Origin of the sequence: Halopelagius fulvigenes (assembly GCF_042662625.1) — an archaeon.
Classification (GTDB): domain Archaea; phylum Halobacteriota; class Halobacteria; order Halobacteriales; family Haloferacaceae; genus Halopelagius; species Halopelagius fulvigenes.
Map to the genome: position 1 here is coordinate 1 of NZ_JBHSXH010000014.1, position 56859 is coordinate 56859.

Here is a 56859-nt window from a genome sequence, read left to right on the forward strand (position 1 = left end):
TAACGTGGAGTCGTGTAGACCGCGAGTCGTGGACGTTCCGAGTCTGGGGGAAATCGCAGTCGTGGGAGGACGTCTCGGTGCTGGAGCAAGCACGGGACGCTATCGAACGGTGGTACCGGGTGCAAGATCCGCCGACGGACGGATGGCCGGTGTTCCCGACCGCTCACGCCCCCTCGAAGTACACCGCTGTCCGGGAAGCACGAGAGGATGCAGAGGAGTTGCTCGCGGACGCTGACGTGGATGCGGTCCTTCGGGAGTACGAGATTGCGCCACCGGCGATTACGACCCACGGTACTCGGAAGGTACTGGCGCGAATCGCCGAGAACGCCGGTGTTGAGGTAGACGGCGAGGCACCGAGGCTACACGGTGCTCGTCGCGGACTCGGTGATACGCTGTTCCGGAAGGACCGGGGACTCGCGTCGGACATCCTACGGCACAGTAGCCTCTCGGTCACGAAACAGGCGTACTCACATATCGACGCTTCTGAGCGGGGGGACGCGGCGAGCGAGCTGCTTGATGAGTAATCCCGGAAGAGGCTATGGGTGGCTCTGATGAAACCCTCAACGGCTGACAGTAGTAGTGTGCCGATACAGAGGGTGTATCCATCATGGAGACCTCGTTTGTTTCGTCATCTCGACGCTGAACTCACCGCGAAGTAGCGCGTGCGAACTTATCGGAGTTCACCGACCGCAAACGCTATACGGTATAGATGTTACTATTCTAATATGTATGGGATGGTTGGGGATTTGCTTGAAGATTGGTATAATCCGAGTATTCAGTCTGCGGTTATTCTATTGATGGGTTCGAGTTTTAGCCTCTTTCTGTTCCTCAATAGTCCCGATTTTACGAACCCGTACTACGTTTTCGGAGTCGGAGTAATGGGCTTCACAATTACAAGGGTTAGTTAGTAAATACATCAGTATATTCACCAACAATCCCTTACAATTTAAAACTACAGACCAGAAAATAGCCTCATGAGTGATTGCTCAAACCGAGCACCGGATTCAGCCGATGCGTGAACATGCTGTTATTCTCCCTGGCCAACCTATAATCGAACGAATTATGGACGTACCTTGATATGGTAAGCCATGGTCGTACAAACTGGTCTCGATAGTGACGTATCTCTCGCAGCCAACCCCTTCCCGAAGATCGCCGAAATCGCGTCCCAAGAGGGGTCGATCGTTGTCATCCCCGTTGGGAGCGTTGAGCAACATGGAAATCACCTCCCTGTAGCCACCGACTCCATCCTCGCGTCCGCCGTCGCCACGGCCAGTGCGGAGGACGTTGCCGACGAGATTCCATTACTTGTCGCACCTCCTGTCTGGACGGGCTACTCCCCGCATCACCTCCCCTTCGGTGGGACGATGACGGGCGAGTTCAACACACTCACCGATCTTCTAGAGCAGATATCCGACGCGGTACTAGAGAACGGCTTCGACGCGTTGCTGTTCGTCAACGGTCACGGCGGTAACACGGCGCTCATCGACGCTGCGGTCTCAACTATCGGCCACGCCCACCCCAACGCGGAGATACTCGGTATCACGTATTTCGACCTCGCTCGTTCGTTCATCGACGACATCCGTGAGAGCAAGACGGGCGGGATGGCCCATGGCGGCGAATTCGAGACGTCGCTCATGCTCCACCTCCGCCCGGGACTCGTCGGGGACGACAGATCCGCCGAGTACTGGGACGAACAATACGATCTCGGTGGACAGGACCTCCTGGAGGGCGGACCGCTCTCGGTATATCGGTCGTTCAACGAATACTCCGAGAGCGGCGCAATCGGAGATCCTAGCCTCGCAAGCGCAGAGAAGGGGAAGGCCATCTTCGACGGAGTGCGAAGTGAATTAACGACACTATTCTCCGATATCCATCGGGCTAACTCCGCCGATTAAAACGTGAATGGAATGGGTTATTGGACTGATTAGGACTGCGGTACACTGGCAATAACTTCGATTTCGACACCAATAGGGACGGGGAGATCACGCACTTCGACGGCGCTTCGAGCGGGATAGGGGTCGCTCATGTACTTCCTGTAGACATCGTTCACGGCGTCGTAATTGGCCATGTCGGTGACGAACACTGTGGACTTAACGACATCACCCAGCGAGGCACCACCCGCTCGAAGTACCGCATCGCAGCAAGAACTGGCCTTTGAGATTCAGATCAATCATCCGTTCGAATGTCTCCTCAGTACACCGATGGAGGAGGTTAGCCGATTCGTCCGACGCGCCAGCGTTGTTCACCAGCACTCGAACGGCCCCAAACTCGTCGACGGCCGTATCGACCAGACCGCGTACGGCGTCGCGGTCGGTCACGTCACACTCAACGGGGACGACCCGACCGTCGTGGGCGTTGGTGAGCTCTCTCGCAACCGATTCAACACCCTCATACGAGGGCGAACAGATGACGGCATCGCCGCCGGCTTCGGCGAACTGTGCGGCAACGGCGCGGCCGATACCGCGTGAACCACCCGTGACGATGGCTGGACGATCGCGTACTGATAGTTCGACCCTGGCAGATTGACCGTTGAACACCTCCTGCTTGAAGCTTCCTCTCCCATCACCGAATCCGATAGTGGTCGACCAGTTCCGAGTCCACTGAAACGCCGAGTCCGGGAGCGCTCGGAGTCGAGAGACGCCCGTCTTCGAGTTCGAAGGGAGTTTCCAGAATATCGGACTCCCATCCGTAGTAGGTGGAGTCCGGCGGTAGCGAGAATCCCGGAATCCCGCTCCAGCGTGAAGGATCGCGGCCGTCCTGATCCCGAGATCAAACGCACAGTGGTGCGTGAAGGGGATGCCTGCGTCTTCGAGTACCGTCGCCTGCTGGCGAAGTCCGCTGATACCGCCGGCCGGAGTTAAATCGAGGACGGCAGCGTCCATCGCACCGGCCTCCAAGAGCCGTTGGAGGTTGTGTGGACGGTAGGTGTCCTCATTAGGTGCGATGGGCTGTCGCAATCGTTGGCGGAGGCGCGCTAGCGTCCGATGGGAATCGACTCGAATGGGCTGTTCCATGTACTGGAGGTGGATCCCTGCCTGCTCCAACATCGACCCGACACGAACGGCCCGATCCGGCGTCCATCCTTGGTTCGGGTCGAGCCTGAACTCCAGTTGTCCGTTGGTCTCCTCGTGCATAGCCTTGATTCGTTCCACGTCTTGTCTCCAGTCTCGACCAGCTTTCGTCTTCAGGACGGAGAAACCAGCGTCAAGGGACTCCTGGGCTTTGATTCGAGACTCCTCCGGAGAGAGGATACCCAAACAGAACGCGACGGGAACCTCCATCGCGGATGCGTCATCCTCGTTGAGGGCTTGCCGATGGCGTTGAGACGACTGCGATGGTGCCGTCCAACCGCCGAGTAACTCGTATACCGGCCGGTCGAGCGTTTGTCCGACGATGTCCCAGCAGGCGGTTTCGACCGCTGCGAAGAACAGGTCGACGTTCGTGTACTCGACGAACACCTGTCGACGGAGACGCTCGATCTCGAACGGAGACTGCCCGGTGACGAGCGGACCAACGCCGTCTTCGATAACTGCCTCGGTCGCGGCCGGTGAGAGGAAGACGCGCATCTCTCCCCATCCGGTTAGCCCTTCATCAGTGTCCACCCGGACGAGGACTCGTTCCATCGTCTCGACTCGTCCGTGGTTAGTGACGTATGGACCGATGCCAAGATGTTCTTCAAGCGGAACAAGGGGTACTTCGACAGTAACTGCAGTCACATCGCTGATTTCCATGCGTTTCGGTTGGCGGGAATAGAGGTAAATAATCACCGCCTAGGAACTTTCGAAGCGTGGAGGGGAGATGAACTGACCGTCAAGCGGAGTTTCCCGATCCGTTATTCCTCCGTTATCTGTATTTCGAGTTCCTGGTTCTCCCCTTTGAAGTAGAGGTGGTGGTGTTCCGATGCAACAACCTCACCGTCGACGGAGATCTTGATCCGATACTCCAAGAGATTAGTCTTGTCTACGAACTCGAACCGACCCTCGGCGTCCGTCTTGGTCGTTGAGGACTTTACGACTCCTTCGAGTGGAATTTCTCGGAGCGTGACGGTCGCGTTTTGTACTGGGTTGCCATTCGAATCTACGACGCGCCCTTGGACGTGACCATCGTCGTTGGTATCCACGTATGCGACAGCCCCTATCGAGGCAATCACGATGACTGCTGCGAGTATCGTGAATCTATTGAATAGCAGTCGCCGCCATGTGATCATCTCGGTTATGAGTTTAAGTAACGGCGGTTGTTTCATGATTTCATACTCCCGAGCACCGCGCTCTTAATGAACTGCCGTTGCAGCAACAGGAACACGATCAGTAACGGGATGAACACCATGATCGCGAACGCGTACTGAAGTGCCACGTCGCCCGACATCTGACTCTGGAACTCGGCGAGACCGAGGGGGAGTGGTGTATGCTGTGTGTCCCTGACTACGACGAGTGGCCAGAGGAACGAGTTCCATGAGAAGATGAACGCGAAGATGGTGGTCGTTGCTAATGCTGGCTTCGAGAGGGGCCAATAGACACCGAATAGAATGTACAGCTCCGAGGCTCCATCGAGTCTTGCCGCTTCGGCAAGCGAATCCGGTATTGACGAGAACGAGTCGTGCAATACCAGTATATTGACTATGCTCACGGAGACAACTATTGCAATACCGATGTAGGTGTTAACTAGACCCAATTTTTGCGTGACCAAGTAGTCAGGTAGGAATATAGTCTGGAACGGTATCATCATCGCGGATAGAATGTACGCCCACACGTACTTTTTCCCGTAGAAGTCCTTTGTCAGGCCGAACGCGGCCAGCGAACAGAACAGCAACTGGCTAGCGATGGCTATCGCCGTCACGATGAGACTGGTGATAAGGTAGGTGACGAACGGAATCGCATACCAGACGCGGACGAAGTTGTATAGGCTAGGATTCTCGATGAGAAGCGACGGTTGCCCCCCGTACAGTGACCCAGAGGGCCAAGTCAGAGCGACCTTTAACAACCAGTAGAACGGGAAGGTGAAGGCAATGCCGAGTACGAGTGCGAGGAGGAAGAAACCGATGCGGCGATAGAACTCCATTGGACTCTCCCTGAACTGCTCGATTCCACTCCGGACGTTGAGATCCGCTTTCGTGAGGTGATTGTTTATCTTCATCAGTACTCAGTCCCCTGAAGATGTTGCCCAATGAGAGCAATTCCGATCGCGAGCGCGATCATGATGATGCTCAGGACGGCAGCGTATCCGAACTCTCCGTAGAGGAACGCCTGCTTATAGATCCACGTCAAGAGTATCTCTGTCCCATGTCCTGGTCCCCCGCCGGTAAGCACCGTTATCAGGTCGAACAACCGGAACGAGATCACCATGCCAACCAAGAGACAGACACCAATAGTCGATTTCAAGAGCGGGAGCGTCAGGTAGAGGAACTGCTGAACCCGACTGGCACCGTCTATCTTCGCCGCCTGATAGAGCTGGGTCGGGATATTCTGTAATCCAGCGAGGAGAATGACGATATAGAACCCGACAGTCTTCCAAATCTGGATCACGAAGACGGCGACGAGTGCCCAGACTGAATCGCCGAACCACGAGATGTTCTGTTCTATGATCCCTGTCTGGAGGAGGAAGTAGTTGATAACCCCGTTCTCCGTTTTGAACATATACTGCCAGATGACGGCGATGGCGACCATCATCGTGATGTAGGGGAGGAAGAACAGGGACCGAAATGCGTTTCGGCCCGGGAAATTCTGGTCTAACAGGAGCGCGATACCGAGTGCGATGGCGATCGATACCGGGATTGTCCCGAACAACACGATCGTGTTCAGCAGGCTCCTCCCGAAGACAGGATCCGTCAGGAGCGTCCCCCAGTTTGCGAGTCCAACGAACGACATATCGCCTGTGTACGTCATCTCACTGAATGAGAGAACGAAGTTGTATATCAGCGCAATGTACTTGTAGAGGAACAACCAGACAAGGACCGGTGAAAGAAACACCGCCACGAGGATCGTCCTCTGAGCCTTTTTTGAGAGGTCTAGGGACTCAATGAGCCGCGTTGGAATCCTCGAAATCGTACCTGTGATTGACGTATTACTCATCTTCACACCTTCTCTCATATACTACCATAACCGATATTGAATTTTGTCGTTTATTGATCCGCCGTCGTCTCGAAAGCAGACAGACTCACTATCTCTGTCTTGTTTTGTACTGATCGATTCGAAGTGACTGAACATCCTTACAGAGAACTGTTCACCTGCCTTTCGGCGGATTGAATTGCTTCTTCGACCGATTTCTCGCCGAGTGCGGCAGCAGAGAACTCGTTATCGAGAGTCTGCGCGATCTGGCTCGAGGCCTCAACGAGCGGCGGCACCCACACCTCGGAGCTGACGTTATCCCACAGCTTGTACAATTGGACGAGTAGAGGGTTTTCGGAGATGAACTTCTCGTCGTTTCGAAGCTCTTTGAGCGCCTGCTTGTGTGGGACAAGCACCGTCGTGTTACGCAGGAAGTCCTTCTGTCCCTTCTTGTTGAGGATCGTTGAGATGAGGTCGAACGATGCCTCTTGGGCGGCCTTCGAGTTGTTCGGCTTGACTACTCCAAGGCCATGCATCGTCAGGAAGCCGCCGAACCGTTCGTTCGACGGTGATCCGGCGACGCCCATCGTGTCCTCCGATACCCAGTCGCTACCGGAGTTCTGAATGAGGCGAAGCGCCGAGGAGGAGCCGAAGTACATCCCCGTGTTCCCCGCGCCGAACTGCTCGGCGGCAGGTTTCCAGTCGCCGGTCCACGATACTTCGGGAATAACGCCACTCTCAGTGAGTTCACGGAACCGACTCAGGATCTCGTGTGTCTTCTCGACGTTGAATGCGGCTTTCGTCTGATCCTCGTTCAGTACGTCGATGCCTTCGCTCCAGAACCACGGCCAGATCTGCCAGTCATACCGAATGAACGTGAGTCCGAACTCAGCTTCCGACTTCTCGACGAGTTGTTCCGCGATGTCTAGGTACTCCATCGTCGAGTAGAACTCCTTGACCGTGGGCGGTTCGATTCCCGCCTCGTCGAACCACTTCGTCCGGGAATAGGTCGCGTTGGTACTCATGTAGAAGGGCATCTGCAGCAGTGACCCTTCATATGTCATGACCTCGATGAGCTTATCGTAGTACTTATTCAGGAACTCCTCGTCGGTGAATTGATCTAGCGCCACCCACACGTCGTCCTGCGCGTACCGCGTATACGTCGCCATCTGGGTGTCGAAGATGTTCACCGGATCGCCGCTTTGCAGTCGGGACTGGAAGTACGAGAGGATATCTTCGGTCGCGGGACCCCGGTCCGTCCACTTCGTGGCCGGGTCTGCGAATTCGTATTTGTTGTCGTATTCGCTCACGAAATCACTGCGCCACTCCTTGATGTAGTCCTCGAGGAACGGGAGGTTCCAAGTGAACAGTTCGACTGGGCCTTCAAGCGCCATATTGCTGTTACCGTTGCCTGCGTTTCCGCTGTTCTGGTTGTCACTGCCCTCAAGACACCCGGCTAATCCGGCGGTCAGACCGCCACCTAACGTAGTCAGACAGGTCCGGCGACTAAGCTGAGCACTACTCCGTAGGCTTTCCTGTGACATCGTTAGGGTATGTGACACACACCCATTTATAATTAATCATTGACACCAGGGATTTATACCTGGAATTAACTCAGGCCGGGAGATTCACACGTCCACGGGTTAACGTGGCAATTAGAGTTCGGCCGGACGATATCTTCGAGCCGTTGGAGCCGGCTGGATTCTCGACTGTAGGTCTCGATCGAAGTGGCTAATGAACCAATGTCTATGCTTTAGCATACAAGCTCGACGATCAGCACGGTCCAAGCACTGTGAGAGATATGATTCTGTGCTGTTCCGTGCATTCAGATCCGTTTTTGAACAAGGGTTTCATCACCCTCCGCCGGCGGCGATTGATTCACCAGTGCCTCTGTCGTACCAGCGTCAAATACGTGTATCCGATCTTCGGGAAACAGTATGGAGAGCTGCTGTCCCTCCGAGACGGATTGTCTCGCTTCGATGCTCGCGATGTGTGTCTCACCGCTGAGCGAAAAGTAGAGCAGCTGCTCCTTGCCGAGCGGTTCGACCACGTCGACGGTCACCTCAATCGCGTTTTCGACATCCTGCTCAACGAGACGAACGTCTTCTGGTCGGATCCCCAGGATTGCCTCCTCGCGGCTGTCAGCCCATCCCATATCCAACTCGCTAGACGGCCTGAACGTGAACTCGGGATGTTCAAGCGTTAGATCGTCGGTCTCCGTGACGGTGATCTCGATGAAATTCATTGATGGCGAGCCAATGAATCCCGCGACGAAGGCGTTCGACGGGGCATAGTAGGCTTCTAACGGCGTCGCGATCTGTTGGAGCTCCCCCTCGTTCATGATCGCGATACGGTCGCCCATCGTCATCGCCTCCGTCTGATCGTGGGTGACGTAAATCGTCGTTACGTCAAGCTCTGATTGGAGCTGTTGAATCTCCGTCCGCATCGTCGTCCGGAGTTTCGCGTCCAAGTTTGAGAGCGGCTCGTCCATCAGGAAGGCTTTTGGGTTCCGGACGATCGCGCGACCGAGAGCCACTCGCTGTTGTTGTCCTCCTGAGAGGTCACCGGGCATCTTCTCTAAGAGATGTCCGATCTCCATGATCTCCGCCGTTTGTTCAACCCGCTCGTCGATCTCTTCGTCCGAGAGTTCCCCCTGCATACGGAGGCCGAACGAGATGTTCTTTCTGGAGGACAAATGAGGGTAGAGTGCGTAATTCTGAAACACCATCGCGATATCCCGATTCTTCGGTTTGACGTCAGTGATGTCAGTATCCCCAATAGAAAGCGTTCCCGCCGACAGCTCCTCTAATCCCGAGACGAGCCGAAGCAAGGTCGATTTCCCGCTTCCGGAGGGCCCAACGAGAACGAGGAACTCGCCGTCTTCAACTTCAATCGATACGTCATCGACTGCGATGATCGTGTTTTCGTCTCCGGCAAACTCTTTCCGGACAGACTCGAGGCTTACTGTCGCCATACGACGAAGAACATAGCTCTCACTGTTATTCTTTTCGGTCGATTCACCTGTGGTTCGGGTGTTGAGCGTCTCACGAAAGGAACTTCCAACTAGTACTGTCGCCCGCGACGTGACTCCGTGACGCTGATACTGCGTGATCGAACTCAGAATTCAAGAGACCAAGCGAACGGTCGAGACGGTGTTTCTTCGGTTCGACATTAATACAGCGTATAGCTCTCGTACTGACCGCGGTAGTCGGTAAGGTCTACACTCCAGGAGTCGATGAGTCCGTTAGCCACGTCGATAGGGGCGACGGAGGGGTCGACGTCTTCGACGGTCTTACGCACGTACGCACCGCCTGCGAGTTGATCGATGAAGTACCCGCCGTTAAATTCGAGCCACGACGTATCCGGGTACGTCTGAAACGCAGAGACGAGCATCGTCAGACCGACCCGGACTGGGGAGATTTCGTCTCTATTGAGGACGTGAATCTGAACGCCTTCGATATCTTGACGCTCATGCTTCGAGAACGTCGGCGTGAAGTAAGCGGGACGGAAGCCGACACCGTCGAGTCCTTGTGCGTTGAGAGTGTCTGCCCAGTCGTCGGCGTCGATCCACGGAGCTCCGATCAGCTCAAAGGGCTTTGTCGTCCCCCGACCTTCTGAAATCGAGGTCCCCTCGAAGAGACACGTCCCCGGATAGAGCGTCGCTGTCGTGATCGTCGGCATGTTCGGCGAGGGTTGCACCCACGGGAGCGACGTCTCGTCGTACCACGTCGAATGGTCCCAGCCGTCCATTTCGATGATGTCGAGGTCTGCGCCGATGTCGAACCTCTTGTTGAGGTAGCGGGCGAGTTCGCCCGCCGTGAGTCCATACACGATAGGGAAGCCGTACCCGCCGAGATCAACGTGACCGTATGAGTCAGCGATGTTGCCGACCGGTTCGACCGGCGCGATAGGGTTCGGACGATCGAGCACGACAAGCCGTTTGTCCGCGTGAGCGACTCCTTCGAGCGCGTAAGCCAAGGTATACACGAGCGTATAGAATCTGCAGCCGACATCCTGTATATCGTAGACTAGCACGTCAACGTTCGAGAGGTTTTCGTCGATGCGCGCTTTCCGCTCGCCGTACAGGCTCTTCACGGGAAGACCAGTCCGCTCGTCGATGTTTTCTTCGACGGTGACGTCGGCCTGGATGTTACCGCGAATGCCGTGTTCCGGCGCGAAGAGCACCGTCAAATCGAGGCAATCCATCCCATTGAGGACATCAATGGTCGGTGTGAGGTCGCTCGTTACCCCAGACGGGTTGGTAATCAGTCCAAGACGCTCGTCGGCGAGGAGATCGGCCTTTCCCTCGGTGAGCGTCTCTATTCCGAGGCGTACCATGACAAGCGGTTCAGTGGAGCCGCTAATAAATGTATGCATCACTCCACCGAAGAGGCCGCTCTGATGACCGAAACAGACACCGCCGGCGTCCCGTTTTAGACTCCGGCGAGCCAAGAGAGGTGCGCTTCGGTCATGAGCGCGTGATTGTAGACAAAGAGGCTTCCCGGAGTAACTTCTTGAACGGCCGCGACCGTTCTCTCGAACTGTTTTTGCGTCGGTGTGACGTCCGGATCAAGCGTCACGGCGGCGTGAATCTGCCCGTCGAACGAATGCCGAAGCGTCTCGACGCAGTCTCGTCCGATTGCCGTATCGCTAGTGTAGCAGAGAGCGGTTACAGAGTCAAGACCCGAGAGCCGGGATAGGTCGACGCCTGCGGGCACACCGTCTGTTGGACCGTGGCCGAGTCCGTCAGAAACCAAGTAGTTCAACGACACCGACCCGCTCACGGCCGCGAGTTGGTCCACAAGGTCCGTGATAACGCTCGTGCGGAATGAGATGAGATCGGCTAGGTGGTCCATCTCTTCTGTGAGCGCCTCGAAACTCGGGTGTGGATCGTCGGGTGCCGCGAGCGATTCCCGGCAGAGGCGTCGCACCTCAGCCATCGCCGCTTTAAAGTCGACAGGGTGCTCCGCGGCCGCTGTCCGACAGCCCTCGCATCCGCATTGAGAGAGGAGTACCCGACCTGTCGGCGACGAGATTGCGTGGTTCTTCGAGTGTCCAAACTGCTGGCCGTGCCCGTGGAGGACATCCGGAAATCCGAGAGACTCCAGATCGATGCGCGAGACGCCCCGGTCGGCGAGCGACTTGACGACGGCCGCCAGATACGCCTGTACCTCGGGATAGGAGGGACAAAGAGCGTGGTCGTGTGAATCGCCAAACGCGCTCTGGATGCGGAATTGGTCGTTCGCAGTGCCGAGGCGGGTATTGTGCATGCAGACAGTCCACGCGCCGACGACAAGATCCCGTTCCGTGGCCATGTCTACGAGGGACCTGACGGCGTCATTCTCCCCATATACCTCGTTGGTCGGCGGGTCGATGGACGTTTCGGCGAACTTCTCCGAATCAGGAGCGAAGTAGCAACCGCCTGGGAACCGTTCGAACAGCGACTCCGGTGACTGGGGATCGAGTGTCTGAACTGAATGGTAGTAGCTAGCAACCGTGATACCATCGACGCCCGCCTCGGCCAGCGTATCGATGGCTGTTGACGGTTCACGAGCGAGAACTGTCCATGGGTACGTGAAGACGTGCGTCATTCGTCGGTTCGATATTGCTGCACTTTCTCTTCGTCGACCGTCACGCCGAGTCCGGAACCGTCTGGAACTGGGATTTCCCCGTCGGTGACATCGAACGGCGTTTCGAGCACGTCGTCCTCCCACCCATAGTACACCGAGTCGGGCGCAAGGTTGATTGCCGGGGTGGCGGCCACCGTCTGCAGGACCGCCGCAGTCTTCACTCCGAGGTCGAATCCGCAGTGGTGCGAGACGGAGACTCCCTGCTTTGCGGCCATCACAGCCTGTTCCTGTACAGCGAGAATCCCGCCTGCAGGTACAATATCGACGACGGCTACATCAATGGCGTCCTCGCGGAGTAACTGCGCGAGATTCCGTTCGAAGTAGGTGTCTTCGTTGACGGCGATAGGGGTTTGAGTCCGAGAGCGCAACCTGCCGTAGGTTCCATACGTGTCGATGCGACACGGCTGTTCGATGTACTGGAGGTAGATTCCTTCATCCTCAAGGGCGGCAATTGACCGAATCGCCTCCTCAAACGTCCACCCCTGATTCGGATCAAGTCGGAACTCTAACTCGCCGTCTGCGGCGTCGTCCATCGCCTGGATCCGATTAATGTCGGTCTGCCAGTCCGGACCTGCCTTCGTCTTGAGGACACCGAACCCGGCGTCACTGGCGAAGGCGGCGTGCTCGCGGGACGTCTCTGGGTCGAGAATGCCGAGACAGAACGCGACCGGAATCTCATCGACGACACGCCCACCGAGGAGCTCTGCGACCGACGCACCGAGTCGCTTTCCATGGACGTCCCAGAGCGCCATCTCGACCGCACCGAGGAACGGATGGATGCGAGTGTATGGGAAGTAGAACGTCTCAAGAAAGCCCCGGATGTCGCCGACCTCTCGGCCGACAAGTTCGGGGGCGATCACGTGATCGACGATGGCTTTCGAGGCTTCCGGGGACTTCATCGTGACGAGCATCTCACCCCAGCCCGTGATGCCCTCGTCGGTGTCAACTCTGACGAGGAGCCGGTCGACCTCCGTGACCGAGTCATGGTTACTCCGGTATGGTGCGAGGCCGTACTCCTCCTCCAGCGGCTTGACCGCTATCTGGACGGGGATGGCTTCGACGCTACTGATAGCCATTGTAGATACGACCTCGCTTCTCCTATAAAACTCATTCCCCTTTCCGGCACGCCCGTCAGTGATGAGAACTGTGCAGGGACGTCACCAGCGAAGAACCCGTAACCCGTTCTTGAGTACTACTGGCCCCGGTTATGTTCCCTCATGTCGGAATTCGGGGTAGAGAGCTCGTCGTCGTCTCGTTCGGATTCGGCTTATTGTCTTCTCTTGAGCAGCGACCATTCATCTATTCGTTTGACGAACACAGGTCTGCTCGTCCACCGGAACGTTCACGAGTAGGTAAGTTTGAGTTCGACAATGTTGGTCACATCGTGGAGCGTCTCGAGCAAATTCGAGTCGATCCGTTCTTCTGAGAGGTGGCTAGTCGGCCCCGAGAGCCCGACTGATCCGATAACGCGGCCATCGTTGGATCTAATCGGCGCGGCGACAGAGCTGGAGCCGATGACACGTTCCTCTCTGTCAAATGCAATGCTCCGTTCGCGCGTCTCCGCCAATTGCGTCAGAAGGGTCTCGCGGTCGGTCACGGTCTGGTCTGTGTAGGCCGGCAGTCCGTGTCGTTCGATTATCGTCTCTACCCGGTCGTCGGGAAGGTACGCGAGGATGGCTTTCCCCAGTGCAGAGGCGTGGAGTTGGACGCACTTGCCTGGCGTGATGTCGAGGGGCACTGCGCCGGGGCCATTTTCCGTGTAGAGGATCACTCCTCTCCCCGCTTCCTCAATGAGCAGGCTCACTACTTCGCCCGTCTCTTCAGCCAGTTCGTCGATCTCCGGCTTTGCGACGGAGTACACCTTGCGGATACTCCGCGCGTACTCGCCCAAGTCGAGAAACTGGAGGCTGATACGATAAATACCGTCTTCCTTCACCACGTAACCACGCTCCATCAGCGTACTCAGGTGACTGTGGACGGTACTGTCGGGGAGGTCGAGCGCCTCGGCTATCTTCGTCAACCGCGCCCCGTCAAGCTCTCTGAGCGCTTCGATGATATCGAGGGACCGCTGGGTCGCTTGCACTGGGTTCTTCGCTTCGTAGCTCATCGGGGGATAGAGACTCTATTTCGAGCCGAGCCGGAAATATTCTTCGCCTCTCATTGTCACATCTATTGAACAGCCGATATATAGCTCTATAGCTGCTCTCCGTGCTGTTTTCTATCTTCCCGACAGCTGTTTTACCATCGCTGAATTTGCTGGATCGTCTCGCGTAACCACGAACGGGCTCAAACGTTACGCTACTGTCAGTGTGAGATCGGCATTACGAAACTACAAATGTAACAGTCATAGAAACATAATTTCATGTGACTCATATAGTAATATTACTGACATCCATGTCCAAAACGTCTGCAATTGGCCCGCTAAACGCTGTACTCCGGCAATAACCAAATAAACGTCGAGTGCTCGGTTATTGATGTGGCGGTCGTACCCGAGGTATCGTTAGAATTGTTCACGTTCATTCACCAATGCTGAAAAAAGATAGAGTCAGGCTCTCTATATCAGGTACGTTTCACCCATCTATCCGTAGGGGTTGCGGATGAACCTAGAGAGTAGGCTGATGAGAAGGACGGTTACACCGGCTGTATAGCTCTCCGCATAGACGGACGGCTAAAAGACGCTCAGATGTCGAACGACCACCACTAGTTGAGTGGTCGCGCTATCAGAATCACTGAAACCCCGTCATAGACAGGAGTGACACCCTCTCGACCGAGATTCAAGAGGTAGGCAACGACTTCCGAGAACAGACGACTCAGGGCGGCGAATCCGGCTCTGGGACATCGTCGACGTCGTACATACGCGACTCCAATGACTGTGGTAGTCCAGCGGTCAGTCCCCCATCGATAACGAGTGCCGTGCCGGTGACGTAACTGGCTGCGTCGGACGCGAGAAACTGGGTCGCCTCTGCAACTTCCTCGGGATATCCGAATCGGCCGAGTGGATACTGGTCATACCATGTCTGCCGCGTCGCTTCGTCCCACTCAGTCTCGCGTTTTGCGGCCAGCGCTTCCGACTGTATCGTCCCTGGGCAGATGACGTTCGACCGGACGCCGTAACGTCCGTACTGTGTCGCGATGAGCTTCGAAAAGCCGAGAATACCGCTCTTTGCGGCAGTGTATCCCGTGAGCCCGATTCCTGTGAGACCATTTACCGAGGACATGTGTATCATCGAACCACCGCTGGAGGCGACCATATACGGTATGGCCTCGCGCGCGCACAGGAAATGGCTCTTCAAGTTAAGATCGACGAGGCGATCCCACGCAGCCTCGTTGAGTTGGTGAAGGTTGTCGTCACCCGTTGACGCGCCAGCATTGGTGACCAGGATGTCGATACTGCTGTACTCTTCGACCGTCGCGGTCATGAGCGACGACACGTCCTCGGCGTTAGTCACGTCCGTCTCGACAAAAACGGCGTCACCATGATCTGAATTAACGTTCCCGACAGTCTGGCGACCCCCCTCAGTATCAACGTCGGCGACGACAACCTGTGCGCCGCTTTCGACGAATTGCTTGACAATCGCTCGACCGATTCCGGCTGCTCCACCGGTGACGATGGCAACAGCATCGTCTACACTGAATGAATTCACGGGTGTAATGCCTCGAACAATCTATTTATGTCTTCGCCCTGAATGGGTTCATCGTTCCAACGGGAGAGACTGAGACGGATTCTCGGTGATCAACCTGAGAATTAGCGCCGACACTGGGAGGCTATACTCGCAATGACATCTAAGTTCTTCTGTAGCTATTCAGATCATAAGGCGCCGTTCAGATAGCTTCGCAAGTTGGCCTTCGTTCTTATAGAAGTGGATTTTGTCCACAAAATAGTATAGACACTAACCGCTTGTCCATCTCAGGGATATAGAGACGGTTGACTCTATTTACCGTTTGAAACTGCTTTTCGATTAGTCTCAGTTAAAATGGTCACCTCAAAATATAGCCCCAATAGGACAGTGAAGGCTCAAACAGGATGTCTTACTGGGAACTACAGTCTCAGAATGTATTGTTTCCTGAGGAGATTAGAGTAAGACGGTGATGTTAATCAATTTCTCTGCCGTTTAAATCATGGTATCGAGAACAGAACCGTATCGAGAATATTGTAATTTAGATACAATACAGACCTATTGATTTCGATAGCGGTGTCGTTGATCGCTACCCAACTTGGCTGCGTCGCCAGTAAATATCACACATTATTATGTGTACATTTGATAGTACGATACGTTGTATGACGTTTGCCTGCATCTAGCTCATGATGCAGATATCTGGCCTTGTTGAAACCCTTGCTGACAAACACGACTGGTGAGTAGCGAGGAGGAAGATGGATACCTTCCCGAAGTCACGATTTCTCCGGTTCGTCGAACGTGCTATCACGCTGGCCCGTCGTGCTGTTGCTCGGTTCTCGACACGCTATTCGCGGAAGCGATTCACGCTCCGACAACACGTCGTCTTGCTCTGTCTCAAGGTGAAGAAGACGAACTCCAACCTCTTGGACTATAAGAAGCGAAACGGATATGCCTCAACCACCGTTCGAGCGAGGTCAGTGAGAAGGAGTACGAAGCTGAGCTGGAACAACGCGAGAAGGAGATTACACACGTTAAACGGTTGCTCGACGGCTAAGAGCTGTCTACAGGGCACCTATACTGACTTTTGACAGAATCGCCATCCCGCCATTGGTAATAAAAATATTCGTTCCCGTTAATTTTTTCTTCGTCAACGTCGCCTTCGTCGGCACTCCGTCCGGCATCTCGTCACCGTGTAAATCCATCACGAAATCTTTCTGCTGTTCAATTCGTTTCTTCCGCCGCTTATCTTCGGCGAGTCGTTCAGCAAGTCGGGCGATATCGTCCAGCTGCTCGGGAGTAAGATCCTCCAGTTCTTCCTCGAGGTCATTAGGCACACCACGCATCGTTCTGTTGGTTACAACGCATCGTTGTTGGTTAACTCTGCCAGGAGGACACAGACACAGCAGATTTCACGAGCTCTCTATTCAACAAGCTCGTTCAGTAAAACAAGAAACGGTCGGCACCCCAGTCACACACCATTTTTCACGAGCTCTTTTACAACGAAGCTAGTGCTAGAAACAAATCCTATCCTTTCTCTAAACTCACTCTAGCCACGTAAGAAACAGTTTTTCACGTTCTACGGACTAGCTCACACTACGGGGTAATAAAACTTTGTCAGACTAGAGTGTCGTGTTTGCCGTACAGTTGAAGCCACCCCCTTCACTCGAAACGGTAACTCGTGAAAACCGCTGTGTGAGTGGTATATAAATAACCGAGGGCTCGTGAAGCTCATGAAGCTCGTGAACGCATGGTTTTATAATCCGGGGTGAGGAAACGAACGCCTATCCAGACGTATGGGGCTTACTGAATTCACACGCGACGACCCAATATTCACCGACGAGTCCGTGCTCCGGGACTCGTACCGGCCGCAGGAACTACTCGAACGAGACAAAGAACTCGGTGAGTACCAATCGGCACTCCAGCCGATCATCAACGGAGCACCGCCGAAGAACATCTTCCTCTACGGTCAAACCGGTGTAGGGAAAACTGTCGCCACACGGCTAGTGCTGAAGCGGTTGATCAACGACCAAGAGAACTACGACGATCTTGATATCCAAGTCGTCGAACTGAACTGTAAATCTGCGTCCTCCAGCTACCAGGTCAGCGTTGACCTCGTGAACAAGTTCCGTGACGCGGAAAGCATGATCTCCTCCACCGGGTACCCGGCCACCCGTGTCTACCAGATGCTGTGGGATCACCTGAACCACTTAGACGCCACCCACGTCCTGATCGTGCTCGACGAAATTGACTCGATCGGCAGCGATGACGATATCCTCTACCAATTACCGAGAGCGAACGACAACGAGAACGTTCAGGACTGCTGGGTCGGAGTCATCGGTATCTCAAATGACTTCACCTTCAGAGATAATCTATCCGCCCGCGTGAAGGACTCACTCTGCGAGGAGGAAATCCACTTTCCGCCGTACGATGCCGGGCAGCTGCGAACAATCCTGCAGCAACGAGCAAGCAAAGCGTTCCGTGACGACGTCCTCAGCGATGACGTAATACCGTTGTGCTCAGCGTTCGCCGCCCAAGAGTCCGGGTCTGCCCGACAAGCGTTGAAACTCATATACAAGGCCGGAGACCTAGCTCGCAGCCGAGAAGAAGAACGTGTTGAAGAACACCATGTGCGTGATGCTCGGACGTTGATCGAGAAGGGGAAGGTGCAGGACGAACTGGAGTCTCTTCCGATTCAATCCCAGTTGACGTTGTACTCGCTGTTGCAGTTAGAGGTTGAGGGCGAGACACCGTGCAAACGAGCGGAGATCTACGACCGTTATCAGGTTGTGGCTCAGATTGTCGACGCCGACGTAGTGAGCGACCGGACGATCCATGACCGTATCAGCCAGCTCCGTCTGAAAGGGTTCGTCGAGCATGATGAGCGGAATGATGGTATTCGAGGCGGCAGCTACTACCAGTACAGTCTCGATGTCCGCCCGGAGATCGTTGAGGATGCGTTACGTCAGTCGAGCAGGGTAGCCGAGCTGTTCGATTAGCTTTCTAACTCTTCTAATTCTTCTTTGACTTCTTCACTTTCTAATTCTTCTAATTTATCTAACCCGAGTTTGACGATCAGCGGGTAGTAATGACGGGTCTTCTTGATTGAGAGCCCGTAATCCTGCCCGAGCTCTAAGTCGAGGCGTTTGTACCCCATACCGAATCTGTCAGCGAGTTCGTTGTCGAGGTAGACTGAGTGGTTCTGCCACTCCTCCTTAATATTAGAAACCTTATCCTTCTTTGCTTTCACTGAGTTCTTTGAAGTCTGCTCCTTCGCAGAATTCTCTTCGTTCTTTTCTTTCTCGTCTTTCTCGCCTTCGAACCGTTCTGCGAACCGGTCCTTGACGGAGTCGCTGGTATCGTTCACCATTAGGCCATCACCTCAGATTCTTCTTCGACGTCCTCCGCCAGCTGCAGATAGTTCTCTTTCATGTCTGTGTCCTCGGCTTCCTCACCGAAGATCGAGCCACCTGCACTTAGTGAGCGTTTGACTGCTGCTCGATGCCGGATCTTATGTACCGGACAACGGCCCTCGAAGGTGTCGCGGAAGAACTCGATATTCTCCTTTTGATCGTTATCAAGCGGATAGTGAATGTTCGAGATCACAATTGCAGACTGCTTGATCTCCACTCCATACCGTTCTTCAAGCGTCTCGATCTGGTTGAGCAGGATATCGAGAGCGTGGATGCTGCTTTCCATCGCCTCGACCGGAATGATCATATTCTGGCAAGCCAGCAAAACGTTGTCATTGATCACTCCGAGGCTTGGCGGGGCGTCGACGATGATGTAGTCGTATTCTCCTTCGAGCTGTTCGAACAGCATCATCAATCGTTCGCGAGGTTTCCAGCCGGCGGCGATCAAGTCCTGCTGCAGGGAGAACATTGAGACGTTGCTCGGGAGGACGTCGAACTCGGCGTGCTCTAGGATGATGTCCTGTATGTCGTAGTCCGTAGGCTCGTTCATCGCGTCGGCGAGGTTCGGGGTTTGAGTGTTGTATTCGCCCGTGAACCCGAGCGTCCGTGTTGCGAATCCTTGAGGGTCAGTATCCACCAGTAACACGTTGTTGTTTTTCGATGCGAGTGCTCCTGCAACGTTTAATGCATTCGTTGATTTCGCCACGCCACCTTTCTGATTCGAGACAGCCAGTTTGACAGTCATATCTTGTCGAGTGAATTGACTTCTTTGCACGTAAATCTTCGTCAGACATCTGTGATGACTTTGAAGGCAAAGAGTTCAAAGAAAGACTTGGTGTAGTAGAGGATTTGAAACAAAATATCGGGTTACAGCGGCTGTATCACGGGGATCCGAGATTAGGAGGTATGATAGAGATGGATCTCGAGTCTCTGAAATCGGGCTCAGCATCGAACAGCTTTCGGATAGACGTGAGGCTCTTGTTCAACAGTACGAGCCTCTACACCCGAAGCAGTGGAAGGACAGCATCAAAGCAACCACTGTCCCGATTGGGTTATCTGCCGTAGTTCCATTGACGGTTAGAGGACTGCACGGGGTTGGCTAGATAATGACTGTCCCGCAGTCAGTAGTGGTTATTGAACCTTTGCTCGTCTTCTTTGTTTGGCTTGTCGGGTCCTTCTGGACTCTACACTTTGTCTGGGTTCAAGTCACCGAAAATAACGACGATCTGCCGGAATCACCTCTTACAGACAGTTCTGAAACCAGTAGACAAGCGGAATCCGCTAACACCGAGTCTGAAGTGGACTTGGAGGCTGAGACTTCGACCGCTGACAATCATTAGATCCCAGCTCAAAACCAACCTAAGTAGGATCAGAGACAGCACTACCGCTATTCCGGAGTCGCAGTCCCTTCGTCTTAATAGGCTATTTTCGGCAACAGTCTCTAGCTACGTAGGGCGTATTTTAGATATAACGAAGTTATCTCGTACTTGTCACGAACACATGCCAAACGATAACTCCGGTGTGGTGAACAGGCGTCGACTCCTACAGCTGGTCGGTGGGACGACCGTCGGACTTGGCCTTTGGCCGGGCGCGGCAAGCGCTCGTGCATTCACGTTCGATGGCTGCGAAACGGTCCGCACCGACACGGATGGCAACTTCGCAGTCGTCGACACCGGTGACGGCTACGAGGGTCGGGAACTGTCGTCCGCTTCCCGGCACGATACGCCGTGGAGCCACGACCAGACGTTCTGCTACACTGCGGCGGACGGCGAGAAGGTTGTCGGCTTCATCGAGGAGAACAGGTACAGGGGCACCTGCGAGGGGGACAGCTGCACCCTCCACGTGAACCCGAACGACTGCACCGTCGTCGGTGCTCGAGAGATTCTGGAGAGGCTTGACGGCGACACCGTCGGCATATGCGATAGTGTGATCGAGCCGGCCTGCAATCCGTCGCTCCCACAGGCCGACTGGGTCGACTTCGCTAGGACGTACGTCAACGAGCGGAACGCCAGCGCCCAGTCGCTGGTCCAGACGGCCGACCGCGGGTTCGCCCTCACGGGGTGGCGAGAGACGGCCAACGGTGAGCAGGACGTCTACCTCGTAGTGACCGACGGCGACGGGAACGTGACGTTCAGCCGGACGTATGGCGGCGAGCAGACCGAGGTGGCGTACGACATCGTCGAGACGAGCGATGGGGGGTTCGCTCTGGCGGGGTTGACGACGTCATTCGGGGCCGGCGACTACGACGCCTGGCTTGTCACGACCGATCAGGCCGGGGACATCGTGTTCACTGAGACGTACGGTGACGACAAGCGGGACAGAGCGAAAGCCGTCGTTCAGACTGCTGACGGAGGATTCGCGCTGGGCGGCGACACGATCTCGGATGACACTGGTAGCAGCGACTTCTGGCTCGTGAAGACCGACGAGACGGGAGACGAGGAATTCAGCCGGACGTACGGTGGCGAACTCAGCGAGACAGCGAACGCGATGGTGCAGACGAGCGACGGTGGGTTCGCGCTGGCCGGGACGACGCTCTCGTTCGGCTCCGGCGGGAACGACTTCTGGCTTCTCAAGACGGACGAGGAGGGCAACAAGGAGTTCGCCGAGGCGTTCGGCGGTGAGGGGTTGGAGGTGGCGTCCTCGCTGGTGCAGACGAGCGACGGGGGGTTCGCTCTGGCGGGTTCCACGACCTCATTCGACCAAGGGGGTGGCGACTTCTGGCTCGTGAAGACCGACGAGACGGGGAATGAGGAGTTCACCAGGACCTACGGTGGCGACGAGCTGGACCTAGCGGACGCGGTCGTCCAGACCGACGAGAGGGGGTTCGTTCTGGCGGGGTTCACCGAGTCGTTCGGCGTCGAAAGCTCCGACATCTTCCTGGTCACAACCAACGCGATTGGCGAGACGATGTCCGAGCGGACATATGGCGGTTGTGGGGACGACCGGGCGAGGTCCCTCGTGCAGACCGCCGACTGCGGCTACGCCCTCGCCGTCGAGGTGGTCGGCCAAGGACGTGATCGCGCTAGCGAGATAGCGCTCGTGAAGACCGTGGCCGATCTCAGGTGACCCCGGCGTCGTGGGGAGCGATCGTCTGGTCGGGCCCGGAGCACCTGCCGAGGGTGAACAGGCGCTGGATGAATTCGCGGGACGCCTTCTTGAGATTGGTTCAAACGCGGTCGAGCGGCCGGTGAGAGACGAACGCAGATCGCTCGAGGCACGATTTCAGTGTTTCCTGGGTGTATCACGCGAGAGAATCGTGTCCCGGATCTAATGATTCCAATTCCCACGTTCTGGGCTACTACCTCGCGGGATACGCACCCTATATTTAGCATGACAGTTGAATCCTATCACTGATTGATGGCTTCAACAGAGGCAAAAGATCAACTCGAAAAGTGGCCTACTCTCGGAGGGCAGGTAGTTGACTCCTACATAGATCTCTGACACTGCCTCTAACGAGCGCTGTCACCAGCAGTTGAGGAGTTCCTCCACTTCGTCGGAGGTCGAGCTATTGGTTGTCTGGGCGTGGTGCGTTCTCGTACCTGTGAGAAGTGGACGTCCGCGGGCATGATTCAGAGATCTCTACACCTCCTCCAGGGTCAGATATCGATGCCAACAAGAGTCTCGTCTGCGGAATCAGCGCTCAGACTCAGGACATCACTCGTCAGCGTATGTCTCTAGGGGGAGTCGATCAAGACCAATAGTATCGTAGTCTTTCTCACTCGATAATACCGTGTCCTCTTCCGTCGCAGCAATGCCAGCGTGAAGGGCGTCGAACGGAGTCATGTGGTATTCCTCAAGAAACGTTGCAGCGGCGAGAACGGCCTCCTCGTGCTCCTCAGGTTGTATTGGGACTAATTCGAGAAGGTTAGCGATTGCCCGTGGGGCGTCAATCTCATATTCAGACTGCTCTCGATCGTAAAACAGCACCAGTATCTCTGCATAGGCTAAAATGGAGGTGTGAATATCGTCTCGGTCCTGGAGTGCATGGAGGGCCGATTCACGGAGCCAGTCCTCATCTTTGACTAACGCTGTTAGAAAGTCGGTCTCTACGTACACGATTCAGCCCTCTTGCCGCCGTGACCGTTCTTCGTCTTCTATCTCCTGCTTAATATGCTTTCGAGCGGCTGTTTTCAGCTCGTCGGCGTCCTCTCCTTCGAAGGCGTCGCCAACAGCTGCGCGAATTCCTTCTAGTGGATCCTCGTCGACAGGGAACAAAGCGACGTGGCTAGGAAGCTCGACGATTCGGTACTTGTCGCCGAACCGCTCCCGGACATCCTTAGGGAGATAGATTCGCCCGCGCTCGTCTGTAGATTTCGACATTCTCTCACCAACTACTACGGGAAGATTCTAAAATCTTCCCGTCAGACAAAATCATTTCCCATGCAGTCATAGCATGAATCGTACAAAACTGTGGATCGTCGACGACTATCAGAGAGGATTAGAGGGAAATACAGAAGAGCCGACATATGAAGCAATTTCTTTACTACTTCATGACGTTCAATTGTCTTCGAGTTCCAGAAGAGGAATAATCTCTCTGATGAATTAATTCGGATTGTCTTGCGTCTCCTGCTCAACCGTCGGCTGGAACTCCAGCGTCTCGTTGACGACCGGGTAGCGTTGCTCAGTGGCCATAATATGTAGGGTAAGATTACGACCTTTTAGAGACGATTACAGGTTTGGTATGCCGGCCCAAGCCCTCTCTCCTAGTAGTAACGGCTCAGCAGGTACGACGGACCACGGACGCGTGTTCTAAGAGACCGTAGACGATGGGACCCGTCGTTCATTCGCATCCAGACCCACCGACGCACGAGCGCCATGAGCACATTAGTAGCGGTCCAGACTCCTCACATTAAGAGGATGGACGTTCTACAGGCCGTATGGAACCGCGCCGTCGCTATAACATGGTGTCGCAGAGAGAGGTGGCGCAGGCTGTTTACCGGTTCACACCAGCCGGAACGCAGGAGATCGCGGATGTGATCGGACTCTCCCGCCAGTGTACCGCACACCACCTACACGCCCTCGAGCGCCGAGAAAAGATATGGAGGAAGAAGGTGGGCCCCACGAACGCCTGGATGCACCCTCGTGTCATGAAGGACCCCGACGGCGATACGGATACGGATGCGGAGAACATCGAGCCAAGAATTCACGGTGACATCTACCGCACCGCGAACGATCAGCCCTTCGGCTCGATGCCCAACAGGCTGTATTGAATGTCTTTTGCTCCGTAGCATGAGAACAGAACGTTTCGCACAGACCTTGTACTGCTGACTAACTGCACTTCCGGTGTCATGCTAAGTGTCCGGACGTCCTTCGACGGAGTCCTGCAAAAAACGGCAAGAGTAGCACTTTCAGGCGCTATTGGCAATGAACTCAGGCTCGGACTGTCTGGAGGTTGGGTTGAGAATGTAAGACGGAAAACGGTAGAGATGAGTGGCTTCCGTCACGATTTCTCGCGTTTTTGCTCCGTGGAAAACGTTTGTGAGAAGCGCCAGCCAGTCGATGGAAGAGTCGACAGCAGGTCTCAGCGGGGGTAGACGTGGTCGGCATGGAGCCACACCTTCGTCGGGCCGATTTTCTTCGACCATACCCACGGGTTTGGGTGACGGTCCTCGATGTTCTGAAGACGGTAGTCGGTCGCTTGTCGGCTCAGCCCGACGTAGTCGGCGACCTCCTTGGTACCGGCGGGGGTCAACTCCTTCACGGCTGCTTTGAGATCTTCGTCGCTTACCTTACTCTGCGGAGCGGCCATACTAGCGGTTCTCGCGGCTCGATCTTAGGTTCACTCCTCGCCCGAGCCTTAACCAACATTTGAACCAGTTTCTCTCGTAGTGTAGGTTAAGACTGATGGGGTGTGCACCCCACTCGTGGTGTTCCCTGTTCTATAGGGCACTCATGCTAGCACCTATTTACCAGTGAAATGCCGTCGCTGCTGATTCAGGCTATCTCTCTCGCGCAGTGGGTCGACGTGCGAGCTGTTACCATCGTGACACGCCACCTCACCAAACGTTCCTACGAAGTCATTGATGTCACGAAATTCACCAGGGTTTAAGACGAACAGGGAGACGTCGTCCATCGTCATCGATTCCTCTAGTAAGTCCTCCTCGGTGGGGAATTCCGCAGGCCTATCGTACTTTGCTGGATCAGCGTGGCTCTCGTTTTGGACAAGGATGTCGAACGGCCAAGGGCTTTCATCGAATCACCTCTACAGCGATACGCACTGCACTCCTGATACACTCAGAGTGATTTCCCTGACCAGATCTCGTCAAGAAGAATTCGTAGGTATAGAGATAGTGTTCGATCTCACTCAGCGCCACCCATGTCGTGAGCGGAATCGGCGGGCAGTGCAGATCGGTACGTACTACTATTCGATTGACTTCACGGTATTGCTGTAACCATCCTCTACAAGACGGTCTATAGGTTCAACGCTTCTCATTAACTAAGCGGGGGACTCCCAAGCAGATACATCAGATGTTGACGAGGAAACCGAACCGCAGGAGAAAGAGAAGATGACGGGGCCGGCGTTCGGCTACGACGACGTGAAGCAACGGCCACTGTATGCTCGAGAGTCGTAGTGGGACGCCTTCGAGGACGCCCTCGCGCTCGAGGGGGGAGCGCATCCTCCGGAAGCACGACGTTCAGGACGCGCCGAAGCGGGAACTCCACGATGCGGCGCTGCGCGTCCTAGCAGAGCATCCAGAGGAGATTGCGACGGCGCTATTGGAGGAGCGGGGAATTAGTCCCGTCGACGTTTCGGAGTAGTACCTCTCCGCTGTGAGTGTCCTTTAATTCGCTCCCTTGACAGTAGGCTAACTACAGAATGTATGTTATAATCCCGGTCTGATATATTGAGTATGCTAGGGCGATTAGCGCACTCAGGATATATGTAATGATCCCAGTCTGATATATTAGACTTGCTAGGGCAATTAGTGCGCCAAGGATAGCAAAGCGTTGGGGCCAAGGCTCATATTCTTCAACCTTAGACTGCACATGAATCTCAACTACTGCACTAGATTGGAAAGCATCCAGCCGGTCGCTATACAGGAGGAACATTTGGAAATCGTAATCTCCTGGTTCGGCATCTTCAGCAATGTCCAACTCGACCTGAATTGGGGCATGTTCACTCCAGTCCCCTTCTGCTACAATTACTGGATAGAGTCTTTCTAGTGCGTTATCTTCTGGTGGTGACTCAAACCCCGGATTATCAATGAAAAGAAGTTCAGATAGGAAGAGTGTGGCTGAGTTGCCCTGTATCTGATGAACAAGTTGATTCCCCTCCTCAAGAACTGGCCCACCAAATGATACATTCCCCTCATTATCCTTATGGAACGGAATTACTATTTCTCCTCCCGATAGAAGTGAACTGTAATCAAGGAATACTGACATTTTGTGTCGTTCAATCTCACCGTATCCCGTTAAATATACGCTGAAAGTTGTCTTCTCACCCTGTGATACAGAAATTCTATTTGTTGAGGTGACAATCTGGTACTTTGGTGTCGCTGTAGGTACTCTCCTTAGTGGTCCCTTTAGGTCGAATGTTTTATCCATACGGTATCGAACAATGTATCCATGTTAAAATTTCCTGTAATTTACTGGCATGTACCGGACGACTAATTCCTAGCCTTTCTAAATCCCAATACCGCTGCCAAAGATGACAGAAAACATACACAATGTTCCCCGGTAAGAATAGAACGAAATTTTAGCTGAAATGCACCCCGCTATAATACCACCAATGGCACGTCGAATTAAAAACCGTCTCAGTTACTCAGTAACCGATGATGCCTGACTGTTAAACAAATATTCTCTGTATATATGGTTGAGACGTAGATAATTGGTCGAGTTAAGTACTATACCAACGCTTTAACGGTGTGATGGAGAAGGAATAATTCCACGGTATGACTGCAAGGACAGGACCGAGCGGATCGTATCGTGTCTTTACCGTCGTCCCGGGCGGGCTCAGGTGACTGTCTTCGGCGAGGTACACACTTGAGAATCGGCGTAGTGATCACAAACCCACGCGCACTTGTCTACCTATTTGACCACTTGCGCGATCGGTTTGCCCATGTCGCGCGTCATCAGTTCCCACAGTTCGCGCTTTCAGTCTCGGAGCACATCGCCTACGTTAGCAAGGAGTTCCTGTCGTTCGCGCATTGGCGTCTCTTGCCACTCCTCAAATGCATGAGATCGACCTCACCGATTAACGGAGCCTCACTCCCTATTGTTGAGGTGCTTTTTTTGGATGAATCCGCCGTATTCGGGGACGACCGGGACGTCTTCTGCCGCCGATTCTCGCCGGCGCTTGAGCCAACTTTGGACTTGAGATTCGACCATATCCATGGCCTCGTCTTCCCCATGCTCTTCGACCAGAGCCGCGAAATTGAGGGCGTCATAGTCCCGGTACTCCTCGTACGGAATCCTTCCGCTCCAGTAGAGGTGTTTCATCTCCTTGGTGGACATACTCTCACCGTCCTTATACTGCGCTTCGACCGTGTCAAGCGACACTGCAGGGTCTGTCCCGTGGACTTTGAACAGAGTGCGTGCGGGGTCGACAGAGAATCCTTGAGAGACGTATTCCAACTGAACAGCTTCAGAGACGCCGTTGTCAAGTAGGGGATAGAATACGTGGTCTTGCAACCCCTCTTCGGGGCTGTACTCCGAGAGAGCGCGGTATAGGAGTGTGAAAAGTGCTTCAATCCCATAGAGGAGAGGATCGTCGCCCTCCTCGGTGCCGACGAGGTCGCTGAATACGGGTTCTAAGATACTATCATAGGAGTCTGCGAGGAGTTGAAAGTCGATGAGGGTATGACGGAGGCGCTGGCGGATACGGTACTCCCGCTGGCGCATTGCGGCCTCACTCTCTTCGCCGTCTAAGGTCCCCATCAAATGCTTGCGTTCTTTTTCGTTCAAAATCCCCTTCGGCCGTGCCGCGAAATCGTCACTTGACTGTCCCATAACGCAAATACGTTATCTCTAAATTGATAAATCTTATTGTAGAGGAGCATAGAGTAGTAGATGGTCAATGAGCTCTCCTCGAAGCGATGGCGGCTCAGTATGGCTCCGGTAATGAGTGACAAAGCCCAGAGGCGCAAGCAGCAAACGAGATGGCAAGCGCTCAGGGACGTATCGAACACGCCGCCGGGGAAGTCTGGCAGGACCCATCCCGGTTTCGGCGTGCGAAAAGTACCACGACGCGCCGATTACCAATCGACACGAATGAATCGGATTCCAACCGATTCGCGGGAAGGCGCTGCAACGCCTTCAGTGCAGACCGTAGGCACGGTCTGTTCAGTACTTCGACGTACTGAACTATGATTCTTGTGCCTTGGTCTGCCCGCCGAGTGGTCCACGTACGGGCCGCATACTGGCTGAATGACCACACGACACGCTAATACGCACGATTTCGACGCCCTAACGACTAACGTTTCAACGCGGCGAGTCCGCTGGCGGGAGGACCGCAAGACGGCCGTCACCGTCCTCGCGTCCGTCCGATACAGGGTCGGTGTCGTCGAACACGTCCGCAGAACGACCGTCCGTCAGCGCGGCGGCGAACCGACCTGCGACGTCAACGACGAGGCGACGTTCGAGGACTTCCCCACGTGGGTACGCCGCGAACTTCAGTCGGACTCCGGGGTGTCCCAGTGGCAGTAACCCCGACCCCGCAGATGCCGGCGAGCGCGGTCGCCCGCGTTGACGCAACTGATCGAACTGCCGCCCAAGTATGGCAGGCAATCGCTGAGAGCGAGGGATTCCGCAACGCTCTTGTCGACGCTGTCCGGGATGTGCTCGCTGGGGTTCCCCGTCTCATGCGTCCGCATACGCTCAAAGATGCGGGCGTCACCGCCAGTAGTGGGGTGTACGCTACTATCCTCACGTCTCTCGACCGTCCAGCGGAGACGTGGCGCCACGCTTTGGCGCTGGAGACGACCACCCGCTTCGGGAGTTCCGGGCTGACTGGTACTGGTGACTGCCTACCCCTCGAAGGACTTTCAGAGGGGCCGCTAGCCGCCCTCGACGCCGCTGACGCATCACCGACACTCGCAGTCCGTCTCTCCGCGTCGTTTCGAGAGCAGGGCTACGAGCGTCGTCACGATGTCGTCGCGCTCCTTGCCCGCCTCGGAGAGGTGTGCGATGTCCGCGTCGTGACGACCTGCCTCACAGCCCGCTGGATGGCACGCGAACACCGCGGCGCACTCCCATCCTCGTTTAGGGAAGCGGCAGTTACCACCCTTCGGGGTGAGCCCCCCATCACCGAGCGTGTTGACGCTGCCCGGGACGTCCTTGATCCAGAGGATACCGCGGTCGCCATCCTCCGCACACTCGCCGATGAACCAGGTGAGACGCTCTCTTACTCTGAACTTGTCGAGAGTGTCACCGTCAAGAAGGCACGTGTCTCACAGATTCTTGGTGACCTCGAAGCACTTGACCTCGCCGAACGGTTCGGCCCCCGGACCGACAAGCATGTCGAACTCCTCCCAGCGGGAACCGCGTTTGTGGACGCTCTCGGCACCGAACGCGGCAGACAGGTCGAACTTGACGCCGAGTTTAGCGACCCCGGACAAAACTCCAAACAGTGCCGTGTAACCCCGCAAGCTCACGGGGAGGGGGAAGGAGAAGCCACCGACGCAACCGCCGGGACAGCACTTTACCGTACCCGGTACGCTTCCCGCACTGAACACCACGCCGCTGCCGCAACAGCCGCAGACGGCAGTATCACCGCTGCCGAGGACCTGTTTGACACCGAAGAGATCCGAACACGGTGGGTATCGTATAATCCTTCCCGCAGTGAGGGGTACATCGCTGTTCGAGCGTCTGGACCCCTTCAGTACATAGTAAGCACGGCATTGAGTTTAGCCTCGCCAGAGTTCTTCGACCGGGCGCTCCCCGTCTCCCGGTTGAACAATATTGACGACTCGGCGGCGACACTCCGAGATGCAAGATGTATTGGCGGCGTCTCTGACGAAGCCGCCAATGACGGGCAGGTGCTCCGTGATACCCTCGTCAAATGGGGCAAGGTCCTCGCACAGATGACGACGAAGCTGAAACATGGTAAGTACGACGACCGCAATCGATTCCGCGGCGAGATAATGCGCTCAGCACACGGCCTCGCCGGGAGTATCGTCCATCTCCTCGATACCGCCGGCATCGACCTCGTCCGTGAACTTCGTGTTCCACAGTGGCTGCCACACGAGAAGCTGGCCGCCCTCGCGAAGACGGTGAGTCTCGCGACGGCAATCCAGTCGAAGTACGGTGTATTCACCGTCTACCGTCAGGTGTTCGAGCAGCGAGAGGAGAAGCGTCGGGCGGCTCTCTCACCGGACGTTGACGCCGCCAACCCGTTCGGTGAGTTCATCGGTGGAATGGTGCTTCGAGGACCCGACGCGAACCGCCTCGCCCGCCACGTTGAGGGGCATCTCGCTACGCCGGGAGCGATTCACGAGGACGCCCCAGAGATTGCTGTCCGCGTCCCTGTTGGAACAACGGATCGGTCGGTATTTGCCGAGACGGTCACCCAGATGTGCCAGGAAAAGAACCTCGCCCCAACTCGCGAGGCCGTCACCGTTCTCCGAGCTCTTATGGAGTCACCGTATGCCGTCGCCGAGGCCCTCTATGCACTCGGAGCTGAGGATACGGGTCGCGGCCTCTGTCTCGACGAGGTGCGGATGGCACTTGCCACCCTTGACGCCGACCGCATCCTCCCTGACGCCCCGCCGACCGCCAGGAAAGCAGTGCAGGTACTTCTTCGGTCGGCGACGCCGCTCTCGCAGGCCGAATTGGCTGAGGCGGCAGACGTCTCGGCACGGTCCCTCCGGCGGCACGTCGAGTGCCTCGCGGCGCTCACCGTCGTCCAGGAGACTGACGAGGGGCTTCGCTTCGCTCTCCCAACTCGCGATGAGCGGGGTGCAGATATCCGCCCGGCCGTGCTCGACGATCAGAACGCAGCACGGCAGGACTTACTCTTCGACGTCGCCCTTGCGGTCGTCGACGATACTGACCGATTTGGTGATCCAACTGACCACTCTGTCAAGCGTTCGGAGCGACATTCGATGAGGGCCAGCTTCGAGGGGCGGTTTCTGGGGTCAAACCCTGGATGAGAACCGCGAGGTTGTTGTGCGACGAGCCGGACCCCGTCCCGGAGACAGTAACGGTTGGGAAGAACCCGACCCAGACGGCACTCCAAGAGGTGAACGTATGACCGTTCTCAACTTCACCGACTTCGATGACGTCCGGGAGTTCATCAACGCACTGCCAGCCGACGAACAGGACTTAACGACGGAAATCGTCGCACCGCGTGTCGGTTGCACCGTACAGACCGTGAATCGCCATCTGAAGAAAATAGTCGACGCCGAGGCGAGGCCACAAGTTGAGCTCCCAATCTGGTTGTTAGAGGTCTACCAATTGATATCTCGCCATTTTATCGTTCGACGGATTCTGGATGAGGATATCCCGCAGTACTCGCTCTCCCTAAGAATAGAATAACAGCGAGGACGTATGAGGCGACTGAAAACCACAAATTCAGTAATAAATACTAACCCCATGGCACCCCCCTCCGACGAAGCGGACGTCAACGCCGGCAAGCGATTAGGACTCCAATACGGTGAGCACGGACAATGTACAGCCACAGCGCGATCAACCGGCGAACGGTGTCAGCGCCCTGCGACCGGCGCACACCAGAAGTGCCGCTTCCACGGTGGAGCGTCCACCGGACCGAGCGATCCGTCGGAGTTAGAGGGTAACCAGCACGCCGCGGGAAACTCCGGTGGTGGTGCACCCCCGATGAATACAAACGCCAAGAAGTCGGGTGCGTGGTCGGATTGGGAAAAGGTCTACGAGCGTGTTGACGACGACGACCGTGAGTATATCCACTGGATTGCTGACGACGCGGTCGAGACGGCCCGGGAGTATGCTCCCGATGTCGAGAAAGATCGTCGCGAGCGTCTCGCCCGAGAATACGCCACGCTATACATCCTATGGCGCCGAGCCACTGTCGACACGTTCGAGCGGGGGATGGGACTTGTCGAGACGTACGACCTCCCCGACGGTGGGACGGTGACGGCGCCGAAGGCAAACCCAACGCTTCGACGTGGCCTCGACATTAGTGGCCGCCAGCGCACCATCGCCAAGGAACTCCGTTTGTTCCCCGGGTTCCGGGACTCCGACTAACCCCGAATGGCCACATCTGTGTTCACTCTCCCGTCAAGTCGATCCAGGTCAAGCTCCTTCAGAATGCTTGGCGACGCGCTCACGAACCACACCTCCTAGATCCCCTACTAGAGCTACTACACACTCGTACGTTAGACCGTGTACGACCGGTATGGGGCGGTGGTCGGGATCCTCTGTCGTATGACCGGTTTCGTGATTAACTCGACGATTTGGCGTTGGGTGGTTTCGCCTACAAAGAGACGAAGACCCCTAATGCCGAGTGTAACCCGTCACGCCACATCGTCACGGTCGTGTTCTCGAAAGGGAGGGTGTTAGGTAGCTTCGTCGGCGACAGCGGGAATGAACCAGTCGAAATAGAACTCGGTGACCAACTGATGGTGCTCTCGGATGACCTCGACAATGTCGATCTTCTCGGGGTTGTGCCTTGCAGCGTCGATCGAGTCTAGGTAGTCGGTCTTCCTACCATCCGATTTCAAATAGTCTCGGAACGGCTTACGGTCGATGAGGAACGAGTGGTAGATATCGTACTCGTCGTCAACCCGCGTCATCTCCTCCCAGCCCGTTAGGCTGAGGAACACCCGGTTCGGGGACTTGTGAGTCATATACGCGCGTAGGCGGCGAATCATCTCGTCTCTTCTCGGGATCTTTCGCTCGTAGAGTTCCGAGTAGTATCGTTCCTTGAATTCGTCGTCGAACTGTTCCCTGACATTGTTCGCGCAATCGTATAGTGAGTACGCTGTCGCGTAGTAATTATGGATAATTCTGGTCGCTTCGTACAGGAATATCGTCTTGTTCGCGTCAAGCGGTACGTCCTGTTCCATGTATGGCGTGGAGAGGTCAACGCTGTATTCGTCGCCGAAGCCGCTGAATTTGTCCAGGGGGTCTTCGATCTCGTCTATTTTTCGCGACCACTCATCCACCTTCAATTCAAGGAGTTCCTTCTGCCTCTCGAGCATGAAGTGGGCGAACCATACCGACCGTATGTTGTCCTGCACGTCCTCGTTGAGCGCGTCCCAGTCCTCTGCTGATGGCATGTTACCACATCACGCCCCTGGGACTTAACGCTATTTTTTGGAGTAGCTCATTAGCGCACCTCACTGGTACTAACGTACCCGTGGATTTCGTACGCTAAGTGGGTTCCCTGCACCCCTTATTCCGGGGCATAGAACCCAGAAGGGACCGTCATCTGTTTACCTCACTTGTCCCTATTCGAGGAAAGCCAAGTGGTTTTCGACACAAAACCGCACGACTGCGAGGAGGTCGCCGAGGGCGAGGTGAGTGTTTCGCCGGCGAGTTCGACCGTCGAGGAGGACGACGGCACGTGGTTCGCCTACGGCCGGGCTCAGCGGGGCTGGTCCGCGACCTACATGTTCGTGGGCGAACTGCGGCGGCTCCATGTCTCCGACGATACCGAGGTGCTGTTGGACGGCGAGCCGTACGAACTGTAGTCCGACGCATCCGCTATTTTTCACGGTTTGTCAGCCTGCCGTGAGAGATATCTACTCGGGAGGGGGGTTTCGGCAGGGGCGGGTTCACTGGAAACGGTGGTCTGTGCGGGAGAAAGTGTCAAATTGCGGTGTGTGGAGACGCAACGGCTTTAGCCCACCCCTCCAGTGCAATTGTCATGGACGAACGAAACGAATATTGGACGACTGAGTCGGTCTACGTCCTCATCGGAGGTGGTTCATAGATGTCGGACGCTCACGACGACGATGGCGATGACGACGAGAGTCCCTTCGGACTCTTCGGCCTTTCTGACACGTTCAAACACATCCAGAAGACGTTCGAACCCGTCAGGAGAGTCGCGGCTGACGCTAGGGAGACGTCCCGTCCGGTTCGAGAACAGGCGAACAACCAGTGGGAGACGTTCAGAGCCGCGGAGGGGTCACTCGAAAATGTCGCTGCTGCCAACGAAACGGTCATCAACGCGACTGCCTCAGCCCCCAATGCGATGCCCGACCTCGAATCGCTGTTCGCGTCTGCGCAGAAGCTCGACTCAGTGACAGCGGCGCAGGTCGACGGCCTCGCCAACACGATCGGGCAGGCCGAGACGCCGACTCGCGGTGTGTCGAGGAGGCGGCGACGGACGACGACAGCAGCATCGGAGGCGACTCCAGTGTTTGGCCTGCGAGAGTACCTGCGGCTGTTTGGATCACTGATCCGATCGGTCATCAACACAATCACAACCAAGAGACAGCGAGAATTGGCTACGAAAGCAGCTATTGGAATAGTGGCTGTCCTCATCATCGCATTTCCTCGGCTATCGCAGATCCCCCTCGCGCCGGTCAGGGCTAAGAACGCCGTGTCAACGGTCAATGAGTGGTTCCCGGGAGACACGGACTAAGACTGCTCGCTAACGCCCAGCTTCGGCTTCTATCTCACCCATCGCCTTCCAACTCCGCCATCTGTTCGTCGAAGTCTGGAAGTGAGGTTTCGTCGTCGAGTGTGAACTCTTCAACGTCTCTGCCGGTCAACGCAGCCAGCACCTCTGGCGTCGTCTGCTCGCCGTCGCGCCTCGGTTCGATCCCTACCAATTCGAGACGGAAGTCGTCGACGTGGATGTCTGCCTCGAACGAACCTCCTTCGCAGAGAACGACGCGGTCGACGCACTCGTCTCCGACATACACCTCGAAGTAGGCGAGGTTCTCTGTCATCTTTCTCCCCCACTTGGGCTTTTAACACTAAGAACAAGTGGAATTGATACATGGCAGTAATCTCACCTACTCTTAGCTTCTGCTCGTTTGAGGATTTGTTTCACTTCCCTGTAATTTTGGAAGTTTTGTGTAGGATGCTCTTTCTCCGCTGATTTAAACGCCCCCGAATATGTTCCAGTACCCCTCTTAGCTCTAGCTGGGAATCTCACGCTCTTTTGCTGGTCTACTAATTCTACCTCTACATCTTCTCCGGGAGATATCTCCACCGAGTCCTCATTTATATACGATCCGTCAATTATTACCTTAGGTGGCTGTTTTACCTCTACACACCTTATAATTCCCGCGACGAGGACGTGAACGCTGTGTTCGTCAGGCCGAATTCTCACGCTGAGTCCGTCAGTCGCTATATCAACCTCTACCCCCGGTTGTCTTGCCATAGCATACCGGATGAAATGATAACACATTTAGTTTCGGCTTGTTGATCTTCCTGTAGGTTTTCTATCCTCTATTCCGCGTGAACAAAGTAGATGTCTGACGTATCTATATGAACGGGTGGAACGCAAAGAACGGATAGAACGGCATGACCGTAAAGATAGGAATCACGAATCAGAAGGGCGGCGTCGCCAAGACGACCAACACCATCAATATCGCCGGGGCGCTCGCCGACCGCGGTCTCAACGTCCTCGCCGTCGACGCTGACCCACAAGGCTACCTCACTCACCGACTCGGCTTCGAGGATGCCTACCTCGCTGAAGAGGACTCGTTCTACGAGGCGTTCAAGGACCCATCGAGCTACGATGTCCACGACCTCGTCGTCCAACACGCCGAGTTCGACCTACTTCCGAGCAACATCGATATGTTCCACCTCGAGCAGGACCTCATCGCCGCGGGGATGAAGCCCCGTCTCCGCTTACAGATGCTTTTCGAAGACGTCGACGAGTGGGACGCCATCATCATCGACGCCCCGCCGTCACTCGGGCCGATCAACGATAACGTCGTCCTCGCGACCGGGCAGCTCCTCGTCCCTGTTGAGGCGGACGCATCGTCGCAACTCGCCGTGAACCACCTGCTCCGTCAGTTGGACACGCTCGAGGACAACTACGGAACTCGTATCGACATCCTCGGACTCATCGTCTCGAACGTCGACTACCCGCTCGATAATGAGCAACGCGACGCTATCGAGTGGTTCGAGAGTCGCTTCGGTGAGCACATCCCCGTCCACGTTGTCCGCCGGCGTGTTGCCATCAAGCGCGCCGTCGACGCTGGTCAGTCATTGTTCGGCGAGGGCGTTGACGAGTGCGACATGCGCGACGTCTACGCCACTATCGCTGCGGAGGTCGCCGATGCCTGACGATATCGACGAACGTCTCTCCCGGCGCTTCGGCGGCGAGAAGAAGGATAAGAATGACACTCGAGCAAAGAACGAGAAGAACGACTGGAACGATAGTAGCGAAGAGAACGAGATGAAGGCAGACCCCACAACGGCGAGTGAAGAGAGTACACAGGGGGACACGAACGACAAGAACGGCACTCGTTCAAAGAACGGGTGGAACGTGACGAACGTTAAGAAGGAGTGGACACCCCGGAGTATCTACCTCCCGGACACTATCGAGGAGGATCTCGGCCGGACGTTCAAGCGCCTCGATCTCGATCTTGACATGGCCGGTATCGACCGGGAGTTTCGGAAGACACGACACTTCTATCCGCTGCTCGTCGCGCTCGGGATGCAACGTATGGAGGAGATGGAACCGGAGGAACTCATGGAGTTCCTAGAAGAGTTAGAACGCAAAGAACGAGAGGAATAGCAGCAAAACCCCTGGCAGTTGTGTAAGGGTCTCGGAAGAGGAAGCGGCCCACCCTCGTACTTAACCAACAGCCGAGTCCACTGACCACCGTCTGTTGGTTAAGACTGCAGCTAATTGACGATTTGCCGCTTTATGCTTTCTCTGTACATAACACCGTGGTTGAGCGAGTCACATGACCCACCTACGCCTTGTATTCAGCACGGCTCCTGAGACCTATCAATGAGTGAGGGTTTCAACAGAGTCACCTATACCCTCGGCAGGTGTGATTAACCATATGACACTTCATACGCCGCTTGCCGATCTTCCGTCAAGTGCCCGTTCGAAGATTGGGGCCCCCTCACCGACAGCGAGACAACCATCGCGGTCATGAAGCGGAACGAAACGCCGCTTTTCCAACAGACTGAACCATGGATGATACTGACCGAGATCCGTCTCCTCTGGTATAACCGCTTCCTGGGAATGGAACGAACATCAGAAATCCGCCTTGGTAGCGTGACTACAGTCGAATATCAGATTGACTTCTTCGACCGCGGTCGACTCATCCTCACCGGCCCGGGCATCGCCAGAAAAGAGTGGATCGGAAAACAGCGACGGTGATGAGTTCGTGCGGCTACTTCGAGAGTAGATTCCCGACCGCGTGCCGCCGCAGTGACCCCGAAAAGTGACTATGCAGATGCGCCAGAAACACATCCATCCTCGGAGGGCGGGGGACTGAAACGAGAAGTTGATATTTCTCCTTCCTCTTCCTCGTCCTCGAATGCTGTAACAGACTCACAATAACGACAGAGCTACTTCATTCGCACGAATTTCGACGTATTCGAACTTCAAACATCCATCTCGCCGGGAGACTACTCCTCTGCCGTTTCTTGGAGATGTTTTTCCCAGTTCTTCAACGCAGGTTCCGGGCCCGGGATCTCGGCTTCGAATGTACCACTGACATCATACGATCCTTTCTCGTCCTGTACAGTGAGGCTGCATTCGATGACTGCTAAGTCGTGTTCAATCAGCGGTTCAATATCAGTCTCTGTTTCCAGGTCCAAACGCCTCCTGGACCGCTTCGTACGTGCAGGTTCAATCTCCTTTCCTACAAGGGACTCGTGGGAACGGGGAGTGTTGAGATAGATGGGGCCGGAGTCGCCTACCTCCCCATTCTTCTTGAGTCCTGTAAGGCGGTAGTCCTCAGAACTGACGTACGCCCCCTTTTCTCCTGAGTTGACCAGTCTAAGAGCCATGTTCCCGGTCCATCGTGCATTTTCATCGATAGACCCACTCCCTGCTTTGAAACTGACTTCCGAGTCCTTCTCAAGTGAGAGTGTTACATCGGACCGAGTCGGCTTATAGTGGCTCAAATAGAGATTCCACAAGCTCGACACGAGAACAGCGGTTGTGATTAAGACGCCAACTACGCTGACGATGAGCGTGGATTCAGAAACCGACGGAAGAAGGGACTGAAGGTCCAACACGGATTCGTCTGAGTGTCTTCAGTACACCCAATAAACGCTGTCATTCACTCGCATATGCGCCTCAGAACTCAGGTTCTGGAGGCGGACTAAGCGTAATTTGAGCGCGTGCAAACACAGAACCGTGGGACAGAGGCGTCGTGTTCTCGGTAAGAATCCTCGGGTGAAGTGAATTGTAACACGCTGTTACAACCCAGTGAGCCGGGTGAAACGCCTGCATTTCCACGAGAGGACAGCTTCTCGCTTTTGACCTACGCTCTTGGATGCTGTAACAGACTTACAACAACGGCAGAGGCGCCTTAGACGTTCGAATATTAGCGGTCCCGCGGAAAAGAAGCGGAAAACGAAGCGGACCTTACGGTAGTCGACCGACACTAACTACCTACACTCACCCTGAGGAGGGGGTGAACGTGTAGGCGACGTGGAGTGTTACACCACGCCGAGGGCGTTTTCGCCCCCAGTACGTCCGCGTGCTGTTGTAATCCTGTTACAGCCTGGTCGTGTTAGGCACCTCCCGAGTTGTTCTCACGGTAGAGGTCATGGGCACGGTCCTGGAGTGCCGTCGGAAGGTCGTCGTACCGAAGCTTGAGTTTCTTCGCCTTTCCCGTGTTCCGCTCACCGCCACTCTTCATGCGGACGAAGTCCTTCTCCTCGACGAGTTCTCGAGCGATGGTGTAGCCGTACTCCCGTGAAATGTCGATGTGGTTCGCGTCAGCCACCTCGTGAACATCTCCGTACGCGAGACCAGCGACAGCCGGCGCGTTCTTTTTCCGACTGGAGACTACACCAGGTGCGTCTCGGCCATTGTGGGGACGCTCTGGCCCGACAGTGACGCCGATGATTGGCGGGAGACGCTTCGGAAGTGGGTTCGGTCGGAGCGCGCCGAACAAAGGGCGCGAAAGCAAGCGGCCGAGAAGCGCCAAGAGACGGCCCGCGCGAAACTGGCCGAATACGAGGACTCCGACGCGGAGTATGCCGATTACGACACAGTGACGGCGGCCGTTGAAGCCCTCGACGTCCGCGACGTGGCGGCGCACTATGCCGCCGAATGGGATACGGACCCTGGGCGCGACCCGCCGCGCTTCGCCGCGAGTTGGCACAAGAGTCATAACACGGGAACGTCCTGTTTCGCGGACTCTGAGAAGTTCGTGGACCTCAAGGAGGGCGATTCCGGGGGTGGGGCGGTGAAACTGGCCGCGCGGGCGACGGGGATAATCTCACACTGTAGTCAATCCGTGACCGGCGAGGACTTTCGCCGGGCCGTGGCCGCCCTTCCGTCGGCCGGGTTCGACGTGCCGCTTCTAGAGCGGAAGGGAAAACCGACGCTTGAAGAGGCCGGATTTGGTGGGGAACCACAGACCGCGGAAGAGGCGGCGCGCAAGTTCCTTGCTATGCAGGAACTTAACGGAGAATAGCCGTGTCTGCCCCTCTCCCTCCCATTACGAGACACCCCATGGAGGAAATTCTCCATCTGATAAACAATCAACCCCATGGCGCTGGTTGTAGCCCGGCCGATGCCCTCCTCGAAAACAACCTCATGGGAGGGGGTATTCCGACGGACGCCCCATTACGAAACCAAACCCCATGGGAGCGGCGCGCCCGCCCGGTGGCTACCCCGTTCACACAAACAATCAATTCCATGAACGTCGGGGTACCCCGGGCCGATGACCCCACTGGCGAGGCCTTAGTTTCTGCCTCTCTCCGACACCCGATGGCCGATGAACAGCCTTCCGACCGCCCGATTTGCCGACTCTACTCTCAGACACATGGCCGATTCCTCTCCTATCGCAGAAGCCCCCGACTCTCAGAACCGCACGTATCTCGACTTTGACCCTGACGACGCCTATGAGTTAGTCACCGACCTCGCGGCAACCCAACTCTGCCCGTGGTGTTTTCACGAACTCCGACGGGAGTTTCCCGACGGGTACGCCGACGCCCCTGGCGCGGCCCGCGACTATGCCCCGGAGACGACGGTCGACGGCCGCCGGAAGCCCGGGGGCGAACAACTCCACTGCCCGGAGTGTGGTATCCTCCCGAGTGACGGCGTCCCGGCCGGGGAGTCCCGAACCAAGAAACAACTGCACGAATGCTTTGACGCCCTCGCGGCCGTCCTCACGAAGCGGCACGACGCCGACCTCGCCACCGACGTCGGTTACTGACGAACGGTTGCAAAGTAGAATGTATGGTCTTATCAAAATCTGGACGAGTGTCACCCAACTGGTCACACAACTTTATCCGCCGTTTGCCCTTAGAATATCAGAATGGTGCGATACCTTGTGACGTATATCCTCAGCGTAGTGCTACACCACATTTCTTGATTGGGATCCACTCGCCGTCTCTTCAGACTGCAAGTTTAAATTCGTCATTACCACAAGAACACATCCCCTTAGTCCCGATCGGACGGTACTCCCCGTTCTTCTGTTCTTGGGCTGGATAGATGCTCTTACAGTCGGTGCATTTTGCAAATACCTCTGGCTCACCCCCTGTTTCTGGATGTTTCTTTGTCATAATGGCTAAGTCTGGGAACTCTTCAATCTATGCCACCCATATCATCACAGCAGACAAAAGGCTTCTCCAGGAGTTTCTGACACTCATCGACAGCAAAACGCCGTCGAGACCGTCCTCTCCTGCATAAATCGGAGGACCGGGGACGAAGAAGAAATACGAAATCGATTGATAGAGGGTTAGTCTTCGAGAAAGGAAAACTCCGTCCCCCCGCATTTCGGGCACGCATCTCCCCCTATTGGTTTCGGACCTAACGAACAGAACGCTAGAAGCGTGCAACCGCATGACTCACATCGGACGTGGGTTGTCACACGCCAGACACTGATTCCACTTGGATAGGCATTTTTGCTAAGTATCAAGGTGAGAGGTATACGTTCTTTCGAGGAAGTAGACCACGTCCCGTTCCCGATTCGGTATATCAGAAAACCGAAGAGGAGACTGAGGCCCTCAGCGGCGTTCCCTTGAGGGTCAGCGTCGACAGGCAAGGTGTCATGGCACAGGCGTTGAGCGCACCGGTGACGTTAATGGCGATAAGAGCCTTCCCGACGCCGCCTTTCGTATTTCCGACGGTGAGCCAACGGGCCTGTTCTCCCTGTTATGCCAGTGGTGCCATAGTCGCCTATGGTCGCGTAGGTGACAAACTTAGAAGACGACGTCACGGACACACTGATTCCGACTACTACTGCCACAAAGATGGCGAACACCCCGAAGATGGGAGGACGCCCTCGTCGCCGTCCGCCGCTGCACCACCGACGACTGACCGACCCCGGGGGTTCGCGGCAGTAGAGCCCCCTCTGTTGAGGTGTCACCCTCTTCCTTACATAATCAGCCACTAACCTTTCCAATTAACCCGTCTTAACCCTTATATGGCCTCATCTACGCAAATTATCGAGAATATAATCTCTGAAATAAATACACCATCACGTGATCTTCCGCCTCTCTACGAAACAATTGACCCTGAAATACTCGCGGAGTTCGTTAACTCGGTGGAGGATGAAACCACTACTATCATGTTTTGCTACTGCGGGCACAAAGTAACTGTCCGAGGGGATGGGGAGGTAATGGTCACGCAGAGGATTCCTTCTCAACTGAAGAATTAGTTTCGTCATTCCTATTCTTCTCGCTGGCCGTAGTGCATTGGCCCGAGTGCCTGCCGCGCGGCGTGTCGAAGGGCGCGTTCACCGTCGGACGTCTGAGCACCCGGAGGCGGCACCCTCGGTGCAGGTAATATCCCCGCGACGACGGGCAACCTCCCTGGCGCGTCCTCGTCGAGTACGGGGAGTTCGCCGGCGTCGTCGAGCGGCGGGCAGACGATTCAGAAGTACGAGGACAACCGGTCGGTAGAGGTGACGGTTGAAGGCAACGGCGACGAACAGTGCATCCGCGACGCCGTCAAGCGCGCACTCGAAGAGGAGCGCCGGCAGAGTCGCCGCCGCACCTCACCGATGAACTGATTCTACTCGACAGTCCGTGGGGTGGAACAAGCGTCAGCCGGCGTAGTCGTCGAGATTCTCGACGGTGACCTCTTCGACCGTCTCGCGGACGTAGGCGAGGACATCGTGTTTCACGCGGCTCATTTCATCTAACTCATCGGCCGACGCCACCGCCGCGGCGGTCCAATTGGGCTGGCACGTACAGACGAGTCCAATGCCACTCTCGGCGTCGACGAGGCGGTAGGTAAGCGGCCTGACGTCCGTCTCGTCGTAAATCAGCCAGTAGTAAATGACCGCGCGGCGAATTTGGTCGTCGCGGTCTCTGCCGTCGGTATGCGTGTGGGAGGTTACAACCAATTCACCGTCGTCGGTGAGCGTGACGTCCTGAACGGGGACGCCGTCGTCAGCGAGAAAATTTTGATACGTCGAAGCGACCGACATACTACTCATACATACCGCTGTTCAAAGAGCCTTTTCTCGGACCTAGAGACATGTACGCCGCCGTTTCGGGGAAACAGTAGTTGGGGAACCCGGCTTCTTTATCCGAGGTTAAACAGAACCCCAAATAGATTAATATATCAAGTGAAGCATGTGAACTAAACAAGCTCTATTCACTAGCCAACCCCAGAATCCAAACAGCCCCATAGCCATTCTGATCATGAACGGTTTACCAGCTCTCTGCGCGGCTTTATCCGTCGGGGACGGCCTCTATCCACGGAGTCAGATAGCGTACCTGATCAGTGAGCGCGACCACGTTCTCGTCTCGGTCGTACTCAAGAACTCCTCCAGATAACCAGACCACACTAATCGACTCGACTAGAGACTGTCTTCCGACAGCGGGCAGCTCATAAGAATTTCTTGACCACGTGTTCGTTCGCTGTGGTCTGCTTCCACCCTTCTCGTGAGAACTCGAGGTGCTTGATGGCGTTACGAGCTGCGTAGCGAAGGAATTCGCTTCGGGAATTGAACCCTTGTTCTTCCCACGTTGCGTCGATGCCCTCGGTCGACGGACGCGAACGAACTGTTTGCGCAAAAATATCCAATTCACTATCTCTGTATCCGTCCTACGAGGCCACGGACAGTTCGAAGCCGAATGCGCTCTTGGATCCATTTGTCCGTCCTACCATTTAAATACGTATTATTTATCTCTCTTACCGATTCTCCCCTTCCTCGGGGCGACGTTCTGTGATTGGTACGTCTGTCCGCGTGGTCACGTCGGTGTAGCAGTTCTCGCTGTGACTCCCCGACGTCCATCTATACTCGATTCGATACCGGGAATCCGAGTTCTCTCGGCCTCGTCTCGGCAGCTTCGCCAAAAATAAGGTTGAATTTACTCACACAAACTACGATATACCGTGAGGTTATTTTCCAGTACTCAAATATAATAGATTGTATGAAAACTCCGTAATCTCTCACCGCCCATTACAGATCTAGTACTGTAACTCAATGCTTATCCCATGTATACTAACCATTTCGTCTAGCGTTCAGATATAGTGGACACCGAATTGGGGGCAGGAACACGTTCGATGGTTCCGTTCGAGGAATGCTCGGATGGACACTCCTCTTCCCAGGTAGTCTGCCCTCTTAGTCGAACTTGAGTTCGGCTCAGGTCTGGCCCGCCGGGTTTAGCATCTCTTCTACCAAGAAAACGGTCTACAGGAACGCTATGAGGTGTTTCGGAGAGCCTTCCGAATCTTGTTCGCCGAGCTGATGATGAGGCCGGGAATGTCCTGCTGAAAGCGTTTTCCGGACATACTCTCGGGCGGACTGAGCACGTATATTGCTCCGAACGTCAGCCCCTCGGGGTCGGTGATTCCGGCGGCGAGACCGCGCAGGTCAGTCCGCCACTCTTCGCGGTCGGACGTTAGTCTGCGTGTCTGTGCCGTCTCAAGTTCTTTTCGGAGGTGCGGCAGATCAGTAATCGTATGTTCGGTGAACGGTTCGACATCCTGCGCGTCAAGTACCGACTCCAGTTCGTCGTCCGGGAGGTTCGCCAGCATAGCTTTCCCGGGCGCAGTACAGTGGAGAGGAACGGTCTCTCCCTCCGCGACCGGCGGCGTCTCCACCTTCTGACCGGTTGACTCGTAGAGACAGATTCCCGCGTCGCGTTCGATCACCGTCAGACCGGCCGCGAGACCGGACGTCTGCGCTAACCGGTCTACCTCCCGTCGGCCGACTCGGTAGAGGGGAAACCCGGAGCGAACGGACGAGCCGATCTCGAAGAAGCGGAGACTGGGTCGGTACTTGCGGTGCTCTTTGACTACGAAGCCAAGATGTCTGAGCGTCTCCAGATGGTTGTGGACCGAACTCTTCGAGAGTTCGACTTCGTTCTCGACGGTGGTGAGGTTCGCTTCGCCCAGTTCCACGAGCGCATCTAACACTTGCGCGCTCGTCGTCGTCGCCTTGACGGGCGGGTCGCCGTTCTCTCTCATGTGTCAACGGATACAGCAACGGCACATATAATTGTTCACTATTTCCGAACAGCGCGCCCGAATTTCGATTCACTATTTCCGGATAGTCCGGCGGGGGAGCGCTACCACTCGGCGATGCTCCCGTCGTCGTGATACCACACCGGGCTCTGCCAATCAACTCGCGACTTCGATTGTTCGCGGACGAGTTTCTCGTCGATTTCGACGCCGAGGCCCGGGGCGTCGGGCGCGGAGACGTACCCCTCCTCGAATCCGAACACGCTCGGGTCCTCGAGGTAGTTCAACAGGTCGTTCTCAGCCGTCTGGTGAATCTCCAGATTCTGCGCTTGGACGATTGCATTCGGCAGCGTCGTGTCCAACTGGACGCACGACGCGAACGATATCGGTCCGAGGGGACAGTGAAGCGAGACGAGGACGTCCTCCGACTCCGCGGCCGTCGCTATCTTCCTGACTTCGGAGATGCCGCCCGCGTGGGAGGGCGACGGTTGAAGGACGTCGACAGCACCCGAACCGAGCGTCTGCTTGAAATCCCATCGCGAGTAAAGCCGTTCCCCGGTCGCGAGCGGCACCTTGGTGTGCGACTCGATGCGCGGAAGCGTGCCCGCGTGTTCGGGAAGCACGGGCTCCTCGTAGAACATCGGGTCATACTGGTCGAGTTCCGCGGCGATCCACTTCGCCATCCCACTGGTGACTCGTCCGCGGAGGTCCACCGCGACGTCCACGTCGTCGCCCACTTCGTCTCGGACGGCTTCGAGCCGGTCGCGGACGTGTTCCACCGCCGCCGGCGTGTCGATTCGCTTGAGCTGCGAGACGACCGAGATCTTCAGCGCCCGATAGCCGTTCTCCACCTCCTCCACCGCGGCCCGAGCGACCGCGTCCGGCGTGTCGCCGCCTACCCACTGATAGACGCGGATTCTGTCTCGCGCCCGCCCGCCCAGTAAGTCGTACACCGGTGCGCCGTAGTGCTTGCCCTTGATGTCCCAGAGCGCTTGGTCGATTCCGCCGAGAGCACTCATGAGGATCGGTCCACCGCGGAAGTGCCGCCCGCGGTACAGCGCCTGCCAGTGACGCTCAATTTCGAGTGGGTCCTTCCCGAGGAGATAGTTGTCGATCATCTCTTCGACCGCCGCCTTCGTCGTCTTCGCGTGCCCCTCGACGATCGGCTCCCCCCAACCGCAGACGCCCGCGTCCGTCTCGAGCTTCAGAAAGACCCATCGGGGCGGAACCTCGAACAGTTCATAACCCGTGATTTCCATGTCCGGGACGACGCAGGGGACCATAAAGTAGCTTGTGCGACCCTCGAATGCGATAGGCGCGTCGCCCGACCCGCCACCGAAACGACGCACCGCGGCGCGCGAGTCGCACCACCCATAGAGTTAACACCTCCTGTCGAAATAACACGACCATGACGGTGAACGAACCCAGACGAGTAGTCAGCGAACTCGGCAAACGGATGTTGTCCGACGGTCTCACCAAGGGGACCGGGGGTAACATCAGCGTCAGGACGGACGACGGGAACGTCGCCATCAGCCCGTCAGGGATGCCCTACGATGAGATAGAGCCTGAAGACGTCCCCGTCCTCGACATCCACGGCGAACAAGTCGAAGGCGACCGGAAACCGTCGAGCGAGTACCGAATGCACACGGACGTCCTCCGTGAACGTGACGACGTGGGCGCAGTCGTCCACAACCACTCCCCGTACGCCAGCACCTTCGCGAGCATCGACGAACCGGTCGGCCCCTCGCACTACCTCATCGCGTTCGTCGGCGACCAGATCCCCGTCGCATCCTACGAGACGTACGGAACGGCCGAACTCGCGGAGGTGGCGCTCGAGACGTTGGGTGACGAGTACAACGCGTGTTTGCTCAAGAACCACGGCGTGCTGGCGACCGGCGCGACGGCGGAGGATGCGTACGAAGTGGCGCTGATGGTCGAGTACTGCGCGCGCATCCACTACCAAGCGCTCAGCGTCGGCGAACCGTCGCTGCTCCCCGACGAGGAGATCGGCACCTTGGTGGAGAAGTTCGCCGACTACGGGCAGGCGAACTCCGACGATGGCGGAAGCGAACCGTCCGCCGGCGCTGACGTCCCCGACGACAGAATCGCGGAACTCGAATCGCAGCGCGCGGCAGTGAGTCGGCACGGCCGAGAGATGCTCCGTCAGGAACTGACCGAGGGGACCGGCGGAAACATCAGCGCACAGAACGGCGACCTCGTGGCTATCAGCCCGTCGGGGATACCCTACGACGAGATAGAGCCCGAAGACGTCCCGGTCGTCACGCTGGACGGCGAGCGGGTGGCGGGGAAGCGGGAGCCGTCCAGCGAGATTCATATGCACACGGGCATCCTCCGTGAACGCGACGACGTGGGCGCAGTCGTCCACAACCACTCCCCGTACGCCAGCACCTTCGCAAGCCTCGGCGAACCCGTCCCCGCCTCGCACTACCTCGTTGCGTTCGTCGGCGACCAGATCCCCGTCGCATCCTACGAGACGCACGCCACGCAGGCGCTCGCGGACTCCGCGCTGGACGCGCTGGGCGACGAGTACAACGCCTGTTTGCTCGAGAACCACGGCGTCGTCGCCGTCGGCGACACCGTCGCGGAGGCCTTCGAAGTGGCGCTGATGGTCGAGTACTGTGCGCGCATCCAGTATCAAGCGCTCAACGTCGGCGAGCCGTCGCTGCTCCCCGACGAGGAGATCGACACCCTGCTGGACCGATTCGCCGACTACGGGCAGGACCACTAAGGTGGGGTCTCGAACGCGGTCGGCGCGTGTCCGCCGGCCGCCTCGATCCAACTCTCGCTCGTGACATAGGTCGGTAGACCGCAGCGGAACCGCCGAAGCGACCGTGCCCGGCGTGAGAGGCCGTATTCCGTCGGCGCAACAATTATGGTGGCGGTAGCCGTGAGACCTCATAATCAAATGAGTCACTCAGTAGTCGTCATCGGCGGGGGAGCGACCGGCACGGGAACGGCCCGCGACCTCGCGATGCGGGGGTTCGACGTGACGCTCGTCGAGCGGGGTAACCTCACCGAGGGGACCACGGGCCGGACTCACGGACACCTCCACAGTGGCGCTCGCTACGCCGTCAGCGACCAAGAGAGCGCGATCGACTGCATGCGAGAGAACCGGATTCTCCACCGGATCGCCGGTCACTGTATCGAGGACACGGGCGGGTTGTTCGTCCAACTCGAGGGCGACTCCGACGAGTACTTCGAGGAGAAGTTAAAGGGGTGCGCCGAGTGCGACATCCCGACGGAGGTCATCTCCGGCGAGGAGGCCCGTCGCCGCGAACCCTACCTCACCGAGGAGGTGACGCGCGCGATTTGGGTCCCCGACGGCGCGGTAGACCCGTTTCGGCTCTGCGTCGCCAACGCCGCCGCCGCCGTTGACGAGGGCGCGACCGTCGAGACGCACGCGGAGGTGGTGGATATCGTAGTCGACGACGGAACCGTCACCGGCGTGAAAATCGAGCGGCAGGGACCGAACTACCTCGGCGAGGGGAACGAGGGCGACGTCGAGACCATCGACGCCGACTACGTCGTCAGCGCGACCGGCGCGTGGGCGGGGCAACTGGCCGAGATGGCCGACATCGAACTGGAGATGGCCATCTCGAAGGGAGCGATGGTCGTCACGAACGTCCGTCAACTCGATACGGTCATCAACCGCTGTCTCCCGAAGGGGGAGGGCGACACCATCATCCCGCACGAGACGACGGTTTTGCTCGGTGCGAACGACGACCCCGTGGACGACCCAGACGACTACCCCGAAGAGCAGTGGGAGGTCGACATGATGATAGACATTGCCTCCGAGATGGTCCCGGTCGTCGAGGACGCCCGCATGATCCGCGCCTACTGGGGCGTGCGACCCCTGTACGACCCCGACCCTGCATCGACGACGGACCCCGGCGACGTCACCCGGAACTACTTCGTCCTCGACCACGCCGAACGCGACGGCGTCGAGGGATTCGCCTCCGTGGTCGGCGGAAAGCTGACCACGTACAGGGAGATGGCCGAGTCGGTCACCGACCACGTCTGCGACGTCCTCGGCGTCGACGCCGACTGCCGGACGCACGAGGTACCGCTTCCGGGAAGTAGCGACCCGTCCGCCCTCGACGAACGCATGGACAAGTTCGACCTCCGGTCGCCCATCGCCCGTCGGAGTTCCCAGCGACTCGGCGACCGAGCGCCGGAGGTGCTGGACGTCGACGGGCCGAACCCGACGGTCTGCGAGTGTGAGGCGGTCACGCGCGCGGAGATATGCGACGCCATCGACCAGGTCGGCGCGGACCTCAACGGCGTGCGACTCCGGACGCGGGCCTCGATGGGGAACTGTCAAGGCGGGTTCTGCACGCACCGCATCGGGGCCGAACTGTACGGGGAATACGACGGGGAGACGGCCCGGGACGCCGTCGATGAACTGTACCAAGAGCGGTGGAAGGGACAGCGACACACGCTCTGGGGGGAACAGCTCTCGCAGGCGATGCTGAACCACATGCTCCACGCGACGACGATGAGTCGGGACGCGAACCCCGCCGTCAGCGACGACGACGTGGACTACGGGGCCTTCGATTCGGGGCCGACCGCTCGTACGACGGAGGGTACCCGTGGCGATTGAGAGCGACGTCCTCGTCGTCGGCGGGGGACTCGCCGGGATGACCAGTGCCGTCGCGGCCGCCCGAGCGGGCGCGGACGTCCGCCTCGTCTCTCACAAGAAAACCTCGCTCAGACAGGCGTCGGGACTGATCGACGCCCTCGGCTACGTCCCCGAGCGGTCGTCTCCCGCCGGGCAGTCCGAGTACATCTCCCAAGAGCGGAAGGACTTCCGCGAGGTGCGCTCGAACCGAGGCGAGTACAAGGGGCCGCTGGTCAGCCCCTACGACGAGTTCGGCGAGCTACCCGACGACCACCCCTACTCGCTCGTCGGCGAGGAAGCGCTCCGTGAGGGCCTCTCGCTGTTCGACGAGTTGCTCGGCGACGCGTACGCGGGCGGACACACCGACCAGAACGCGCTCGTCCCCACCTTCGGCGGAGCGGTGAAACCGACCGCCCGGTACCCCCGTTCGGTGGCTGCGGGCCTCGCAAGCGAGAACCGGTCGATGCTCGTGGTCGGCTTCCGGTCGTTCACCGAGTTCGACGCTCGAATGGTTGCGGACACCCTCGACGCCGCCGGCGTTCCCTTCGACGTCGCCGGGGCCGAAGTCAGATACGCGGAGACGTTTCCGGCGGACGCGAAGGTGACTCGCTTCGCGAAGGCGCTCGACCACGACGAACACATCGACGGCACGCCGGCCCGTCGGGCCCTCGCCGAAGCGGTCGAACCGCATGTCGGAGACGCGGAGCGGGTCGGCTTCCCCGCGCTTCTCGGCGACGAGAACACCCGCGAGGTCCGCGCCGAACTCGGCGACAGACTCGGGGGCGACGTGTTCGAGATTCCGATGGGACCGCCGAGCCTCCTCGGACTCCGGTTGGAGGACCGGCTGTACGCGGCGCTCGACGACGAGGGTGTCCAGTACGAGACCGGAAACCCGGTCGTCGGCTACGAGACAGCCGACGGCGCGCCGGATCGCCTCGGATCGGTTCTCGTCGACCGGAAGGGGAGGGAGGTGCCGTACGCGGCCGACACGTTCGTCCTCGCCACGGGCGGCCTCGTGGGGAAGGGACTCGGTTCCGACCGAAACGCGGTGCAGGAGCCGGTGTTCGGCTGTCACGTCCCCCAACCCGAGGACCGCTACGACTGGTTCGTAGACGACGCGTTCGGCGACCACGCGTACGCTCGGTTGGGAGTCGAACCGAGCAAGGCGATGCGACCGCTCGACGCGGGCGGCGACCCGGAGTTCGCCAACCTGTACGCCGCCGGCGCGGTGGTCGGCGGCGCGGACGTCGCGCGCGAGAAGTCCGCGAGCGGCGTCTCGCTGGCGACCGGAATCATCGCCGGCCGTGAAGCCGCGAGAACGGACCGAGAACCGACCACAGATTCGAACACGACGGAGATACGACGATGACCGACCGAACCGACGAAACGGACGACACGCACCGACCAGGCGACCAACCTGAACAGCACCGAGTGACCGACGGCGGCGTCACCGCCGCCCCCGGCCGCGAGGGCGCGATACCGGAGGAGGACACCAACGTGACGGAGGTGTTCCCGGAGGGGAACCTCGACCTGCGGGCCGGCGCGGACAACTGCTACAAGTGCACGACGTGCGACACGTCGTGTCCGGTCGCGGAGGTGGATGAAGAGTTCCCCGGACCGAAGTTCCAGGGCCCCGAGCAGTGGCGACTCAAGCGGAAAGAGGACGCCGATATCGACGGCTCCATCATGTCGTGCTCAAACTGCATGCGCTGTGACTCGGCGTGCCCGTCGGACGTTCCGCTCTCGCAGATGCACAACGAGGCGCGCGGCGAGTACGTCGACGACCAGATGGACGCGCTCTCGACGGAGTACGTCCGTAACCGCATCCTCTCGAACTACCGCACGTCCGCCGAACTCGCCTCGAAGGTACCGCAACTCGCCAACTTCGCGATGAACTTCGGGCCCGCGCGGTGGGTGATGGAGAAGGTCCTCGGCGTCACGAAAGAGCGGGAGTTCCCCGAGTTCGCCGAGCAGACGTTCCGCGAGTGGTGGCGCGAGCGCGGCGGCGCGCACGTTCAGAGCTCGGAGAAGCGAATCGCCTACTTCCACGGCTGTTACTCGAACTACAACACGCCCGAAGTCGCGAAGGCGATGGTCCGCGTCTTCGAGCACTTCGGCTACGAGATACTCGTCCCGCCGCAGAAGTGCTCCGGAACGCCGATGTTCGCCAACGGGATGCTCGACGACGCTCGGAGGGACGCGGAGACGAACGTCGAGAACCTCGCGTCGGCCATCGCCGACGGCGCGGACGTCATCGCCTCCTGTACCTCCTGTTCGCTGTCGCTCCGACAGGAGTACCCGGAACTATTCGACATCGACGGCGTCGAAGACGTCTCCGACAACACGTTCGAGGCGGTCGAGTACCTCCGCATCTACGAAGACTTGGAGGGCGAACTCGCCGACGCCGAACTCGACGGACAGTCGTTCGGGTACCACGGTCCGTGTCACGCCCGTAATCAGGGACTCCACCGGCAGGCCGTCGAACTGTTCCGTGACGTCGACGGCGTCCGCGTCGAGGACGTCGGCGACTCCTGTTCCGGCATCTCCGGCACCTACGGCTGGAAGGAGGAGAAGTACGACACCTCGATGAAGATAGGCGAGGAGATGTTCGAACACATGAAGCACGCCGAGGGGGAGGCCGGCATGACCGAGTGCCCGACGTGCGCGATGCAGATGGAACACGGCACCGGCTACGACATCTACCACCCGCTCGAGTTGCTCGAAGACGCACTCGTCGACTGACGGCACCTACCCGCGCCCGTTCGGCGAGGGAGGCACGGGATTTATGTGGATACGCGCGGTCTATGGTCGTGTATGGTTGAATCCATCCCCCTAGAGACAGCGACGCAACTCATCGAAGCGGCCGAGGAGCGAGCCGACGAGATAGACAACCCGATGGTCATCGCGGTCACCAACAGCGAGGGGAACCTCGTCGCGCAGCACCGAATGGACGGCGCGTGGTTGGCCTCGGTCAACATCTCCCGAAACAAGGCGTACACCTCCGCCGCGCTCGATATGCCGACCCACGAACTGGCCGAGGCGTCCGAACCGGGGAACTCCCTCTACGGACTCGATACGCGCGACGAGGGTCGCATGGTGGTCTTCGGCGGCGGCTATCCGCTTGAGAAGGACGGAGAAGTCGTCGGCGCCATCGGCGTCTCCGGCGGCGAGGTATCGCAGGACCGCGACGTCGCCGAAGCCGGCGTCAACGAGTGGAACGAACTCGTCGAATCCGACGCAGTCTCGGCTGACGACTGACGGTCGCGCTCTCTCGTCCGTACGGCGCGAACGACCCGCGAGTGTCCGTTCTTCTTCTTTCGGCGCTCCGGATGCGGAGTCGCCGCTCGAAGCACCCCGAGCGTCGATAGTTTTAGACCCCTCTCCCGCGTGGGTCGCGTATGGTGTCCGTCACCGTCTGGAACGAGTACGTACAGGAGCAAACGGAGGACGACGTCGCGGAAGTGTACCCCGACGGGATTCACGCCGTCCTCGCGCCGGCCCTCAGGGAACGGGGACACGACGTTCGGGTCGCGACGCTCGACGAACCGGAGCACGGACTAACGACCGACGTCCTCGACGACACGGACGTGTTGGTCTGGTGGGAGCACCGGGCGCACGAGGACGTCGAGGACGAGATCGTCGAACGCGTCTGCGAGCGCATCTACGACGGGATGGGGTTCGTTCCGCTCCACTCGTCGCACTTCTCGAAGGTGTTCAAGCGACTCATGGGCACCCCGTGTTCGCTCGCGTACCGGGAGTCCGGCGAACGCGAACGGGTGTGGACGGTGGACCCGAGCCACCCAGTCGCCGACGGCCTCGACGAGTCGTTCGTCGTCCCGGAGGCGGAGATGTACGGCGAACCGTTCGCGGTGCCGGAGCCGGACCGCCTGGTGTTCGTCTCGTGGTTCGAGGGCGGCGAGGTGTTCCGCTCGGGGTGCTGTTACCACCGCGGCAACGGGCGGATATTCTACTTCCGTCCCGGTCACGAGACGTACCCGGTGTACGAGGAGTCGGTTGTACAGGACGTCATCGACAACGCCGTCAGGTGGGCCGCCCGGGGCGGCCGCGGCGAGACGGCGACCGAGAACCGCGCCGTCGGGCCCTCCGAGTAGCTGCCCGCATCACGGGAGTCTCGAACGTCTGTTTTCGACGCGACCGTCGTCACTACCTCGGACGCGTGTCTCCCCTCAGAGCGCGGGGACCCACGAACTGCCCGGAAACACTCCGAGCGCGGCCAGCACCGCGACGAGGAACGTCCCGAAGACGATGGCCGCCGCGGGCGGGTCAAGGTGGGTGTCACCGTGGGCGTAGAAGACGCGCTGGAACAGTTCGCCGAACAGTGCGCACGCGACGCCTATCGCCGCGCCGACGAGCGCTACCTCGATAAGCGGGAGAGACCCGACCGACGTCCCTTCCGGGGCCATCGCGAACGCCGCCGTGCTGGACGGCAGCGTGATGTGGTGCGTGACCGGGACGTTCTCGATGCCGATGCTCAGGAAGACGAGCGAGAAGGCGCTGATGCCGAATCCGAGGTAGACACTCCCCGTCGCGTAGCCGATGTACGCGCCGAGAACGCCGACGACGAGGCCGAGGAGTCCGACGTTCAGCCACTTGTACTGCTGCGGGAGCCACGGCTCAACGAGCAACCGGTTCATCGGGCCGCCGTGGGCCTGCCCGCCGTCGGTCACGCCCTGCCCCTCGTTTCGAAGCCGCTCTTCTGCGAACGGCCGCATGTTCAGCAGGCCCTCGCTGGGCTGGCCGATCAGGTCGTAGCCAAACGCCACCCGGTGGAGGACCGCCGAGAGGACGACAGCCATGGCGATGGGGTCCCAGGGGAGTGCGAACGCCATCATCGCCTGCGCCATCAGGTACCCGGCCACACCGAACAACCCGCCGACCAAGAGGACGTCCGGCTTCGTACCGAACGCGTAGTTGATGTCCTTGGCCGGGTGGTAGTCGAAGTCCGTCTCCATGTATCCCCGCTTCGCGGCGTACGCCGAGGCGGCGGCGCCGGCGGCGAAACTGATGTGGGGACCGAACACGGGGCCGAACGCGATCGACCCCGTGAGTCCGAGTGCACCGACCTGCGCCGGGTCGACGTTCGCCGCGGACGCGACGGCTTCCGCCGCCACGTTCCCGGCTTCGCCGGCGATGACCAGAAAGCCGGTGAAGATGAATGCGGGTTGACCGCCGATGGCCGCGCCGAACGCACCGCCGGCGAACGCTGCGACGAGCATACCTCCGGCTGTGAGTGCGGATAAATCGACCATTCAGCTCCCCCCAACGGTGTCCTTCCCGACGACGGTCTTCTTGCTCGGGCTGGCGGCTTCGGCCTGCTCCATCTGCCGGAGGTCTTCGAGCGCCTTTACCCGCTCGTCCCATGCCTCGAACGTCGCCTCGTAGGCGTCGGTGTACACGTCGTACCAGCGTCGGTACTGGCGGACTTTCTCGGGACGCGGCTCAAACGACTGCGCGACCGACGAAGTGGCGTTGACCGCCTCTGCGAGGCTATCGTACGTCCCCGTACCGATACCGGCGAGCAGCGCGGCCCCCTTCGCGCCGAACTCGGTGCCCGCCGGGATGACAATGGTCGCGTTCAGGCAGTCCGCGAACATCTGACACCAGAAGTCCGAGTTCGCACCGCCGCCGCTAAGGTATATCTCGTCGGCGTTCTCCGGGAGGTGCTTGTAACAGTCACGCATGGCGAGCGAGATGCCCTCGTACACCGCGCGGACGAGGTGCGCCTGCGTGTGCTCTTGGGTCAGTCCCATGAACTGCGCTCGGGCGTTCGGGTTGAGGAACGGAGCGCGCTCGCCGGCCGAACTGAGGAACGGGTGATAGAGGAGTCCGTCGGAGCCGACGGGTATCGACTCGACTTCCTCCTCGACGAGGTTGAAGCTGCTCTTGTCCATTATCTCCTCGATGGCCCAATCGAGATTCGGCGTTCCGGTCATCGAGGACATGAATTTGGTCCACAGACCGTCCTCGACGCCGAGCGTCAGCAGTATCCCCGCCCGTTCGTCGTCGGACGGAGCCTCGTCGAGGACAGTCTGATTCACCGACGTCGTCCCGACGATGGACGACCCCTCGCCGGGGAGCGCGGCCCCACTTCCGAACGCTGAGGCGGCGATGTCTATGAATCCGGAGACGACCGGCGTTCCCTCCGGAAGTCCGGTTTCGACCGCCGCGTGCTCGGTGAGTCCGCCGACGACTTCCGTCCCCGAGACGAGTTCGGGTCGCATCTCTGCGACTTCGGGCATTCCGACTGCGTCCAACACCTCGTCGGAGTACTCGGCCGTTTCGGCGTCGACGTAGGGGAGCGACGCGTCGCTCGGGTCCGTGGTCAACTCGCCGGTGAGTTTGTACTTCAGCCAGTCCTTACAGAAGAACACCGTGTCGGCCTCCTCGTAACTCTCCGGTTCGTTCTCCTTAAGCCACCGGAGGATGACGAGGCTGCTTCCCGGGAACTGCGTTCCCCCGCAGATGTCGTACACCTCGTCGGAGACGCCGTTCTCCTGCCACTCCTGCACGTAGGAGTTCGCGCGGCCGTCGGACCAGAGGATGGCCGGTCTGACCGGGTCACCGCGTTCGTCCACCAGCCAGCAGCCGTCGCCCTGTCCAGTGACGCCGACCGCCACGACTTCGTCGTCCTCGTCCAGTCGGTCCTCCACCTCGCTGAGCGTCTGAGCCGTCTTCTTCCACGTCGTCACCATGGACTGCTCCGCCCATCCGGATTCGGGGCGTTTGACCGCGTTCTCGACGCTACTCTTGTAGAGCTCTTCGCCTTCGAGCGTGAAGGCGACCGACTTGATAACTGTCGTACCGGCGTCTACGCCGATAATAACTTGCGACATCATAGAACATTATCATTATTGACAGTAAATATCTTATGGCCAGTAGGACCGCAATCCTGGTGCTGCGAGCCCATCTATTCCTGCTGACGGAAAAACCCGGACTCGAAGGTAGTCCACTATCGGTGAACGCAACGCCCTGACTTCACAGAGTACCGCCGCCCTCTCGCCGTCAGCACTCGGTGCGTGATAGCGTTTACCGCGCTCTATCCACTATTACGAAACGAGTACAATCGACTGCGAGAGGATTGTCTCGTCCTGCATGACAAGAATAGACGTGTAATGGGCCGGCGTTATCGCTAGCTGATTCCGCTGCCAGATCGCATCTTCGGGAAAGTCGGGGTCCGTGAGAGCGGTTCTGGGGCGGTTTCGTCGGTAGATGTCGAAGATACCGCGCAGAGGAGTCGCTTCCGGTCAAGATTTTTTCTCGGCGCTCGAGGTTTCGCCACCGATTGTTTAGCGTCGGTTGTTCGGAGATAGTGGACGCAACCCTGACGAGTGCGTACGTGTCGTCGAGTCCTCGGTACGTGAAGCTAGACCAGTCGGCTTCGGTTCGGAACCGCGACGTCACCTCCTCCGAATCGGAGATTGTTTTCCGCTCGCCGGTGGTTTTATTCGATTCGTCGGCGTATGATACGCTATAGCAATGCTCACGAGATACGAACCCGGCGGACGGTCTGAACTCTCGACGGCCGTCGACGTAGATCCCGTCGTAACGGACAGAACCCAACCGACTCATCGACACGCACACGAACCATGAAAACGGTCGTAACGGGCAATCTCAGTCAGAGCGCGCTCTCCCGACTTCGAGACGATTTGGGACTCGACGTCGAGTACCGACCTATCGAGGAGCGAGAGGGCCGCCTCCCCGAAGACGAGTTCCGCGCCCTCGTCGAAGACGCCGAGATACTCATCGTCGGGTACGAGGGCGTCTCGGAGCGAGTCATCGACGCGGCGTCGGACCTGCGACTCGTCGCCTCCACCCGCGGGGGCCCGGACGCCAACGTGGATATCGAAGCCGCGACGGAACAGGATATCCCGGTGTTGTACGCGCCCGGACGGAACGCAGTCAGCGTCGGAGACTTCACGTGGGGAGAGATCATATGCGCGATGCGAAATATCGCTCACGCGCACCACCTCCTCCGCACGGGGACGTACACCGGAACGCCGCAGGCGGACGCCGCCTCTGGCGGCGAACGCGAAGACGTGACGTGGGGGATGGGTCGG

At 57.8% G+C, this 56859-nt stretch carries 53 protein-coding genes and 7 pseudogenes (1 of these 60 only partly in view); 27 read left to right on the forward strand and 33 right to left on the reverse strand.

The window, feature by feature from the left end; all coding sequences use genetic code 11:
• Window positions 1-524: pseudogene (locus ACFQEV_RS09475) on the forward strand (tyrosine-type recombinase/integrase); the annotation flags it as partial.
• Window positions 525-1088: 564 nt separating this feature from the next.
• Window positions 1089-1895 (forward strand): creatininase family protein, encoded by an 807-nt coding sequence (locus ACFQEV_RS09480; protein WP_379695245.1) that lies wholly within the window; start codon window positions 1089-1091, stop codon window positions 1893-1895.
• Between the two features lie 29 nt (window positions 1896-1924).
• On the opposite strand, the pseudogene ACFQEV_RS09485 reads toward ACFQEV_RS09480, so the two are convergent.
• From ACFQEV_RS09485 to ACFQEV_RS09545, 13 genes and pseudogenes are all read right to left on the reverse strand, one after another.
• Window positions 1925-2137: pseudogene (locus ACFQEV_RS09485) on the reverse strand (RidA family protein); the annotation flags it as partial.
• Window position 2138: 1 nt separating this feature from the next.
• Window positions 2139-2537: pseudogene (locus ACFQEV_RS09490) on the reverse strand (SDR family NAD(P)-dependent oxidoreductase); the annotation flags it as partial.
• A gap of 25 nt (window positions 2538-2562) precedes the next feature.
• Window positions 2563-3731 (reverse strand): annotated as a pseudogene (locus ACFQEV_RS09495) (mandelate racemase/muconate lactonizing enzyme family protein).
• A gap of 101 nt (window positions 3732-3832) precedes the next feature.
• On the reverse strand, window positions 3833-4243 hold the full coding sequence (locus ACFQEV_RS09500) for a carboxypeptidase-like regulatory domain-containing protein (RefSeq protein ID WP_379695247.1): 411 nt from the start codon (window positions 4241-4243) through the stop codon (window positions 3833-3835).
• A complete protein-coding gene (locus ACFQEV_RS09505) occupies window positions 4240-5133 on the reverse strand; it encodes a carbohydrate ABC transporter permease (protein WP_379695249.1) in 894 nt (297 codons plus the stop codon). Before ACFQEV_RS09505 ends, ACFQEV_RS09500 begins: the two co-directional genes overlap by 4 nt.
• Window positions 5133-6068: a carbohydrate ABC transporter permease gene (locus ACFQEV_RS09510; protein ID WP_379695251.1), complete on the reverse strand. Its 936-nt coding sequence runs from the start codon at window positions 6066-6068 to the stop codon at window positions 5133-5135. The genes ACFQEV_RS09505 and ACFQEV_RS09510 overlap by 1 nt, the downstream gene beginning before the upstream one ends.
• A 137-nt stretch (window positions 6069-6205) precedes the next feature.
• Window positions 6206-7438, reverse strand: a complete 1233-nt coding sequence (locus ACFQEV_RS09515; protein ID WP_379695253.1) for an extracellular solute-binding protein — start codon at window positions 7436-7438, stop codon at window positions 6206-6208.
• A 431-nt stretch (window positions 7439-7869) separates the two neighbouring features.
• On the reverse strand, window positions 7870-9018 hold the full coding sequence (locus ACFQEV_RS09520) for an ABC transporter ATP-binding protein (RefSeq protein ID WP_379695254.1): 1149 nt from the start codon (window positions 9016-9018) through the stop codon (window positions 7870-7872).
• Window positions 9019-9215: 197 nt separating this feature from the next.
• A complete protein-coding gene (locus ACFQEV_RS09525) occupies window positions 9216-10382 on the reverse strand; it encodes an exo-beta-N-acetylmuramidase NamZ family protein (RefSeq protein ID WP_379695256.1) in 1167 nt (388 codons plus the stop codon).
• Between the two features lie 95 nt (window positions 10383-10477).
• Window positions 10478-11635 carry an alpha-galactosidase gene (locus tag ACFQEV_RS09530; protein WP_379695258.1) on the reverse strand — a complete coding sequence of 386 codons (1158 nt, stop codon included), beginning with the start codon at window positions 11633-11635 and terminating at the stop codon, window positions 10478-10480.
• A complete protein-coding gene (locus ACFQEV_RS09535; RefSeq protein WP_379695260.1) occupies window positions 11632-12750 on the reverse strand; it encodes a mandelate racemase/muconate lactonizing enzyme family protein in 1119 nt (372 codons plus the stop codon). The genes ACFQEV_RS09530 and ACFQEV_RS09535 overlap by 4 nt, the downstream gene beginning before the upstream one ends.
• A gap of 266 nt (window positions 12751-13016) precedes the next feature.
• Window positions 13017-13781, reverse strand: a complete 765-nt coding sequence (locus ACFQEV_RS09540; protein ID WP_379695262.1) for an IclR family transcriptional regulator — start codon at window positions 13779-13781, stop codon at window positions 13017-13019.
• 703 nt (window positions 13782-14484) lie between these two features.
• Window positions 14485-15318, reverse strand: a complete 834-nt coding sequence (locus tag ACFQEV_RS09545) for an SDR family NAD(P)-dependent oxidoreductase (protein WP_379695264.1) — start codon at window positions 15316-15318, stop codon at window positions 14485-14487.
• A 728-nt stretch (window positions 15319-16046) separates the two neighbouring features.
• Here ACFQEV_RS09545 and ACFQEV_RS09550 point away from each other — a divergent pair.
• A pseudogene (locus ACFQEV_RS09550) lies at window positions 16047-16220 on the forward strand (IS5/IS1182 family transposase); the annotation flags it as partial.
• Window positions 16221-16352: 132 nt separating this feature from the next.
• Here the strand turns inward: ACFQEV_RS09550 and ACFQEV_RS09555 are convergent.
• A complete protein-coding gene (locus ACFQEV_RS09555; protein WP_379695266.1) occupies window positions 16353-16625 on the reverse strand; it encodes a hypothetical protein in 273 nt (90 codons plus the stop codon).
• Between the two features lie 459 nt (window positions 16626-17084).
• Between ACFQEV_RS09555 and ACFQEV_RS09560 the strand changes: the two genes are divergently transcribed.
• The gene (locus tag ACFQEV_RS09560; protein WP_379695268.1) at window positions 17085-18287 is read left to right on the forward strand and encodes a Cdc6/Cdc18 family protein; all 1203 of its coding nucleotides are present in this window, start codon (window positions 17085-17087) and stop codon (window positions 18285-18287) included.
• Here the strand turns inward: ACFQEV_RS09560 and ACFQEV_RS09565 are convergent.
• Both ACFQEV_RS09565 and ACFQEV_RS09570 read right to left on the reverse strand, forming a co-directional pair.
• Complete coding sequence (locus ACFQEV_RS09565) at window positions 18284-18658, reverse strand: hypothetical protein (RefSeq protein WP_379695270.1); 375 nt, start codon at window positions 18656-18658, stop codon at window positions 18284-18286. The genes ACFQEV_RS09560 and ACFQEV_RS09565 overlap by 4 nt on opposite strands.
• A complete protein-coding gene (locus ACFQEV_RS09570; protein ID WP_379695272.1) occupies window positions 18658-19446 on the reverse strand; it encodes a ParA family protein in 789 nt (262 codons plus the stop codon). The genes ACFQEV_RS09565 and ACFQEV_RS09570 overlap by 1 nt, the downstream gene beginning before the upstream one ends.
• 755 nt (window positions 19447-20201) lie before the next feature.
• Between ACFQEV_RS09570 and ACFQEV_RS09575 the strand changes: the two genes are divergently transcribed.
• Window positions 20202-21767 (forward strand): hypothetical protein, encoded by a 1566-nt coding sequence (locus ACFQEV_RS09575; RefSeq protein ID WP_379695274.1) that lies wholly within the window; start codon window positions 20202-20204, stop codon window positions 21765-21767.
• A gap of 588 nt (window positions 21768-22355) precedes the next feature.
• On the opposite strand, the gene ACFQEV_RS09580 is transcribed toward ACFQEV_RS09575, so the two are convergent.
• On the reverse strand, window positions 22356-22757 hold the full coding sequence (locus tag ACFQEV_RS09580) for a PIN domain-containing protein (protein WP_379695276.1): 402 nt from the start codon (window positions 22755-22757) through the stop codon (window positions 22356-22358).
• 3 nt (window positions 22758-22760) lie between these two features.
• On the reverse strand, window positions 22761-23021 hold the full coding sequence (locus ACFQEV_RS09585; protein WP_379695278.1) for an AbrB/MazE/SpoVT family DNA-binding domain-containing protein: 261 nt from the start codon (window positions 23019-23021) through the stop codon (window positions 22761-22763).
• A 557-nt stretch (window positions 23022-23578) separates the two neighbouring features.
• Here ACFQEV_RS09585 and ACFQEV_RS09590 point away from each other — a divergent pair.
• On the forward strand, window positions 23579-23911 hold the full coding sequence (locus tag ACFQEV_RS09590; RefSeq protein ID WP_379695280.1) for a hypothetical protein: 333 nt from the start codon (window positions 23579-23581) through the stop codon (window positions 23909-23911).
• Between the two features lie 311 nt (window positions 23912-24222).
• Here the strand turns inward: ACFQEV_RS09590 and ACFQEV_RS09595 are convergent, their stop codons facing one another.
• On the reverse strand, window positions 24223-24450 hold the full coding sequence (locus ACFQEV_RS09595; RefSeq protein WP_379695282.1) for a hypothetical protein: 228 nt from the start codon (window positions 24448-24450) through the stop codon (window positions 24223-24225).
• Between the two features lie 806 nt (window positions 24451-25256).
• Between ACFQEV_RS09595 and ACFQEV_RS19920 the strand changes: the two genes are divergently transcribed.
• A complete protein-coding gene (locus ACFQEV_RS19920) occupies window positions 25257-25460 on the forward strand; it encodes a DUF7970 domain-containing protein (protein ID WP_464391635.1) in 204 nt (67 codons plus the stop codon).
• Window positions 25461-25511: 51 nt separating this feature from the next.
• Here ACFQEV_RS19920 and ACFQEV_RS09600 read toward each other — a convergent pair whose 3' ends face one another.
• From ACFQEV_RS09600 to ACFQEV_RS09610, 3 genes and pseudogenes are all read right to left on the reverse strand, one after another.
• Window positions 25512-26246 carry a DUF8164 family protein gene (locus ACFQEV_RS09600; protein WP_379695284.1) on the reverse strand — a complete coding sequence of 245 codons (735 nt, stop codon included), beginning with the start codon at window positions 26244-26246 and terminating at the stop codon, window positions 25512-25514.
• A gap of 328 nt (window positions 26247-26574) precedes the next feature.
• Window positions 26575-26876, reverse strand: a pseudogene (locus ACFQEV_RS09605) (aldehyde dehydrogenase family protein); the annotation flags it as partial.
• Between the two features lie 30 nt (window positions 26877-26906).
• The gene (locus ACFQEV_RS09610; RefSeq protein WP_379695286.1) at window positions 26907-27650 is read right to left on the reverse strand and encodes a hypothetical protein; all 744 of its coding nucleotides are present in this window, start codon (window positions 27648-27650) and stop codon (window positions 26907-26909) included.
• A gap of 417 nt (window positions 27651-28067) precedes the next feature.
• Between ACFQEV_RS09610 and ACFQEV_RS09615 the strand changes: the two genes are divergently transcribed.
• The 5 genes and pseudogenes from ACFQEV_RS09615 (at window position 28068) to ACFQEV_RS09635 (ending at window position 31859) form a co-directional block, all read left to right on the forward strand.
• On the forward strand, window positions 28068-28346 hold the full coding sequence (locus ACFQEV_RS09615; protein WP_379695288.1) for a hypothetical protein: 279 nt from the start codon (window positions 28068-28070) through the stop codon (window positions 28344-28346).
• Entirely contained in the window at window positions 28337-30790 is a 2454-nt protein-coding gene (locus ACFQEV_RS09620; protein ID WP_379695290.1) for a hypothetical protein, read from the forward strand. Before ACFQEV_RS09615 ends, ACFQEV_RS09620 begins: the two co-directional genes overlap by 10 nt.
• Before the next feature lie 97 nt (window positions 30791-30887).
• Window positions 30888-31175 (forward strand): hypothetical protein, encoded by a 288-nt coding sequence (locus tag ACFQEV_RS09625; RefSeq protein WP_379695292.1) that lies wholly within the window; start codon window positions 30888-30890, stop codon window positions 31173-31175.
• A gap of 57 nt (window positions 31176-31232) precedes the next feature.
• Window positions 31233-31397: pseudogene (locus ACFQEV_RS09630) on the forward strand (hypothetical protein); the annotation flags it as partial.
• 75 nt (window positions 31398-31472) lie between these two features.
• Entirely contained in the window at window positions 31473-31859 is a 387-nt protein-coding gene (locus ACFQEV_RS09635; RefSeq protein WP_379695402.1) for a hypothetical protein, read from the forward strand.
• Between the two features lie 311 nt (window positions 31860-32170).
• Here ACFQEV_RS09635 and ACFQEV_RS09640 read toward each other — a convergent pair whose 3' ends face one another.
• A complete protein-coding gene (locus ACFQEV_RS09640; protein WP_379695294.1) occupies window positions 32171-32893 on the reverse strand; it encodes a hypothetical protein in 723 nt (240 codons plus the stop codon).
• Between the two features lie 189 nt (window positions 32894-33082).
• On the opposite strand from ACFQEV_RS09640, the gene ACFQEV_RS09645 reads away from it, so the two are divergent.
• Both ACFQEV_RS09645 and ACFQEV_RS09650 read left to right on the forward strand, forming a co-directional pair.
• Complete coding sequence (locus tag ACFQEV_RS09645) at window positions 33083-33307, forward strand: hypothetical protein (protein WP_379695296.1); 225 nt, start codon at window positions 33083-33085, stop codon at window positions 33305-33307.
• Between the two features lie 242 nt (window positions 33308-33549).
• Window positions 33550-34203 carry a hypothetical protein gene (locus tag ACFQEV_RS09650; protein ID WP_379695298.1) on the forward strand — a complete coding sequence of 218 codons (654 nt, stop codon included), beginning with the start codon at window positions 33550-33552 and terminating at the stop codon, window positions 34201-34203.
• Window positions 34204-34237: 34 nt separating this feature from the next.
• Here the strand turns inward: ACFQEV_RS09650 and ACFQEV_RS09655 are convergent, their stop codons facing one another.
• Window positions 34238-34513, reverse strand: coding sequence for a hypothetical protein (locus ACFQEV_RS09655; RefSeq protein WP_379695300.1), 276 nt, complete (start codon window positions 34511-34513; stop codon window positions 34238-34240).
• A gap of 62 nt (window positions 34514-34575) precedes the next feature.
• Window positions 34576-34950 carry a hypothetical protein gene (locus tag ACFQEV_RS09660; RefSeq protein WP_379695302.1) on the reverse strand — a complete coding sequence of 125 codons (375 nt, stop codon included), beginning with the start codon at window positions 34948-34950 and terminating at the stop codon, window positions 34576-34578.
• 143 nt (window positions 34951-35093) lie between these two features.
• Between ACFQEV_RS09660 and ACFQEV_RS09665 the strand changes: the two genes are divergently transcribed.
• From ACFQEV_RS09665 to ACFQEV_RS09675, 3 genes are all read left to right on the forward strand, one after another.
• The gene (locus ACFQEV_RS09665) at window positions 35094-35864 is read left to right on the forward strand and encodes a ParA family protein (RefSeq protein ID WP_379695304.1); all 771 of its coding nucleotides are present in this window, start codon (window positions 35094-35096) and stop codon (window positions 35862-35864) included.
• Window positions 35857-36318 carry a hypothetical protein gene (locus tag ACFQEV_RS09670; protein ID WP_379695306.1) on the forward strand — a complete coding sequence of 154 codons (462 nt, stop codon included), beginning with the start codon at window positions 35857-35859 and terminating at the stop codon, window positions 36316-36318. Before ACFQEV_RS09665 ends, ACFQEV_RS09670 begins: the two co-directional genes overlap by 8 nt.
• Before the next feature lie 366 nt (window positions 36319-36684).
• Window positions 36685-36915 (forward strand): hypothetical protein, encoded by a 231-nt coding sequence (locus ACFQEV_RS09675; RefSeq protein WP_379695308.1) that lies wholly within the window; start codon window positions 36685-36687, stop codon window positions 36913-36915.
• A 251-nt stretch (window positions 36916-37166) separates the two neighbouring features.
• Here the strand turns inward: ACFQEV_RS09675 and ACFQEV_RS09680 are convergent, their stop codons facing one another.
• Window positions 37167-37781: a hypothetical protein gene (locus ACFQEV_RS09680; RefSeq protein WP_379695310.1), complete on the reverse strand. Its 615-nt coding sequence runs from the start codon at window positions 37779-37781 to the stop codon at window positions 37167-37169.
• Window positions 37782-38281: 500 nt separating this feature from the next.
• Window positions 38282-38497 carry a hypothetical protein gene (locus ACFQEV_RS09685; RefSeq protein ID WP_379695312.1) on the reverse strand — a complete coding sequence of 72 codons (216 nt, stop codon included), beginning with the start codon at window positions 38495-38497 and terminating at the stop codon, window positions 38282-38284.
• Between ACFQEV_RS09685 and ACFQEV_RS09690 the strand changes: the two genes are divergently transcribed.
• From ACFQEV_RS09690 to ACFQEV_RS09700, 3 genes are all read left to right on the forward strand, one after another.
• Window positions 38480-39193: a hypothetical protein gene (locus tag ACFQEV_RS09690; RefSeq protein ID WP_379695314.1), complete on the forward strand. Its 714-nt coding sequence runs from the start codon at window positions 38480-38482 to the stop codon at window positions 39191-39193. The two genes, ACFQEV_RS09685 and ACFQEV_RS09690, sit on opposite strands and share 18 nt — an antisense overlap.
• 303 nt (window positions 39194-39496) lie before the next feature.
• Window positions 39497-39937: a hypothetical protein gene (locus ACFQEV_RS09695; protein WP_379695316.1), complete on the forward strand. Its 441-nt coding sequence runs from the start codon at window positions 39497-39499 to the stop codon at window positions 39935-39937.
• A gap of 1212 nt (window positions 39938-41149) precedes the next feature.
• Entirely contained in the window at window positions 41150-41383 is a 234-nt protein-coding gene (locus ACFQEV_RS09700) for a HalOD1 output domain-containing protein (protein WP_379695318.1), read from the forward strand.
• 387 nt (window positions 41384-41770) lie between these two features.
• Here the strand turns inward: ACFQEV_RS09700 and ACFQEV_RS09705 are convergent, their stop codons facing one another.
• The 4 genes from ACFQEV_RS09705 to dgoD all read right to left on the reverse strand — a co-directional run bounded on the left by ACFQEV_RS09705 (window position 41771) and on the right by dgoD (window position 45401).
• Entirely contained in the window at window positions 41771-42157 is a 387-nt protein-coding gene (locus ACFQEV_RS09705) for a hypothetical protein (protein WP_379695320.1), read from the reverse strand.
• A gap of 404 nt (window positions 42158-42561) precedes the next feature.
• Window positions 42562-42753 carry a ribbon-helix-helix domain-containing protein gene (locus ACFQEV_RS09710; RefSeq protein WP_379695398.1) on the reverse strand — a complete coding sequence of 64 codons (192 nt, stop codon included), beginning with the start codon at window positions 42751-42753 and terminating at the stop codon, window positions 42562-42564.
• Window positions 42754-43380: 627 nt separating this feature from the next.
• On the reverse strand, window positions 43381-44148 hold the full coding sequence (locus ACFQEV_RS09715) for an IclR family transcriptional regulator (protein WP_379695322.1): 768 nt from the start codon (window positions 44146-44148) through the stop codon (window positions 43381-43383).
• Between the two features lie 101 nt (window positions 44149-44249).
• On the reverse strand, window positions 44250-45401 hold the full coding sequence (gene dgoD, locus ACFQEV_RS09720) for a galactonate dehydratase (protein ID WP_379695324.1): 1152 nt from the start codon (window positions 45399-45401) through the stop codon (window positions 44250-44252).
• Between the two features lie 149 nt (window positions 45402-45550).
• On the opposite strand from dgoD, the gene ACFQEV_RS09725 reads away from it, so the two are divergent.
• From ACFQEV_RS09725 to ACFQEV_RS09750, 6 genes are all read left to right on the forward strand, one after another.
• Window positions 45551-46891, forward strand: a complete 1341-nt coding sequence (locus tag ACFQEV_RS09725; RefSeq protein ID WP_379695326.1) for a class II aldolase/adducin family protein — start codon at window positions 45551-45553, stop codon at window positions 46889-46891.
• 177 nt (window positions 46892-47068) lie between these two features.
• Window positions 47069-48763, forward strand: coding sequence for an anaerobic glycerol-3-phosphate dehydrogenase subunit GlpA (gene glpA, locus ACFQEV_RS09730; RefSeq protein ID WP_379695328.1), 1695 nt, complete (start codon window positions 47069-47071; stop codon window positions 48761-48763).
• Complete coding sequence (gene glpB / locus ACFQEV_RS09735) at window positions 48753-50150, forward strand: glycerol-3-phosphate dehydrogenase subunit GlpB (protein ID WP_379695330.1); 1398 nt, start codon at window positions 48753-48755, stop codon at window positions 50148-50150. Before glpA ends, glpB begins: the two co-directional genes overlap by 11 nt.
• Window positions 50147-51523: an anaerobic glycerol-3-phosphate dehydrogenase subunit C gene (locus ACFQEV_RS09740; protein WP_379695332.1), complete on the forward strand. Its 1377-nt coding sequence runs from the start codon at window positions 50147-50149 to the stop codon at window positions 51521-51523. Before glpB ends, ACFQEV_RS09740 begins: the two co-directional genes overlap by 4 nt.
• Before the next feature lie 72 nt (window positions 51524-51595).
• Window positions 51596-52039, forward strand: a complete 444-nt coding sequence (locus tag ACFQEV_RS09745) for a GlcG/HbpS family heme-binding protein (RefSeq protein ID WP_379695333.1) — start codon at window positions 51596-51598, stop codon at window positions 52037-52039.
• A 140-nt stretch (window positions 52040-52179) separates the two neighbouring features.
• On the forward strand, window positions 52180-52893 hold the full coding sequence (locus ACFQEV_RS09750) for a ThuA domain-containing protein (RefSeq protein ID WP_379695335.1): 714 nt from the start codon (window positions 52180-52182) through the stop codon (window positions 52891-52893).
• Window positions 52894-52968: 75 nt separating this feature from the next.
• Here ACFQEV_RS09750 and ACFQEV_RS09755 read toward each other — a convergent pair whose 3' ends face one another.
• Window positions 52969-54051 carry a DUF7973 family transport facilitator gene (locus tag ACFQEV_RS09755; protein ID WP_379695337.1) on the reverse strand — a complete coding sequence of 361 codons (1083 nt, stop codon included), beginning with the start codon at window positions 54049-54051 and terminating at the stop codon, window positions 52969-52971.
• A complete protein-coding gene (locus tag ACFQEV_RS09760) occupies window positions 54052-55635 on the reverse strand; it encodes an FGGY-family carbohydrate kinase (protein ID WP_379695339.1) in 1584 nt (527 codons plus the stop codon).
• A gap of 753 nt (window positions 55636-56388) precedes the next feature.
• On the opposite strand from ACFQEV_RS09760, the gene ACFQEV_RS09765 reads away from it, so the two are divergent.
• On the forward strand, window positions 56389-56859 hold the 5' portion of the coding sequence (locus ACFQEV_RS09765) for a 2-hydroxyacid dehydrogenase (protein ID WP_379695341.1). It continues 585 nt past the right edge of the window; 471 of the gene's 1056 nt are visible here — the first part of the coding sequence; the start codon lies at window positions 56389-56391; its stop codon lies beyond the right edge, outside the window.

Coding starts and splice junctions, on each gene's coding strand:
- ACFQEV_RS19920 (WP_464391635.1), top strand. CDS start 25,257: ATGCTCGAGAGTCGTAGTGGGACGCCTTCGAGGACGCCCTCGCGCTCG.
- ACFQEV_RS09520 (WP_379695254.1), bottom strand. CDS start 9,018: ATGGCGACAGTAAGCCTCGAGTCTGTCCGGAAAGAGTTTGCCGGAGAC.
- ACFQEV_RS09725 (WP_379695326.1), top strand. CDS start 45,551: ATGACGGTGAACGAACCCAGACGAGTAGTCAGCGAACTCGGCAAACGG.
- ACFQEV_RS09595 (WP_379695282.1), bottom strand. CDS start 24,450: ATGGCCGCTCCGCAGAGTAAGGTAAGCGACGAAGATCTCAAAGCAGCC.
- ACFQEV_RS09530 (WP_379695258.1), bottom strand. CDS start 11,635: ATGACGCACGTCTTCACGTACCCATGGACAGTTCTCGCTCGTGAACCG.
- ACFQEV_RS09625 (WP_379695292.1), top strand. CDS start 30,888: ATGACCGTTCTCAACTTCACCGACTTCGATGACGTCCGGGAGTTCATC.
- ACFQEV_RS09600 (WP_379695284.1), bottom strand. CDS start 26,246: ATGGATAAAACATTCGACCTAAAGGGACCACTAAGGAGAGTACCTACA.
- ACFQEV_RS09610 (WP_379695286.1), bottom strand. CDS start 27,650: ATGGGACAGTCAAGTGACGATTTCGCGGCACGGCCGAAGGGGATTTTG.
- ACFQEV_RS09500 (WP_379695247.1), bottom strand. CDS start 4,243: ATGAAACAACCGCCGTTACTTAAACTCATAACCGAGATGATCACATGG.
- ACFQEV_RS09575 (WP_379695274.1), top strand. CDS start 20,202: ATGCCAAACGATAACTCCGGTGTGGTGAACAGGCGTCGACTCCTACAG.
- ACFQEV_RS09740 (WP_379695332.1), top strand. CDS start 50,147: ATGACCGACCGAACCGACGAAACGGACGACACGCACCGACCAGGCGAC.
- ACFQEV_RS09745 (WP_379695333.1), top strand. CDS start 51,596: ATGGTTGAATCCATCCCCCTAGAGACAGCGACGCAACTCATCGAAGCG.
- ACFQEV_RS09750 (WP_379695335.1), top strand. CDS start 52,180: ATGGTGTCCGTCACCGTCTGGAACGAGTACGTACAGGAGCAAACGGAG.
- ACFQEV_RS09510 (WP_379695251.1), bottom strand. CDS start 6,068: ATGAGTAATACGTCAATCACAGGTACGATTTCGAGGATTCCAACGCGG.
- ACFQEV_RS09665 (WP_379695304.1), top strand. CDS start 35,094: ATGACCGTAAAGATAGGAATCACGAATCAGAAGGGCGGCGTCGCCAAG.
- ACFQEV_RS09535 (WP_379695260.1), bottom strand. CDS start 12,750: ATGGCTATCAGTAGCGTCGAAGCCATCCCCGTCCAGATAGCGGTCAAG.
- ACFQEV_RS09635 (WP_379695402.1), top strand. CDS start 31,473: ATGAATACAAACGCCAAGAAGTCGGGTGCGTGGTCGGATTGGGAAAAG.
- ACFQEV_RS09660 (WP_379695302.1), bottom strand. CDS start 34,950: ATGGCAAGACAACCGGGGGTAGAGGTTGATATAGCGACTGACGGACTC.
- ACFQEV_RS09615 (WP_379695288.1), top strand. CDS start 28,068: ATGACCACACGACACGCTAATACGCACGATTTCGACGCCCTAACGACT.
- ACFQEV_RS09675 (WP_379695308.1), top strand. CDS start 36,685: ATGAAGCGGAACGAAACGCCGCTTTTCCAACAGACTGAACCATGGATG.
- ACFQEV_RS09695 (WP_379695316.1), top strand. CDS start 39,497: ATGAACAGCCTTCCGACCGCCCGATTTGCCGACTCTACTCTCAGACAC.
- ACFQEV_RS09585 (WP_379695278.1), bottom strand. CDS start 23,021: ATGTCGAAATCTACAGACGAGCGCGGGCGAATCTATCTCCCTAAGGAT.
- ACFQEV_RS09670 (WP_379695306.1), top strand. CDS start 35,857: ATGCCTGACGATATCGACGAACGTCTCTCCCGGCGCTTCGGCGGCGAG.
- ACFQEV_RS09700 (WP_379695318.1), top strand. CDS start 41,150: ATGGCCTCATCTACGCAAATTATCGAGAATATAATCTCTGAAATAAAT.
- ACFQEV_RS09505 (WP_379695249.1), bottom strand. CDS start 5,133: ATGAAGATAAACAATCACCTCACGAAAGCGGATCTCAACGTCCGGAGT.
- ACFQEV_RS09515 (WP_379695253.1), bottom strand. CDS start 7,438: ATGGCGCTTGAAGGCCCAGTCGAACTGTTCACTTGGAACCTCCCGTTC.
- ACFQEV_RS09590 (WP_379695280.1), top strand. CDS start 23,579: ATGGAACCGCGCCGTCGCTATAACATGGTGTCGCAGAGAGAGGTGGCG.
- ACFQEV_RS09760 (WP_379695339.1), bottom strand. CDS start 55,635: ATGTCGCAAGTTATTATCGGCGTAGACGCCGGTACGACAGTTATCAAG.
- ACFQEV_RS09540 (WP_379695262.1), bottom strand. CDS start 13,781: ATGAGCTACGAAGCGAAGAACCCAGTGCAAGCGACCCAGCGGTCCCTC.
- ACFQEV_RS09650 (WP_379695298.1), top strand. CDS start 33,550: ATGTCGGACGCTCACGACGACGATGGCGATGACGACGAGAGTCCCTTC.
- ACFQEV_RS09755 (WP_379695337.1), bottom strand. CDS start 54,051: ATGGTCGATTTATCCGCACTCACAGCCGGAGGTATGCTCGTCGCAGCG.
- ACFQEV_RS09705 (WP_379695320.1), bottom strand. CDS start 42,157: ATGTCGGTCGCTTCGACGTATCAAAATTTTCTCGCTGACGACGGCGTC.
- ACFQEV_RS09560 (WP_379695268.1), top strand. CDS start 17,085: ATGGGGCTTACTGAATTCACACGCGACGACCCAATATTCACCGACGAG.
- ACFQEV_RS09715 (WP_379695322.1), bottom strand. CDS start 44,148: ATGAGAGAGAACGGCGACCCGCCCGTCAAGGCGACGACGACGAGCGCG.
- ACFQEV_RS09655 (WP_379695300.1), bottom strand. CDS start 34,513: ATGACAGAGAACCTCGCCTACTTCGAGGTGTATGTCGGAGACGAGTGC.
- glpA (WP_379695328.1), top strand. CDS start 47,069: ATGAGTCACTCAGTAGTCGTCATCGGCGGGGGAGCGACCGGCACGGGA.
- ACFQEV_RS09570 (WP_379695272.1), bottom strand. CDS start 19,446: ATGACTGTCAAACTGGCTGTCTCGAATCAGAAAGGTGGCGTGGCGAAA.
- ACFQEV_RS09480 (WP_379695245.1), top strand. CDS start 1,089: ATGGTCGTACAAACTGGTCTCGATAGTGACGTATCTCTCGCAGCCAAC.
- ACFQEV_RS09525 (WP_379695256.1), bottom strand. CDS start 10,382: ATGGTACGCCTCGGAATAGAGACGCTCACCGAGGGAAAGGCCGATCTC.
- ACFQEV_RS09565 (WP_379695270.1), bottom strand. CDS start 18,658: ATGGTGAACGATACCAGCGACTCCGTCAAGGACCGGTTCGCAGAACGG.
- ACFQEV_RS09640 (WP_379695294.1), bottom strand. CDS start 32,893: ATGCCATCAGCAGAGGACTGGGACGCGCTCAACGAGGACGTGCAGGAC.
- dgoD (WP_379695324.1), bottom strand. CDS start 45,401: ATGGAAATCACGGGTTATGAACTGTTCGAGGTTCCGCCCCGATGGGTC.